This is a genomic window from Streptomyces sp. Mut1, from assembly GCF_030719295.1.
GTDB lineage: Bacteria > Actinomycetota > Actinomycetes > Streptomycetales > Streptomycetaceae > Streptomyces > Streptomyces castrisilvae.
In genome coordinates this window covers 3,637,175-3,694,845 of record NZ_CP120997.1, presented here as the reverse complement: position 1 = coordinate 3,694,845, position 57,671 = coordinate 3,637,175, and the positions used below count along the sequence as shown (strand labels likewise).

Genomic DNA, 57,671 nt, shown 5'->3' with positions numbered 1-57,671 from the left:
CCCGCAGCACCTCCGTGGTCGAGCCCGCCTCGGCCAGCGCCCGGCCGGCGTCCAGCAGGAACGCCTCGCGGGAGCGCCGCCAGTCACCGGTGATCGCGGCCTGCGCCCCGGCGGTGCCCGGTGGGGGCTCGACGGTCTCCTGGAGGGTGCCGATGAGCGCGTAGTCCCTGCCGTCGTCGCCGCCGGGGACCGGCTTGGACCGGCTGCGTACGGTGCGCAGGACCCGGCCGTCCCCGTCCACGATCCGCAGCCGGGCCTCGGCGAGGGTGCCCTCGGCGACGGCGAGGGAGATCACGCCCATGATCTCGTTCCAGTCGACGGGGTGGAAGCGGGCGCGAACCTCGGACTCGCGGAAGACACCGGGCTCGGCGGGCAGCTCCAGCAGGCGGGCGGCCTCCGCGTCCAGCGTGACCGTCCCGGCTTCGTTGTCCCAGCGCCACAGCCCGGTCGCGGTCGCGGCCAGCACATCCTCGGTGCGCATTGCCCCACTTTAAACCTGCATGTACGCGGAGGGCAGCGGTGCGGGAGTGCGGACGATCTTGGTACGGGCAAAGGCAATGAAACGCCCCGGTCGCGGGCGGTAGCCTGGGGAGGCTGATTCCTCCCCCAACCGCGAAGACTGGATGAACGACGATGCATCGGTACAGGTCCCACACCTGCGGCGAGCTCCGCGCCTCTGACGTCGGCACCGACGTCCGGCTGAGCGGCTGGCTGCACAATCGCCGAGACCTGGGCGGCATCCTCTTCATCGATCTGCGCGACCACTACGGTCTGGTGCAGCTCGTCGCCCGCCCCGGCACCCCCGGCAACGACGCCCTGGCGAAGCTCACCAAGGAGACCGTCGTACGGATCGACGGCAAGGTCTCCGCACGCGGCGCCGACAACGTGAACCCGGACCTGCCGACCGGTGAGATCGAGATCGAGGTCTCCGAGGTCGAGGTGCTGGGCGAGGCCGGCCCGCTGCCCTTCACGATCAACGCCGAGGACGGGGTCAACGAGGAGCGGCGCCTGGAGTACCGCTTCCTGGACCTGCGCCGCGAGCGCATGCACCGCAACATCATGCTGCGCTCCGCCGTGATCGCCGCGATCCGGTCCAAGATGGTGGCCCTCGGCTTCAACGAGATGGCGACGCCGATCCTCACCGCGACCTCCCCCGAGGGCGCCCGTGACTTCGTCGTCCCGTCCCGGCTGAACCCCGGCAAGTTCTACGCGCTGCCGCAGGCCCCGCAGCAGTTCAAGCAGCTGCTGATGATCTCCGGCTTCGACCGCTACTTCCAGATCGCGCCGTGCTTCCGCGACGAGGACGCCCGCGCCGACCGCTCGCCGGGCGAGTTCTACCAGCTCGACGTCGAGATGTCCTTCGTGGAGCAGGAAGACGTCTTCCAGCCGATCGAGAAGCTGATGACCGAGCTCTTCGAGGAGTTCGGCAACGGCCGCCACGTCACCTCGCCGTTCCCGCGCATCCCGTTCCGCGAGTCGATGCTGAAGTACGGCAACGACAAGCCGGACCTGCGCGCCAAGCTGGAGCTGGTCGACATCACCGACGTCTTCGCGGACTCGGGGTTCAAGGCCTTCGCCGGCAAGCACGTCCGCGCCCTTCCGGTGCCGGACACCGCGGGCCAGTCCCGCAAGTTCTTCGACGGCCTCGGCGAGTACGCCGTGGAGCACGGCGCCAAGGGCCTGGCCTGGGTCCGCGTCGGCGAGGACGGCACACTGGCCGGCCCGATCGCCAAATTCCTCACCGAGACCGACGTCAAGACGCTCACCGAGCGGCTCTCCCTCGTCCCGGGCCACGCCGTCTTCTTCGGCGCCGGCGAGTTCGACGAGGTCTCCAAGATCATGTCCGCCGTCCGCGTCGAGGCCGCCAAGCGGGCCGGTCACTTCGAGGAGGGCGTCTTCCGGTTCTGCTGGGTCGTCGACTTCCCGATGTACGAGAAGGACGAGGAGACCGGCAAGATCGACTTCTCGCACAACCCCTTCTCGATGCCCCAGGGCGGCCTGAAGGACCTGGAGGAGAAGGACCCGCTGGACATCCTCGCCTGGCAGTACGACATCGTCTGCAACGGCATCGAGCTGTCCTCCGGAGCCATCCGGAACCACGAGCCCGAGCTGATGATCAAGGCCTTCGAGATCGCCGGCTACGACCGCGAGACCGTGGAGCACGAGTTCGCGGGCATGCTCAAGGCATTCCGCCTCGGCGCCCCGCCGCACGGCGGCATCGCCCCGGGCGTCGACCGCATCGTGATGCTGCTGGCCGACGAGCCGAACATCCGCGAGACGATCGCCTTCCCGCTCAACGGCAACGCCCAGGACCTGATGATGGGCGCGCCGACCGTGCTGGACGAGACCCGGCTGCGCGAGCTGAACATCCAGCTCCGCAAGCCGGCCGCGCCGGCGAAGGACGCGCAGAAGTAGCCGTCCCACCCGCGCGCCCCGCACCGGGGTTTCACGTGAAACAGCCCTCGGCCCTCACCGGCCGGGGGCTGTTTCACGGTTGGGGCCTGTCCGGCGGATCCTCGTGGGCCCGCGAAGATCCGCCGGACAGGCCCCCGGGGCGCGTCCGGTTCCATACAAGTACACGAATCACCTGAACGGCTACGGCCGGATGGGCTCCGCGGCGGATTGGGCGGCTGCGCGGGCGGCAATGACTGGCTGGGCCGACACCGGCGTGCCGACCGCTGAGGAGCCCTCCGTGCCCGCGTCCCCTTCGCACGCACCCCTGCGCCTGCCCCACGTCGCCTGCGCCCTCGTCCTTCTCGTGCTGCTCGCCGGATGCGGGGCGGGTGGCATCGCCGGTACGGACCTGGGCGGTGCCACGGAGCGCGCGCACGTCGACGGCGTACCGGGGCCGCCCGGGGCGGCGGCGTCCCCGTCTCCGTCCGCGCCGGAGCCGTCGCCGGTGCCGGCGGAGATCCCGGGGCTCGGTCCGCAGACCCGGGCGGCGATCCCGGCCGGGGCGCGGCAGGCATTCGTCGTCACCGGGGAGTCACCCGACTCCCACACATCGACCGCCGTCCTCTACACCCGGGACGGCCCCACCGGCCCCGGCTGGCGGGCCGCGCTGCCGCCCTGGCCCGCGCACAACGCGCTCAACGGCTGGACCGACGAGCACCAGGAGGGCGATCTGCGCTCACCCGTCGGCGTCTTCACCCTGACCGCGGCCGGCGGCCGTCTCGCGCCCCCGGACACCGCCTTCCCGTACGACCTGAGCCCCGACTTCGCCGTGACCGGCGAAGGGTTCCAGGGGGAGCCGCTGGAGGGCTCCTTCGACTACGTCGTCGCCATCGACTACAACCGGGTCCCCGGCACCTCCCCGCTCGATCACACCCGCCCCCTCGGCGAGGAACGCGGCGGCGGCATCTGGATCCACGTCGACCACGGCGGGCCCACGCAGGGCTGCGTCTCGGTCACCGAGGACCGGATGAAGCAGCTCCTCGGCGTCCTCGACCCGGCCCTCCAACCCGTCATCGTGATGGGGGACGCCCGGTCGCTGCGCCGCTGAGCCGCCCGCGGCGCGGTCCCCGTCGCGGGACGGAGAGCTTTGCGAAACGTGTCCTGCCGTATCGGAGAGCTTTGCGAAACCTCCCTTCCCGTATTAAGGACGCATCCTGGGAGGGAGTGGACACGCATGCACGAGGCGAGGGACATCACGATGCGGGTACTGGTCGCCGAGGACGAGGAAATCCTTGCGGAACTGGTCGCCACCGGGCTGCGGCGGGCCGGATTCGCCGTCGACACGGTGTACAGCGGTGATGCCGCCCAGGCCTACCTTGGGCTGCACGACTACGACGTGGTCGTGCTGGACCGCGACCTGCCCCGGGTGCACGGCGACGACGTGGCGCGCGGACTCGTCGCCTCGGGCTCCCGCACCAGGATCCTGATGCTGACGGCCGCCGGGACCATGGAGGACCGGGTCGCCGGGCTCGACCTGGGCGCCGACGATTACCTCGGCAAGCCCTTCGAGTTCCCGGAGCTCGTTTCGCGGGTGCGTGCCCTGCGGCGGCGCAGCGCCCGCCCCGTACCGCCGCAGCTGGAGCGGTACGGCATCCGGCTCGACTCCGTACGCCGGTCCGCGACCCGGGACGGGCGGGACCTGGACCTGTCGCCGAAGGAGTTCACCGTGCTCCAGCTGCTGCTGGAGGCGGACGGCGGCACGGTCAGCGCCGAGGAACTGCTGGAGCGGGCCTGGGACGCCAACGCCGACCCCTTCACGGGCGCCGTCCGCGTCTGCATGAGCAAGCTGCGCGGCAAGCTCGGTGAGCCGGCCCTGATCCGCACCGTGCAGGGCGTGGGGTACGCCCTGTGAAGCGTCCGGCGCTGCTGCCGCACTCCACGATCAGAACCCGCATCGCCCTCGTCTACGGCGGGGTCTTCCTCGTCCTCGGCACGGCCCTGCTCGCCACGGTCAACCTGGCCTCCCGCGCCGGTACGGACTCGCAGGCCCGCGCCATCGCCGAGACGGCCGCCGTGGTCCAGCCCGGCTACGCGGTCAACGGGCCGCTCGTCAGCCGCCACCGTCTCGGCCCGCCGACCGTCTACGACCTCACCGACCACGTCAGCGACGCGGCCGGCCATCAGCTGCTCATCTGGTCGACGGCCGCGCTGCTCGTGATGACCGCGTGCGCGGTGGGCGTCGGCTGGTGGACCGCGGGGCGGGTCCTGCGGCCCGTCCACGCCATGACGGCCAAGGCGCGCCGGCTCTCCGCGCACACGCTCCACGAGCGGATCGCCTCCAGCGGTCCCGATGACGAGCTCAAGGAGCTGGGCGACACGCTCGACGCGCTGCTCGCCCGGCTGGAGAAGGCCTTCGACAGCCAGCGGCGGTTCATCGCCAACGCCTCGCACGAGCTGCGGACCCCGCTGGCCACCCAGCGTGCCGCGATCCAGGTCGGTCTCGACGACCCGACCCCCGACGACCTCGTACGGACCCGGCAGACGCTGCTGGACAACAACCGCCGCAGCGAACGGCTCATCGAGGGACTGCTCGTGCTGGCGCGCAGCGAGCGCGGTCTCGGGGTGAGCGAGCGGGAGCCGGTGGACCTGGCCCGGGTGGTCACCGAGGAGGCTTCCCGGCATCCGGGCGTACGGCTCGACGCACGGCCCTGTCCGGTGCGCGGCAACCGGCTGCTGCTGGCTCAGCTGGTGGCGAACCTGCTGGCCAACGCGGTGACGTACAACGTCCCCGACGGAAGCGTGGAGGTGGCGGTGCTGCCGGCCGGGTCCGGGGTGCTGCTGGAGGTCCGCAACACCGGCCCGGTGGTGGAAGCGGCGGACATCCCCGGCCTGTTCGAGCCGTTCCGCCGGGGCGAGGGCAGGGACCGGATGGGGCCGGGCTCGGGGCTCGGCCTGTCGATCGTGCGGTCCATCGCGATGGCCCACGACGGTACGGTCACGGCGGTGCCGGGCCCGGAGGGCGGGCTCGCCGTGACCGTACGTCTGCCGGCGGCTCAGGAGCCGGCGGCCGTCTCGCGCCCGGCGACCCACGCGGGGAGCGCGGCGAGCAGCTCGCGGTAGAACGTGGTGTCCGCGACCTCGCGGGGGGCGGGGCCCGCGTGGAAGAAGCCGGCGTTCGGGGCGTCCAGCTTCCGCAGGAAGTCGAAGCCCTTCGCGTCCTTCTCGCCGAACGCGACGAACTGGAAGAACAGCGGCAGCCGGGCCGCCGCGTCCAGCGCCTGACGGGCGGCCTGGCGGACGTCAGGCGGCCCGTCCGTCTGGAAGACCACCAGCGCCGGTCCGCTCGCCCCGGACTCCTCGTAGTGCGCGACGACCTCCTCGACCGCGCGGTGGTAGTTCGTCCGGCCGAGCCGGCCGAGGCCCGCGTTCAGCTCGTCGATGCGGCCCTCGTGGCCGTCCAGCTCCACCGTGCCGGTGCCGTCGATCTCGGTCGAGAAGAACACGACGCGCACGGTGGCGCTCTCGTCCAGGTGCGCGGCGAGAGCGAGCGTGCGGTCGCCCAGGTGCTGGGCGCTGCCGTCCTTGTAGAACGGCCGCATCGAGCCGGAGCGGTCCAGGACCAGGTAGACGGTGGCGCGCAGCCCGGTCAGCCCGTGCGCCTTCAGTCCGGCCTGCGCCGCCTTGTACGCCCCGACAAGCTCGGGCGCCCGCGCCTTGACCTTGGCGAGCGGGAGGGCGGGCTTGCCGGCGGGGGCCGCGGGGGCGGCCTTGAGGGGCTCCGGTTCCGGCTCCGGGTCCATGTCGATGGTGATCGGTGCGGGGCCGGCCTCGGCGACGGGCTCGGTCTCCGGGGCCGGGGCCTCAGCCGCGGCGGCCGGCTCGGGCTCGGCGACGGGCTGCAGGGCCACGACGGGCTCGGGCTCGGCGACCGGCTCGGGCTCGGGCGTCGCGGTGGCCGCGACCGGCTCGGGCTCCGGGGTCTCGGTCGCGGTGACGGGCGCCGGCTCGGCGACCGGCTCGGGTGCGGCGACGGGTGCGGCCGGCTCAGGGGCCTGGACCTCGGCCTCCGGCTCGGCGACGGGGGCGGCCGGCTCAGGGGCCTCGGCCTCGGCCTCCGGCTTGGCTTCTGCCTCGGCCTCCGGCTCCGGCTTGGCTTCTGCCTCGGCCTCCGGCTTGGTCTCGGTCTCCGCCGGCTCGGTGCGGGGGCCGGTGTTCTGGGACGGGACCGTGGGCGTCGCCGGCTTGTCGAAGGCCGCCGCCACCAGGTCGGCCGCCGCCCGGTCGCCGTCGTCCGCCGTGGACGAGGACGTGGACCGGGGCGTGTCCGAGGACGTGGGGGCCGGCACCGAGATCTTGACGGGCGGGGCGGGTTCGGACGCCGACTCGTCCTCCGCGACCGGCCCGTCCACCGCCACCGACTCCGACTCCGCGGCCCGCGAGCGGTCGCCCTGGGGCGGGACCGTGGCCGTCGTCGGCTCGTCCTGTTCCGTGCGGTCACGGCCGAACACCTTGCGCAGCAAGCTCCGAATGCCCATGGGCGAGGCCTTTCGCGTGAGTTGGGTGCGATGAATGTCCGTACTGCGGGAATTGATCCCTGGCCAGGGCGGATACGTAAGGTTAGCGGCCGGATCAGGCCCTTCGGCGGCACGGCCCGCCTGTGGGACAACTGAGCCGCAACCGAGCCCGGACCGAGTCCTGGGCAGCCGCGCCGCCGACCCCGCGCCCGCCGTTCACCTGCGCGGCAGAGGCGACGAGTTGACGTCAGGGCGTACCGCCCGGTCCTACGCTCTACAGTCGGACCCATGGTTTCCGGTGAGGCTCCGCAGGCGACGGGCAGCGTTCGGGTCGATGTCTGGATCTGGTCGGTCCGGCTGACGAAGACCCGTGCGCAGGCCGCTGCCGCCTGCCGTGCGGGTCATGTGAAGGTCGCCGGCGAACGCGCCAAGCCCGCCCAGGCGGTGCGTGTCGGTGACGAGGTGCGGCTGAGGCACGCGGGCCGGGACCGGGTCGTCGTCGTGTCGAAGATCGTGAAGAAGCGGGTCGGGGCGCCCGTCGCCGCCGACTGCTTCATCGACAACAGCCCGCCCCCGCCGCCGCGTGAGGCCGCGATCCAGGTTCCGGTACGGGACAGGGGCGCGGGCCGGCCGACGAAGCGGGACCGGCGCGAGATGGACCGCCTGCGCGGAATGGGACCCGGCCCCACCGAGTGAACACGCCTCAGGGCCCGTCCGGCGATCGTCCGGGTACGGCCTAGCAGTGCCCGGGGTGGTGCAGGACGATGACCGTCTTGCCGCGCGCCCCGCCCTCCCGGTTGCGTTCCAGGGCCTCGGGGGCCTTCTCCAGGGGGAGTTCGATGTCGATGGGCACGCGCAGGACGCCGTCCGCCGCGCCCGCCGCCAGCACGTCCAGCAGGACTGGGCTCGGGGCGAGACGGAAGTCGACGCCCCGCACGCCCCCGGGGAGTTGGGCACCGGCCGCCGCACCGCGCGTCGAGAGCGCGATGCCGCCCGGACGTACCGCGGAGGCGTGCGCGGCGAACGCCTCCGGCGCCGCCGATGCCAGGTCGGCCAGCGCGTCGATGCCGTCCGGGCAGGCCCCGCGCAGCGCGTCGGCCGGCACACCCCGAGTCAGGTCGATCGTGGCGGCGGCGCCCAACGACCCCATTCCGGCCCGCTCGTCACCGCGCACCGCCGCGATCACGCGGACGTCCCGGGCGCGGGCGAGCTGGGTCAGGCAGCAGCCGACGCCGCCCGCCGCGCCGACGACGAGCAGCGTCTCGTGGCCGCGCAGCGCCACCGCCTCCAGGATCTGCGCGGCGGCCATCCCGGCGGACGGCAGGGCCGCGGCGGTCCGGGAGTCGAGGCCGGGCGGGACGAGCGCGATGGCGGAGTCCTGCGGCACGCACACGTACTCGCCGTACGTCCCGCACCCGCCCGGCGTGCCGTCGGTGCCGCCCGCGCGGCCGAACACCGGGTCGCCGACGCGGAAGCGGTTGTCCCCCGCGCCGATCATGTCGACCCGCCCCGCGTAGTCCACGCCCACGACGAACGGGAAGGAGCCGGGGGCCGGGGCCGGACCGTCCACGGCCTGCCAGTCCTGAGGGTTCAGCGAGGCGTACTCGACCCGTACCCGGACCTCGCCCGGCCGGGGTTCCGGCTTGGGCAGCTCGGCCAGGACCGGCTCGGCCCCCGACGCGCTGACAGCGATGGCTCGCATGCGCAGACCTCCCAGTCGCCCCGGCAGTCACGTCACGCCCCACTCTTCCCCGGCCCGCGCGCCCCCGCACGCCGGCGGCCCTCACTCCCCGGCCGGCACCGGCAGCACCCGCTGCGCCCAGATCCGGGCCGCCGCGGCGCACACCGCGACGGCCAGGCCCAGACCGAAGACGATCCACACCGTGGTGTGCAACGAGTGCGTCAGCGCGTCGTAGACCGCCGCCGCCGCGCCCGTGTCGCTGGACGGCACCTCGGCCAGCACCCGGTCGCGGGCCAGGGCGATCACCCCGCGCAGCGCCAGCGCCCCCAGCGCGAACCCGGTGCCGGTCACCGCCGTGGCCGCCAGCGCGGCCAGGGCCTGGCTCCGGCGGCCGGGACCGCCGCGCACCCAGGCCAGGGCGATGGCGAGCAGGGCGAAAGCGAGCGTGCCGACGGCGGGCCACACGCTGGCGGCTCGCAGCCACCGGAAGCTCTGCCGCAGCTGGTCCGCGCGGTCGGCGGAGACCAGCTGGATGTCGGTGTGCTGGACGGGGACCTGATCGGCGAACGGCACCCCGTTCTCCACCAGGTTCCGCTTCACCTTCTCCGTGACGGGCGCCAGATCGATGGTGACGCTCTCGCCGCTCTTCCCGTCCAGCGCGTCGGTGACCGTCTCGTGCGCCGTGCGGTTGGCGGCGGTCCAGGCGTCGCGGAAGGTCCCGGTCGTGGTGAACGACTGAACGGCCTGGTGCAGGAAGTCGCGGACGGTGCTCTGGAGCGGGCCGACGTCGATCTGCTTCATCGCGCTGTCGGTGATCAGATCGGCGACGGTGTTCTGCACGTCGGAGTCGTCGGCGAGCGGCGCGACGGCCGCCACGTAACGGTCCGTGTCGTCGATCTCCAGGTCGACCCAGGCGGACAGCGCGCTCAGCGGCACCAGGACGGCCAGCAGCACCAGCAGTACCGCCGAGAGAGCCACCGAGATGTACGTCCGCACTCCTCAAGGGAATCCCGGATGGCGGCGGCGCGCCCCGGGCCGTAGCCCATCCGAGTTGCCGGACGGCATGACCAGGTGTGCCCTTGGAGGAGGAGCGGGGGCGACGAGAGGAGCTTGCTGCCATGGCCGCACACGCTTCGGTGCAGGCGCGCGGGAGGCGGCGCGCGCCCTCCCGGCACCACCCCGTCCGCAGCTGGGCCGTTCCCGTCACGCTCGGCGTGATCCTCGGCTGCTACGCGACGGCCATCGTCCGCGGCGGCGGGGTCCTCACCGGCACCCGGCTGGCCCTCGGCCTGGTCTCCGGCGCCGTGCTCGCGGTGCTCTGCTTCGGCCTGGGCCGGATACAGAACCGGCTGCCGCGCGAGCTGAGGGCCGCCGCGTACGGGGTACTGGCCGGCGGTTCGGTCGGCTTCCTCTACAGCCTGTCCGGCGCGAGCATCCTGGCGGCGTCCATAATCGGTCTGATCATCGGCCTCAGTGGGCTGCTTGCCGCGTTCTACTACTTCTACACCCGGGAGTGACTCCCGCTCCGCGCGTCGCGGCGCCCGTCATCGGTCCTTGACCTTTCCCACGGGGGAAGGCCAAGGATCGAGTGTGCCGGGGCGGGAGAGCCCGCCCGGTATGAGGAGGCGCGCGGTGACGACGGACGACGGGCAGGGGCGGGGTCCCGGCGCGGCACTGGTGACGATCGGGGCGTTCGCCCGGCTGTCCCGGCTGTCCGCCAAGGCGCTGCGCCGCTACGACGAGCTCGGTCTGCTCCCGCCGGCCCTGGTCGACCCGGTGAACGGCTACCGGTACTACGACCCGGCGCAGGTGCGGGCGGCCCGGCTGGTGGCCTGGCTCCGCCGGATCGGGATGCCGCTCGCCCGGATCAGGGAGGTGATCGCGCTGGACCCCGGCGCGGCCGCCGCCGCGATCCGGGTGTACTGGGCGCAGATCGAGGCGGAGACGGCGGCCCGCCGTGACCTCGCGGCCTTCCTCATCGACCAGCTGTCGACGGAGGACGTCATGACATCGGTAGGCACGCTCGGAATCCGCTACGCGGCCCGCACCGACACGGGTGCGGTACGGGAGACCAACCAGGACGCGGCGTACGCCGGTGCCCGGCTGCTCGCGGTCGCCGACGGGTTCGGCGAGGGCGGGGCGGGGGCCAGCACGGCGGCGATCGACGCGCTGAAACCGCTCGCACCGGGCGCGGTGCCGGCGGCGGAGCTGCTGAACATCCTGCACGACGCGGCGGAGCGGGTGGTGCACGCGGTGCGGGACGCGGTCGCGGGGAGCGGTGGGGGCGGGGCGCCGGAGGAGTCCGGGACGACGCTGACCGCGATGGTGTGGACGGGCTCGCAGCTGGGCCTCGTGCACATCGGGGACTCGCGGGCGTATCTGCTGCGCGGGGGCGAGCTGTTCCGGATCACGCACGACCACAGCCTCGTCCAGTCGATGATCGACGACGGTTCGCTGACCGAGGAGGAGGCGTTCTCGCACCCGCAGCGGGCGATGCTGCTCAAGGTGCTCTCCGGCGACGGGTCGTACGGCTTCGGGCCCGATGTGGACGTCCGGGACGCCCGGCCCGGCGACCGCTATCTGCTCTGCTCGGACGGGCTCTCGGCCGTCGTCGACGGCGGGGAGCTGGCGCGGGTGCTGGCCGAGGCGGACGGGCCCGGCACGGCCGTGCGCGGCTTGATGGAGCTGGCGGGGGCGGCCGGCGCGCCCGACAACGTGGCCTGCGCGGTGGCGGACGTCGTGGAGCTGTGACGTACGGGAGGGGGCCCGCACCACGCGTGGTGCGGGCCCCCTCCCCGCTCTCAGTTGCGGACGACCGTCACCGGGCACGACGCGTGCTGGGTGACGTGCAGGCTGACCGAGCCGAGCAGGGTCGCCTTGAAGCCGCTGTAGCCGCGTGCGCCCACGACCAGCAGGTTCGCGCCCTCCGCGCGGTCGAGCAGCGCCTGCGCCGGATTGCCGATCACCACGACCTTGCTGACGGCGGCGGCGCCCTCGGCGCCCAGCGCCTCCTCCAGCGTCTCCGTGAGCGACACGGTGGCCAGCGCCTGCGGGTCGAAGTCCTCCGGCAGGCCCGGCATCATCGATGCCCAGCTGGTCGCGGGGTACTCCCAGCTGTTGACCGCCTCCACCGTGTCGCCGGTCAGCTGCGCCTGGCGTACGGCCCAGTGCAGTGCCTTGACCGACGACTCGGAGCCGTCGACGCCCACCACGATCCTGCCCATCTCTGCCTCCAGCTGGGTTCTGCTGTTGTGCTTGGCCTTCGGGATACGCCTTCCCGTACGACTCTAGTCAAAACGGGCGAAAGAGCGATCCCCGGGGTCGGTCAGGCCGGGCGCAGCGCGGCGAGCTGCTGCGCGAACGGGACCACCTCGTCGTCCGGGCCCGGCGCCCTGGAGGCGCCCGAGACCGTGCCGCCGCCCGTGACCGCGTGGGCCAGCTCGCCGCCCGCGCGCCGGATGCGGACCGGCAGGCCGTCCGCGTACGCGTCGCCCGCCGCGCCCCAGTCCTCCGATGCCGCGTACACCGACGTCGGCAGCGTGACCGCCCGCAGGTAGGCGAAGAGCGGGCGCATCGCGTGCTCCAGCACCAGCGAGTGCCGGGCGGTGCCGCCGGTCGCCGCGATGAGCACGGGCTTGCCGGTCAGGGCGGTGTTCTCGACCAGGTCGAAGAACGACTTGAACAGCCCGCTGTACGAGGCGGTGAAGACCGGTGTGACGGCGATCAGGCCGTCCGCCCCGGTCACCGCGGCGAGCGCGTCCTCCAGGGCGGCCGGCGGGAAGCCGGACACCAGGTGGCCCGCGATGTCCACGGCCAGGTCCCGCAGCTCGATCACCCGGACCTCGACCGGGCGGTCCTGCCCGGTCTCCAGCTGCTCCCGCGTCGCGGCGGCCAGCCGGTCGGCCAGCAGCCGGGTGGACGAGGGGTTGCTGAGCCCGGCCGATACGGCGACGATCCTCAGCGGTTCGGTGGCGAACACGGTCAGTTCTCCTTCGTGATCGTGGCGGCGACGGCCGGGTGCAGCGGCGCGGTCTCGGGGACTCCGGCCGGCCGCAGCGCGGCGAACTCCTTGCGCAGTACGGGGACGACCTCCTCGCCGAGGATGTCCAGCTGCTCCAGCACCGTCTTCAGCGGCAGCCCCGCGTGGTCCATCAGGAACAGCTGGCGCTGGTAGTCACCGACCGCGTCCCGGAAGGTCAGCGTCCGCTCGATGACCTCCTGCGGGGAGCCCACGGTCAGCGGCGTCTGCTGCGTGAAGTCCTCCATCGACGGCCCGTGCCCGTAGACCGGGGCGTTGTCGAAGTACGGGCGGAACTCGCGTACCGCGTCCTGCGAGTTCTTCCGCATGAACACCTGGCCGCCGAGGCCGACGATCGCCTGCTCGGCGGTGCCGTGGCCGTAGTGCGCGTACCGCTGCCGGTACAGGTTCACCATCTTCCTCGTGTGCTCGATGGGCCAGAAGATGTTGTTGTGGAAGAAGCCGTCGCCGTAGTACGCGGCCTGCTCGGCGATCTCCGGGGACCGGATCGAGCCGTGCCAGACGAACGGCGGTACGCCGTCCAGCGGGCGCGGTGTCGCCGTGAACGACTGGAGCGGCGTCCGGAACTTGCCCTCCCAGTCCACGACGTCCTCCCGCCACAGCTTGTGCAGCAGGGCGTAGTTCTCCACCGCGAGCGGGATGCCCTGGCGGATGTCCTTGCCGAACCACGGGTACACCGGGCCGGTGTTCCCGCGCCCCATCATCAGGTCCACGCGGCCGTCGGCCAGGTGCTGGAGCGTCGCGTAGTCCTCGGCGATCTTCACCGGGTCGTTGGTCGTGATCAGCGTGGTCGAGGTCGACAGGATGATGCGGTTCGTCTGCGCCGCGATGAAGCCCAGCGTGGTGGTCGGTGAGGAGGGGACGAACGGCGGGTTGTGGTGCTCGCCCGTCGCGAACACGTCGAGCCCGACCTCCTCGGCCTTCCGTGCGATGGCGACGGTCGCCTTGATCCGCGCGTGCTCGCTCGGTGTCGTGCCGGTGGTGGGGTCGGTGGTGACGTCCCCGACGGTGAAGATCCCGAACTGCATGGCGTCCGCCTCCTGGCCGAGTGGCTTGTTTGGTTGAACGTTGAACTATTCTTGCACACGGTACAACGGGGGGCTGGGGGGTTGTATTCCTCGGACATGAGCGCGGGGTCCGGTCCCTGAGGACCAGGACCGTTGGCCGATGTGCCTGGCCCGTGCCGGTGCGTACGCTGCGGGCTCCGGTGCGTGGCCGTGCGTGCCGCTCGATGAAGGAGGGCCGTCTGTGTCATTCACCGGAGAGACCCACGTCCGGCTGGCCCGACCGTCCCTGGATCTCGCCGCCGCCGAGCGCTTCTGGGTTGCCGGGCTCGGGCTGACGGTCCTCTTCCGCGCGGATGCGGGGCGGGCGCCTGGTGCGCATGACCTTCTCATGGTGGGGCATCCGGACGCGTCCTGGCATCTGGAGCTGACGTCCGGCGGCGACCACCCTGTGCGGCCTCGCCCCACCGACGACGACCTGCTCGTGCTGTACCTGGACGGGGCCGTGCCGGATGAGCTGGTGGCACGGCTGCTGGCGTCCGGCGGTACGCGGGTCACCTCGCCGAACCCGTACTGGAACGAGTGGGGCGTCACGGTGGAGGACCCGGACGGGTACCGGGTTGTGCTGTGCCGGCGGGGGTGGGGGTGAGGGGGCGGGGGTGAGGGGTGCGGGGGTGCGGGGTTCCGTCCTCAATCGCCGGACGGGCTGGGGGTGGCCCTCCTCCGTGGGGTGCGGGTCGCCCACCGTCCGGTGGGTGGGGGCGGGGTCCCTCCGGGCAGACTCCTCAAAAATGGCGTGTTCACCCAACGACGCGGAGGACCCGGGTCGTACGCCATTTTCTGCGGGGACTCCCCTGCACGCCCCCACCCACGTCCACCTGCGTCTGCACGCCAGTGGTACGTCTACCGCAGACGCACGACGGCCGGTCCGGGGGCGTGCAGGGGAGTCCCCGCAGGACGACGAACGGATACCCGGGTACGGCTGCGTACCGGCGGAACGTTCGTCGTCTGAGGAGACGCCCCGGAGGGACCCCGGACCCCACCCAGGGCGCGCAGGCGTGCTCTTCAGCCCGTCCGGCGATTGAGGACGGAACCGGTCGGCCCGGACCGGGGCAAAGCCCGCGGGGGCCGGCGCCGCATTCAAGCCGGTCCGGCGATTGAGGACAAAGACTCGCGCCCCGGACCGGGGCAACCGAACCTCAGCGCCGCGTCAGCGCCCGCCGCCCCAAAAGCTCCGCCAAACCGCGGCGGGTCGCGGCGACCACCACGCGGTCCGTGGGGCGCAGGACGTAGCCGGGGTGGAGGTTCCAGACCAGGCCGCTCTGCTCCGCCGGGGCGCCCGGCGCGCCCGGCGGTGCGGGCGGGGCCACGTCCAGGGCCAGGACACGCCACGCGCCCGCGCGAAACGCCTGCTCCACCGTGCGCCCCTCCAGCTGCGGATGGCCCGCCACCTCGATCGCGGCGAAGAGCATCACCTTGCGCTCGACCGGGATCGCGCCCAGGATCTGCCGGCCCATCATGGCGACCGCGAAGGAGGGTCCGGCCAGGTGGGAGACGGAGCGGGAACGGGTCAGGGCCTGCGGGTGGGCCGTGCGCAGGGTGCGGTAGACCGCGGTGGCGAACTCGTCGTCGAACAGGCGCACCGTCACCCGCAGGTTCGGCTTGAGCGAGCGGGCGTAGAGCGCGGCCTCCAGGTTCGTCGTGTCGACGCTGGTCAGGGCGAGGAGGCCGCGGGAGCGGGTGATCTTCGCGGCCTCCAGCACCCCTTCGTGGGTGACGTCACCGAGGACGACCGGCACGTGCAGGCGGCGGGCCACCGCGATGCCGCGCGCGTCGGGGTCGTCCTCCACGCAGACGACCGGGATGCCCAGCTCCCGCAGGTGGACCAGGACGCGGGTGCCGATCTTGCCGAGGCCCAGCAGCACCACATGGCCGGACAGGCCGCGCGGCGGGCGGCGCAGGGAGGAGGCCGTCCGCAGGGAGCCGAAGGCCTCCAGGACGCCGGCCACCAGGAGGGGGAGCAGCATCAGGCCGGCGATGCCGGAGAGGATCTGGATGATCTGGCGGGGCGTGGGGTCGCCGATCGCCGGGTCGCCCATCGCGAACAGGTCGAGGAGGGTGAGGTAGACGGCGTGCAGGGGGTGGTCGCCCGTGGTGACCGAGGAGGCCACCGCGAGGCCGAGGACGGCCAGCCCGACGCCCAGTGCCGACCACCGCAGCCGGCGCGAGAAGAACTGGCTCAGCGGGGCGCTCCGGCCGCTCATCCGGGGCTTGGGCGCGGCCGGGCCCGACTGGGTGACGGCCTCCAGGACCACCGTGCCGCGTCCGGCGGCGGCCGCCACCTGGTTCTGGTCGGGGAGGAGCTGGGGGCCCTCCGCGCCGCTGCTGTCGGAGCCCTCCGCGCCGGCCGGGTCGTGGGTGGTGGAGGAGAGCAGGGCCAGTGTGCACAGGGCGGGCTCGGCGACCTGGCCCGGCCGGGGCGGGGTGCGTTCGGCCGCGCGAAGGAACAGGCCCTCCGCCCGGATCACCCGGGTCGAACCGGCGAGCGCGGTGGCCGCGAGGGCGGGGGCGGCGGTGTCGGCGTCGGACAGGACCGTGGTGGAGGCGTCCAGCGCGGCCTGGTCGATGCCGGGGGACGCGAGGGCGGCCGCCTGGTCGAGCAGGGTCTCCAGATGCAGGCCGAGCTTGCGGTTGTAGAGCCGGATCACCAGCCGGACACGGGGGTTGAGCCGGCGGGCGGTCAGCGCGGCCCGGATGTTGCGCTCGTCGTCGTCGTAGACGAGCGCCACCGCCGACGCCGTGTCGATGCCCGCCTCCTCCAGCGACTCGTCGGAGGGTTCCGCCGCCTGGAGGATGCGCACCGCCTCGACCCCGGCGTTGGTGTCCCCGTCCGAGCCGTGGGGCAGCCCGCCCCCGTTGCGGTTCATCGCGGACGCCATCCGGCCGAACAGCGCGGCCGCCCGGCCGCGCCCGCTCAGCGGCGACTCCGGTCTGGCCGCGCCCGGCTCCGGGGGCACGACGAGGGTGACCCGTTCCCCGTAGACGTAACGCAGCTCCACGGCGAGCCGCTGGGCGAGCGCGTCGTCGCCGCAGACCACCATGTGGCCGGAGAACGGGGAGGGTTGGGGTTGCTGGGGGAATGAGGACACGGAACCCAGCATGCCTTGCTCCCTTCCGCGGATCAGTAGGGTCAGCCGTTCTCCTGGCTTCCGGCCGGCGGCCTGGACAGCAGGTGGCGCGGGTCCGCCGCGCGGCCGATCGCCGTCTCGACCGCCGCGATCCGGTCCGCGAGCAGGCCGAGCGCGGCCACCGCGCGGGTCATCGGGTCGCCCTCGGGCCCGCCGAGCGCCTGGGTGCGGACGTACGAGGAGCAGAGCGCGGCCCAGCGTTCGGCCTGCCGGCCGGTGAGCGTGCCGCGCAGCGCGGCCAGCTTCAGCAGGGCCGCCTCGGCGCCGTTGGTCAGGGTCTGCGCCTCGCCCGCGTAGTGGTCGTCCACCACGGCGGACAGCTCGGCGTCGTTCATCACGGGCGAGATCCGCTCCGCGATCCGGTTCATGTTGCGGTACGAGCCCTGGAGCCGGAACGGCGGTTCGGTGCGCGTGGCGTCCGTCTGCGCGGCCGACGCGATGTACGCGGCGTTGACCGCGAGCACCGTGTCGCGGGCCCGCAGCAGATGGCGCAGCACGGCGGTGATCCGGTCCACCTCGGCCGGGGCATAGGGGTGTTCGAGCTGTTCGGGGCGGGCCGTGGGGTCGGCGGCGGCCAGCCGCAGCAGCAGCGTCAGGTCGTCGCGGGAACGGCCGGCGAGCGGGGCGAGGACCGGGTTGGCGGTGAGCGCGTTCTCGACGAAGCTCAGCGCGAAGACGTCCTCGCGGCCGCTCAGCACCTCGCCCAGGTTCCACACGTCGGCCCGGTTGGCGAGCATGTCGGGGACCTGGAAGCGCTCGCCGGACTCGGTGTACGGGTTGCCCGCCATGCACACCGCGAACCGCTTGCCCCGCAGGTCGTAGCTGCGCGGCTCGCCGTCCCGTACGCCCTCGACGCGGCGGGTGGCGTCGCACAGCGGGATGAACTTCTGGAGGAGTTCCGGCGAGGTGTGCTGGATGTCGTCCAGGTAGAGCAGCGTGTTGTTGCCCGCCTCCAGTGCGAAGTTGATCTTCTCGATCTCCTGGCGCGCGGTGGCGCTGCCCCCCTGCGCCGGGTCGAGCGAGGTCACGTCGTGGCCGAGATTGGGGCCGCTGATCTTGACGAGGACCAGGCCGAGCCGGTCGGCGACGTACTCCATGAGCGTCGTCTTGCCGTAGCCGGGCGGGGAGACGAGCAGCAGCAGGCCCTGCGAGTCGGTACGGCGGTCGGCGTCGGCGGTGCCGAGCTGCTTGGCCAGGCTGTCGCCGATCAGCGGCAGGTACACCTCGTCCAGCAGCCGGTTGCGCACGAACGCGGACATGACGCGCGGGCGGTGGTCGTCCAGCCGCAGCCGGGTCCGCTCGGCCGAGACCAGGGTGGTGCGCCTGCGCTGGTACGCGCGGAAGCCGGGGACCGTTTCGATGCGGAACCGCTCGGTACGGGCGAGGAGTTCGTCGATACGTACGGTGAGCCGGCCGCGGTCGACGCGGGGGTGGACGCCCAGGAGGCCGTCCACGGTCTCGGTGAGCGGCGCGTCCGCCTCGTAGCGGGCGAGCAGCGGCTCGGGGCACAGCTCCACGGCGACGGCCTCCGCGAGGTCGCCCGGGTCGATGTCCGTGCCGCTCGCCCCGGCGTACGAGGTGAGCCAGCCCTCCACGAGCTGGCGGCGGGCCGGCAGGTCGTCCGCGAGGGCGGCGAGGTCCTCGTCGTACGCCGAAGTGCCGGTGGCGTGGCGGAACTTGTCCAGGAAGGCGCGGACGGCGGCGCCCGTCACGAAGCCCTCGGGGCCGCCGGTCAGCTCCTCGAAGAGGTACGCGGCGACGCCCCCGGAGCCCTCGCCCGGGATCACCGACGCCCACTCCTCCTGGAGCGCGGCGATGGCCGGGGCGAGCCCGAAGGTCTCCCGGGCGCGGGCCAGCGAGCGGGCGCGGCGGGTCCAGGAGGTGCGGCGGGCGTCGTCCGCCTCATGGGTCCAGAACAGCTGGGCGGCGGCCCGGACGGCGGGCGTGAAGCGCAGCAGGCCGGCGTCCGCGTGCAGCCGCAGCAGCGCGCCCAGGATCGCGGTCGCGTCCTCGTCGTGGACGCCGCGCTGGTACCCCTCGTCGTACGCGGCCTGCGCCGACTCCCGGACCCGGGTCGCGAGTTCGGTCTCCCCCAGGGCGGCGAGCCGGTCCGCGCCCTGCTCGGCGAGGAGCCGGGCCGCCAGGTGCTCGCCCCGGTAGACGGACGGCGACTCGGAGGGCAGCGACTGCTCCCAGTACGGACGGGTCGCGGCGAACTCCGGGTCGGTGACCGGCATCCGGTAGTCGGTCCCGGTGACCGCGAACGCGAGGCGGTCGTCCTGGGGCACCAGCGTCAGCTCGAACGGCTGGGTGTTCACCGCGAACCGGTGCCGGCCCAGCCGGATCACCGCCCCGCCGTCCGCGTACAGCTCACTGCGGTCGCGCAGCGCCCGGCCCGCCTCCTGGCGGGCGGCGAGCAGCCGGCCGTCCAGCTCCTCGGCGCGCACGGTGTCGCCCAGGCCGCGCAGCTCCTCGGCGGTGCGGCGGATCTTGGCGACCATCGGGTCGGAGGCGAAGTACGTGTGGACGGCGTCCGGGTCCGGCAGCGCGGCGCTGCGGCGGGCGACCGTCTCCAAGACGCGGGCGGCGGAGTCCGCGAGGCGTTCGGTGCGGCGGGCGAGGGCGTCCTGAAGGCTCTGCCTGCGCGCCGAGAACGCCTCGTACACCTCCGTCCGGCGCTCGCCGAGCTCCGCCAGGAAGTCGTCGAACTCCGCGAACCGCGCCTCCAGGTTCTCCAGCTGGAGCAGCAGCCTCGCCAGCTGCTCGTCGCAGGAGTCCGGCGTGTCGGCGGCGGCCAGCGCGGCCGTGACGGCCTGCCCGAGCAGCGCGGCCTCGGCGGCGAACTCGGCCCGGCCCTCGTGGTCCAGCAGCGTGCGGCGGCGGGCGTCGAGCGTGGCGCGGGCCCGGTTGACGGCGCCGAGGACCTCCGCGATCCGCTCCAGGATCGACGTACGGACCACCCCGTCGCCGATGTCGAGCCCGGCGACGACGTCCGTGACCGTGCTCAGGCCGTCGGTCATGCCGGCCAGCCGGTCCCCGAGCGCGGAGGCGTCGGAGACCGAGGCGATCTCGCCCGCCTCCTCGGTGAGGCGGGCGATGTCCTCGTGGTAGCCGGCGAACGCGTCGTCCCTGGCCAGGAACGCCACCGCGCGCCGGCCCGCCGCTTCGATGTCGTCGTTCGTGGTGGCGGTGAGTTGCGCGATGCGCTCGGTGTCCGCGTACCGCATCTCGGCGAGCGTCGCCAAGTGGCCGTGTGCGCCGCGTAGTTCGGTCAGCCTCTCGACCCACTCGGCGGCCGTGCGCGGGGCCTCGCCGCGGACCCGGCGGACCATGGTGGTGATGCGGTCGGCCGTCTCGGTGAGCGCGTCCGCGGCCTGCCGGGTCAGCTCCTGGACGGCCTCGAACTCCGCCACGACCTGGCGGGCGGTCTCCCGCAGCTCCCCCAACGGGTCGGCGAGGTCGCCGAGTTCGGTGTCGCCCAGCCAGTGGTAGCGGTCGCCCGCGCGGACGCAGTCGGTGACCAGCCGGTCGTACACGGCGGCCGTCGGCGTCGTCTCGGACGCGGCGTGCGCGAGTGCCAGGCAGTCGGAGATCCCGCGCACGAGGTCGGCGTTGCCGACCCGGGCCAGCGGACCGTCCCCGACGGGGCGGGAGGCGGCATAGGTGTCGGAGACGTACGGGGTCTGCCAGCGCTGCAACGGGTGGACGCGGGCCGCGCCGCCGTCGCCGCCCTCCACCGGGTCGCGCAGGACGACGAGCGTGCCGTCGTCCAGCAGCGCGTGGCCCCGGCCCTGGAGCGGGGTGGCCACCTCCTGGCGGATCACGTTGTACGGCAGCAGCAGGCTCCGCCCGTCCCGGCGGGAGCGGAAGACGTAGAGCACGTCCTCGCCGTTGGGGGAGCGGACGGCGTCCTCGAAGACGGGGTCGGTGAGCGGCTGCGCGATGTCGAAGGTCCTGGCCTCGCCCGTGGTCAGGTAGAAGCCGCCGGGGAAGATGATCCCCTGGTCCTCGGGGAGCCGTTGGCAGGCCGGTCCGATGCCGTCCAGCCGGGTGACGGTGGAGAGCAGCGCGTTGAAGACGAGGTAGCGCCTCGCCTCCTCCTTGTACGGGCGGACCCGCAGCAGGACCAGCGGGCCGAGCTCCGCGTACTCGACCTCGGCGTCGGCGAGCGACTGGAGCGGTTCGGTGACCGGCTCCTCGTAGATGCCGTCCGGGGTGTCCGTGTCGTTGACCGTCTTGACGGTGAGGCTGCCGCCGAGCGTGTCGACGTACAGCTCCGCCTCGCAGCCGATGGCGATGTGCGGGTGGCGGCCCGCGATGTGGGACTCGCGGCCGGCGGTGGTCCAGGTGAAGTCGTGCGACGGCGGGAACACGTGGTCGCGCTCGCCGCGCGCGTCGAGGAACGCGCCGGCGGAGCCGTCTGCGTTCAGCGCCCAGCGCAGGACCCTGATGTCCTCGGCGGTCTCGCCGGTACGGAACACCGCGAGCAGCCGGCCCTCCGTCCGGCGCAGCCGCAGCAGGCGGGCGTCGCGGAAGTAGCGGTGCAGCCCGTCGAATTCGCGGACGAAGGACGTGTCGGCCAGAAGGCCGTCGGTGCCGGGCGTGAGGTCGGCGTCGTGCAGCGCGAGTACGTCGTCCACGGCCGGCTCCCCGCGGTGGCCCGCGCCCCGCTCGAAGCCGAAGAGGAGGCGGCCGCCGACCGCGACGAGGTCGCGGGGGACGGAGGGGCGCTGGGTGTGGATCTGCTCGCTGCCCAGCAGCCGCAGGCCGGTGGAGCCGAACTCCTCGGTGCGGCGGGTGTTGAGCGATTCCGCCCGGCGGGCGAGTTCGGTGGCGTGGGTGCTCAGGCGGCGGCGCAGGACGTCGTAGTCCCCGGCGGTCGGTGGGGTCACGGTGTCCATGGGGTGCGCTCCTTTGGGCGGGGTGCGGGTGCGGGTGTCGGTGGGGCGGTGCGGGTGGTGGTCCGCCGGGCTTGTTGTCCTCAATCGCCGGACGGGCTTGAACTTGCCGTTCGGGCGTCCTCAATCGCCGGACGGGCTTGGTTTTGATCTGCGGGTTGGCTTGAACGTGCGGTTCAGGCGTCCTCAATCGCCGGACGGGCTTGGTTTTGATCTGCGGGTTGGCTTGAACGTGCCGTTCAGACGTCCTCAATCGCCGGACGGGCTTGGTTTTGATCTGCGGGTTGGCTTGAACGTGCCGTTCAGACGTCCTCAATCGCCGGACGGGCTTGAGATGCCCGCCAGGCGGGCCCGGAAGGAGCCGGGTGGGCCTGGGAGAGGCCGGCGGGGCTCGACGGGGCCCTGGCGGGTTTCGACGGGGCCGGTTCGGCTTGGGAGGGGCGGGCCCACCCAGCCCGTCCGGCGATCGATGACGGACGGGCTGGGGTCGGGCGTTCGGGCGACGGACTCCGGTCAGCCGACCGGCTTGCCGTTCAGGCCCGCGGCCGTCACGGTGGACACCGGGACGTCCGCCAGACCCAGCGACTTCGCGTGGTCGAGCAGCGCGCGGACCTGGTCCGTACCGACCCCCGACGACGGCGCGGCCATCATCCGCATCAGCAGCGCCGACACCGTCATGTTCTGCACATCACCCGTGGACACCGACGACAGCACCCGCGTCAGGTCGTCCGTGAACGAGGACTCGCCGTTCAGCCACGGACCGGCCAGCGCCTTCGCCGTGTCGGAGTTGCCGACGAAACCGTCCAGGCTCTTGCCCATCGAGATGGACGAGACCAGCCGGTCGAAGAAGACCGAATCGCCGCCGACGATGTCGATGTCGGCGTTCTCCAGGCCGGTGGCCAGCACCGTCGCCTGCGCCTCGGCGACCTGCCGCTGCACATCGAGTCCGGCGAGCCGGATCTCCTTCTCGGCGGCCAGCCGCAGCCGGTACTCCTCGTGGCCGCGCGAGGCGTCGTCCAGCGCCGCCATCGCGGCCGCCTTCTCGGTGAGGCCCGCGGCCTCCGCCTTCAGCTTCTCGCCGATCATCGCCGCGTCGGCCACGGCCTGGGCCTGCGTGCCCTCCGCGTCCGCGAGGGCCTTGAGACGGGCGCCCTCCGCCTCGGCCCTGAGCCGCGCGGACGTCGCCTCGGCCTCGGCGAGGCCCGTCTTCTCGATCACCTCGGCCGCCGCGTCCCGTACCTGCACGTCCGCCAGGCCGGGCGCGGCCGACTCCGCCTGCACACCCTCGGCGAGCCGCAGCTTCGCCTGGGCGTCCAGGTCCGCGGTCCTGAGCCGGGCCTCGGCGAGCGTGAGCTGCTCGGCGGCGCGGTGGGTGGCGGCGGCCTCCGCCGCCTCCGCGGCCTTGATGTCCTTGACCAGCCGCTCCTGCGCCTCCGCCTCGGCGGCGATGATGACCGACTTGCGGGTGCGCTCGGACTCCTCGACCGATCGCAGCGTCTTGATGGACTCCTCCTGCTCGGCGACCGTACGGTCCACCGCGATGCGCTCGCGGATCACGTCGGCGACCTCGCGGCGCTCCGCCTCGACCTCCTTCGTCGCGGCGATCCGGTTCAGCTCGGTCTCGCGCTCGCGCCCGATGACCTCCAGCATCCGGTCCTTCTCGATGCGCTCGTTCTCCACGGCGATGACCCGCTCGCGGTTCTTCTGCGCGACGGCGATCTCGCGGGCCTGGTTCTCCCGCTGGATGCCGAGCTGCTCCTCGGTCCTGATGAACGCGGCCTGCGCGCCCAGGCGCTCCTCCTCCTGGACCCGGGAGGTCACGGACTCCTCGCGGGCCCGCAGGGTCTCGACCTCGCGGCGCTGCTTGATCTCGGCCTCGGCCTGCCGGCGCTCCAGCTCCAGGATGGTCTCCCGGGCGTCGACGTCCTGCCGGGTGATCTCCTTCTGCTCGGTGCGCTGGAACTCGTTGGTCCGCACGTGCTCGATCGCCGTCAACTCGGTGATCTTGCGGATGCCCTGCGCGTCGAGGATGTTGGCGCCGTCGAGCTGCGCCATCGGCGTCTGCTCGAGGAAGTCGATCGCCGCGTCGTCCAGGTGGTAGCCGTTGAGGTCGGTGCCGATGACCCGGATGATCCGGTCCCGGAACTCCTCGCGCTTGGTGTAGAGGTCGACGAAGTCCAGCTGCTTGCCGACGGTCTTGAGCGCCTCGGAGAACTTGGCCGCGAAGAACTCCTGGATGGCGACCTTGTCGCTGGCCCGCTCGGTGCCGATCGCCTGGGCGACCTTGATGACGTCCTCGACGGTCTTGTTGACCCGGACGAAGAACGTGATGTGGATGTCGGCGCGGATGTTGTCCTGGCAGATCAGGCCCTCGCGCCCGGTGCGGCGGATCTCGATGGTCTTCACCGAGATGTCCATGGACTCGGCCTTGTGCAGCACCGGCAGGACGACGGCACCGGTGAAGGTCACGTCGACCTTCTTGGTCTTGGAGATGATCAGGGCCTTGCCCTGCTCCACCTTGCGGAAGAGGCGGGTGATGATCAGAAGGAGGGCTACGGCGATGAGCAGGACCACGGCGATGAGCAGGCCGAGGCCCAAGGAGATGGCTTCCATGACAGTCCTTGGCGGCTGGTGTTACGGAATTGAGCGGTTCTGGGGGTGTGGTGGCGCGGCGGCGCACAGCCCGGCGGGCCGGGCGGGCACATCGCGCCGGTGAGGAGGACGGCTCAGGCGGTGGAGCCGGGAGCCGTACGGCCCTTGCGGGGCAGCTCGGCGGGCGGTGGGCCCGGGTCGAGCGCCTTGTCGTAGGACGAGACCCAGAAGAACTCCCCGGCCTCGTCGTACGCGTACAGCAGGCCCGTGTCGCCCGAGGCGAGCTCCGCGTCGGCGGACGGCAGCCGGCGCACCTGGACGATGGCGGTCGACCCGTCGGCCGCGGCGACCTCGGCCTGGCCGAAGTCGGCGCCGACCGAGCCGGTGCGGATCGTGCAGACCCGGCCCAGGAAGTCCTGGCGCGATGGCGGGGGCTGGTCGGGGAAGAAGCGGCGGAAGTGGTGGACGAGCAGCCGCACCGCGCCCCAGGCGAGCAGCAGCGCCCCGGCGAGCACCCCGGAGGCGAGCACGGCGCGCACGGCTCCGGTGGTTCCCGAGCGGTGCACCAGGACGGTGCCGGTCAGGGCGGTGAACCAGCCGACGGCGACCATCAGGGACACCGAGACGGTGACCGGTACGCCGCCGACGCCCGCGAGATCGGTGTCGACGTCCGTGTCGAAGGAGTGGTGGTCGGCCGCGCCGGCCAGGACGAGCAGCCAGAAGGCGATGACGACGACCAGCGCCGCGGCGAAGAGTACGGCCGGGAAGGACAGTGCCGCGTCCAGGAATTCCCGCATCGTTTTCCACCCCCTGCCGTCCCGCCGGCAGCACTGCCGGCGCTTGCGCGGGCCGGGCGGTGACCTCGGCGCCGCCGCGGCGCCTGTCGACGCCGCCGCGGCGGCCGGGCCTTCCCCCGATCCCCCGTGCACCTCCGTGATCCCCCGTGATTCCCCCGTGGTCCCCCCGGTTGGTGCTGACAGGATCGTGTCATCCGGGGGTCTCCGGTCGCATTGCCGGATCACGGCAATGTTTTTCGTTCCCCGGTGCCGGGCACCGGCACCGGCCTTCGTACGTTGGGCAATTGTCGATGCTGTAGCGGAACGGAGACGAACGCGTGGCGGAACCGGAGATTCCCGAGAGTTTTCTGGAGGGTTACGCCCAGATGCTGGGCGAGACGGCCGTCTCGGGGCGGCGGCCCACCCGCGAGGAGCTGGACATCCGCCGGGATCTCGGCCGGCAGGCCGCCGAGGCCGGGCACCAGCTCCGCGCCCTGGTCCGCATGCACCTCTCCGAGACCCGAACGGCCTGGCCCGCCGCCGCCCCCGGCGCCTCCCCGGCCTCCATAGCCGCGTCCACCGACAGTGTGCTGGCCGCGGTCGAGCAGGCGGTCGATGCCTTCGCGGACGGCTTCGAGCGGGCCCAGCGCCTGACCGTGCGCCGGGAGGAGGCCGCCCGGCGGGAGTTCATCGACGACCTCCTGTACGGACGCAGCAATCTGGGCCGGCTGGCCGAGCGGGCCACCCGGTTCGGGCTGCGGCTCTCGCGCGCCCACGCCGTCGCGGTGGCGACGGGCGCCGAGGCGTACACCGAGACCGACGCCGTGCCGCGGCAGGTGGAGTCGGCGCTGCTGGCCCGGTTCAGCGGGCGCAAGATCCTGCTCACGACGAAGGACGGGCGGATGGTCTGCATCGCGCCCGGCAGCCAGCCCGACGTCCTGCGGTACTTCGCGAAGCAGGCGCACGCCGCGACGGACGGCGGCCGGGTCGCGGTCGGCCGCGCCCACCGGGGCCCCGGCGGGGTGGTCCAGTCGTACGACGAGGCGCTCGACGCGCTGGACCTGGCGGACCGGATGGACCTGGACGACCCCGTGCTGTACGCCGCCGATCTGCTGGTTTACCCGGTGCTGACCCGGGACCGGCAGGCGATGGCCGATCTCGTGCGCAGCGAGCTGGGCCCGCTCCAGAAGGCCAGGGGAGGGGCCGAGCCGCTGCTCAGGACGCTCTCGGTGTACTTCGACGCGGGCTGTGTCGCCGCCGAGACGGCCCGCCGGCTGTCGCTGAGCGTGCGCGCCCTCACCTACCGGCTCGAACGCATCCACCAGCTGACCGGCTCCGACCCGACCGACCCCACGCACCGCTACACGCTCCAGACCGCGGTGATCGGGGCCCGGCTGCTTGACTGGCCGGCCAAGGAGCTCTGAGCCGCTGAGCCGCCCCTCGCTGCCGGGTCCCGGCAGGGCGGGCGGGCCCCCGTTTCTCCACATGCGGGGACGGCGGCGTCCGCCTAGCGTGATCAGCCGGGGGGTTTCCGGTGACGCGCGCAGCGAGGAGACCGCCCCATGGTCCGTGAACCAGGTCCGTCCCACCGCTGGTGGGTGCTCGGGGTGATCGGTCTGGCCCAGCTGATGGTGGTGCTCGACGCGACGATCGTGAACATCGCCCTGCCCTCCGCCCAGCAGGACCTCGGTTTCAGTGACGGAAACCGGCAGTGGATCGTGACGGCGTACGCCCTCGCCTTCGGCTCGCTGCTGCTGCTCGGCGGCCGTATCGCGGACCTGGTGGGCCGGCGGGTGGTCTTCCTGACCGGTCTCGTCGGCTTCGCGGTCGCCTCCGCGATCGGCGGCGCGGCCCCCAGCTTCGAGATCCTGGTGCTGGCACGGGCGTTGCAGGGGGTGTTCGGCGCGCTGCTGGCCCCGGCGGCGCTCTCCCTGCTGACCACGACGTTCACCGTGCCGAAGGAACGGGCCAAGGCCTTCGGGATCTACGGTGCCATCGCGGGGGCGGGCGGCGCGGTCGGGCTGCTGCTCGGCGGGGTGCTCACCGAGTACCTGGACTGGCGCTGGTGCCTCTACGTCAACCTGATCTTCGCGTTCGTGGCGTTCACCGGGGGCTGGCGGCTGCTGACGGCCGGTGCGCCGACCGACCGGCCGAGGCTGGACATCCCGGGGACGGTGCTCGTGTCGGCCGGCCTCTTCTGCATCGTGTACGGCTTCTCCAACGCCGAGTCGCACGCCTGGGGTTCGCCGCTGACCTGGGGGTTCCTGGCGGCGGGCGGGCTGCTCCTGATGGCGTTCGCGTGGTGGCAGACCAGGGCGCCGCACCCGCTGCTGCCGATGCGGGTGGTGCTGCACCGGGACCGGGCGGCGTCGTACCTCGCGATGTTCATCTCCGGCGGCGGCATGTTCGGCGTCTTCCTGTTCCTCACGTACTACTTGCAGAAGAGCCTGTTCTACTCGCCGGTCTCCACGGGTCTGGCCTTCCTGCCGATGGTCGCCGTCATGATCGTGTCGTCCGTGACGACGACGAACGTGCTGGTGCCGCGGTTCGGCGCGAAACCGGTGGTGCCGCTCGGCATGGGCATCGCGGCGGCGTCGATGGTGTGGCTGACCGGCCTCGACCTGACCAGCAGTTACGCCGCCCATGTGCTGCCGCCGACGCTCTGCCTGGGGCTCGGCCTCGGCATGGTCTTCGCCACCGCGATGAACCTGGCCACGGCGGGGGTGGGGGCGCGGGACGCCGGGGTGGCCTCGGCCATGGTCAACACCAGTCAGCAGGTCGGGGGTTCCATCGGTACGGCGCTGCTGAACACCCTGGCCACCAGCGCGGCCACCAACTACCTGGTGGGCCGCAGGCCGACCCCGGCCGTCGTCGCCCAGGCGCAGCTGGAGAGCTACGACACCGCGTACTGGTGGTCGGCGGGCTTCTTCGCCCTCGGCCTGCTGGTCACGCTGATCCTCTACCGGCGTGGCGCGCCCCGCCCCCATCTCGCGGAGGAGCCCGAGCCGGCGCGGGTGTGAGCGGCCGTCAGCGCTCCGGCCGGGCAGGGGGTGCGGCGCCCTCGGTCAGCCGGACGAACGGAATGGACTCGCCGACCCGCCGGTAGTCCTCCGCGCTGCCGTCCACCGTGAACCCCATGTAGGCGCAGAGCCTGCGGGCGACCCTGGGGTGGCGGGGCGCGTACCGCGCCATCAGCTCGCCGCCCTCCTCGGCGGTCAGGACCTGCGCGGTCACCGCGTGGAACCTGCGGCCGACCTGCACGGTGGCCTGCGGGGTGTGTTCCAGATTGCGGTACCAGTCGGCGCCGGGGCCGAAGCCGGACGCCACGGTCCAGCTCGGCCGGTCCGCGTGCGGGGCGGCCTCGACGACCTCGATGGCGGTCCGGCGGGAGAGGCCCGAGACACGGCCGGTGTGGACGAGCAGCAGCAGCCGGCCCCCGAAGAGCGGCCCGAGCCCCATGCGGAACATGTGGACGGGCAGCCGGAAGGCGGTGCGCCGCCAGCCGGTCGGCGGGGCCGGGCGCCGGGGAGCGGGCGAAGCCGCGGGTTCGTGCGTCACTGTGCAAACGTTGCACGATCCAATGGTCGGTGCCACCGTCGCACGCGGACGGTCCGATACCGGTTGGGCACCATTTCGGCATCGGACCACCGCGGGTTCGAGTAAGAAGCCCGCGCGCGGTAAAAAGGGGCATGGCCGCGCACGGACAGGCACCCGATGACCCCCCGAACGCTCCCGACCGGGATGACGTCGACGCGGTGACGCGCGCGGTGCTGACCGCGTCGCGGCTGTTGGTGGCCGTATCGGCCCGGTCGCTCGCGGCGGTCGAGGACCGGGTGACGCTGCCCCAGTTCCGGCTGCTCGTGGTGCTCGCCACGCACGGGGACGCCAAGCTCGTCTCGCTCGCCGAGCGGCTCGGCGTCAACCCGTCGACCGCGATGCGCATGGTGGACCGGCTGATCGCGGCGGGCCTGGCGGAGCGTCAGGTCAACCCGGGCAACCGCCGTGAGACGGTGCTGCGGGTGACCCCCGAGGGGCTCAGGCTCGTCGAGGAGGTGACGGCCGGCCGCCGCCGGGAGGTCGCTTCGATCGTCCAGCGCCTCGCCCCCGGGCAGCGCGCCGCGCTGATCGACGCGCTGCGGGCGTTCACGGACGCGGGCGGCGAGGCGGCCGCCCCCGCCGAGGGCACCGACGCCTACCCGCTGGGCTGGCCCCCCGACCTCCCGGCCCCGCAGGGCACCTGAGCCGGAGCGCGGCGGCCAACTCCTCCGAAGAAACGATTGCTCAGAGGTGGTCGTCCCGCGAAGGCAGTCGTCACCCCGGGGCGGAAGGCGCTGAGCGGCCCCGCCATCGCTCCGGCGGGCCCGTCACTCCGAGGAGGCCGAGACTTCCTCCTGCGCGGGCGTACGCGCCGCGGGGATCGAGGCGCCGCTCGCGGTGGCCGGAGTCTCGCCCTTGCCGCGCCGCTTCTGGATGAGCGCGACGACCGGCTGCGTCCAGCGGGCGGTGAGCGGGCCGATGATGACCAGGATCATGACGTACGCGGTGGCGAGGGGCCCGATCCGGGGCTCCGTCGCCACGGCGAGACCGGCGATGACGATGGAGAACTCGCCGCGCGCCACGAGCGTGCCGCCCGCCCGCCAGCGGCCGGGCGCACCCACGCCGGCGCGCCGGGCCGCGTACCAGCCGGTGCCGATCTTGGTGAAGACGGTGATGACGGCCAGCAGCGCGGCCGGCAGCAGGACCGGCGGGATGTCGGAGGGAATGGTGGAGAGCCCGAAGAACACGAAGAAGACGGCGGCGAACAGGTCCCGCAGCGGGGACAGCAGCTTGCGCGCGCCCTCCGCGACCTCGCCCGAGAGCGCGATGCCGACGAGGAAGGCGCCGACGGCGGCGGACACCTGGAGCTGCTGGGCCACCCCGGCGACCAAAACGGTCAGCCCGAGCACCACGAGCAGCAGCATCTCCGGATTGTCGGAGGAGACCGCGCGGCTGATCAGCCGGCCGTGCCGCAGCGCGAGGTAGAGCACCAGACCGACCGTGCCGAGCGCGATCAGCAGTGCGATGCTGCCGCCGGCGAGGCCGACGCCCGCGAGCATCGCGGTGAGCAGCGGCAGGTAGACGGCCATCGACAGGTCCTCGATGACCAGCACCCCGAGGATGACGGGGGTTTCGCGGTTGCCGAGGCGTCCGAGGTCCGCGAGGACTTTGGCGATCACACCGGACGACGAGATCCAGGTGACACCGGCCAGGGCGACGGCTCCGACCGGGCCCCAGCCGAGCAGCAGCGCCGCGACGGCGCCGGGGGTCGCGTTGAGCACGAAGTCCACGGCGCCGGACGGGTACTGCGTCTTGAGGCTGGTGACGAGTTCGGACGCGCTGTATTCGAGTCCGAGCAGGAGCAGGAGCAGGATGACGCCGATCTCGGCGCCGACGGCGGTGAACTCCTCACTGGCCTGGAGCGGCAGCAGACCGCCTTTGCCGAAGGCCAGCCCGGCCAGCAGATAGAGGGGGATCGGCGAGAGTCCTATCCGCCCGGCGAACCGTCCGATGATGCCGAGCCCCAGGATGACGGAGCCCAGCTCCACCAGTAGTGCGGTCGTGTCGTGCACTGTCAGCCCTCCGCAATGATCTCGGAGAGCGTGTCGACGCCCTCGCGTGTTCCGACGGCGACGAGCGTGTCGCCGATGGCCAGCCGGAAGTCCGGCCCGGGTGACGGATGCGCGCTGTGGGTGCGCAGCACCGCCACGATCGAGGCGCCGGTCCGGGTCCGCGCCTTGGTGTCGCCGAGCAGCCGGCCGCCGTAGGGCGAGCGGCTGCCGAGCGGGATGTGCTCGGTGACCAGATCGATGCCATCGGTCCGTACGGCGTCGATCGGGGCGGAGTCGATGAGGTGGGCCAGCCCGGTGGCCTCCTGTGGTGTCAGGGGTACGGAGAGCCGGCACGAATCAGGGTCGTCCTGGTCGTAGAAGCCGATGAACCGGCGCCCGTCGTGGTGGACCACGACGGAGATGTGCTGACCCGACTCGGTCGTGTAGTCGTACTGGACGCCGACTCCGGGCAGCGTGGTGCGGTGGGTTCCCATGGCTTCCTCCCGAGGGGCGCGCGGCACGCGCGGAACACTTGGCGATGTCTTTAGACCCGCATTACCTTATCCGGAGCCATCGGCCGTCCGGGAGCGACGATTTTCGGCCACCCCGTTCCGGGGTTTCCGGGCCCGCACATGCGGGTGCCCGGCCGGTCGCACGACCAGCCGGGCACCTGGGGCACCGCGTGGGGATCAGTCGCTGATCTCGATCTTTCCGTCCGCCGCCCCGGCGGTCCCGGCGGCGGCCTCGGCCGCCACCGGCTTCGGGCCCGCGCCCTTGAGGTTCTTCAGCAGGGCGGCGAGGTCGACCCCGGTGGTGGAGCTGAGCAGCTCCATGCCCTGGGCGACGTTGTCCGTGACCGTACGGGAGAGCTGGCTCGCCCCGTCCGTCGAGATGACGGTCATCTTGTCGATCGCGCTCATCGGCTCGGCCGCCTTGGCGACGACCTGCGGCAGCACCTCGACGAGCATCTGGAGGACGGCCGCGTCACCGTACTGCGCGAAGGCGTCGGCCTTCTTCTGCATGGCCTCGGCCTCGGCCGAACCGCGGGCGGCGATGGCGGCGGCCTCCGACTCACCCTCGATGCGTACGGCCTCGGCGAGCGCGGAACGGTGCAGCTTCTCACCCTCACCGGTCAGCCGGGAGCGCTCGGCCTCCGCCTCGGCCTCCTTGACCTGGGCGATACGACGCGCCTCGGCCTCCTGCTCGGCCTGGTAGCGGGCTGCGTCGGCGGGCTTGCGGACCTTGGTGTCCAGCTCGCGGTCGGTCAGCGCGGCCTGGCGCTCGGCGACCTTCTCCTGCTCGCTCAGGACCTCCTGCCGGCGCGCGGCCTCGGCGAGCGGACCGGCGGCGTCGGCCTGGGCGGCGGCCGCCTCGGTCTCCGCCTTGATCTCGGCCTGCTTGAGGTAGAAGGTCCGCTCGGCGATGGCGATCTCCTCGGCGGCCTTCAGCCGGGCCTGCTCCGAGGCGCGGCGGGCGTTCGCCTCGGCGATGTCCGCCTCCTGCTTGGCGCGCGCCGCCTCCGGGCGTCCGAGGTCCTCCAGGTAGGAGCCCTCGGTGGTGATGTCCTGGATCTGGAAGGCGTCCAGAATCAGGCCCTGGCCGGACAGGCTCGCCTCGGCCTCCTCCGCCACCTGGCCGGCGAACGCGGCACGGTCGCGGATGATGTCCTCGACCGACATCCGGCCGACGATGGCGCGCAGCGCGCCGGAGAGCACTTCCTGGGTGAAGCCGACGATGCCGTCCTGCTGGCGCAGGAAGCGCTGGGCGGCGGCCCGGATGGCGTCCTCGCTGCCGCCGACCTTGACGATCGCGACGCCTTCGAGGTTGGACTTGACGCCGCGCAGGGTGACGGCGCCGCGCACCGCGACCGGGATGTGCCGGCTGGACAGGTCCAGGGTGAACTTCTGCTGGACGAACGGGACGACGAAGACGCCGCCGCCGACGACGACCTTCTGGCCGCTGTTGTCGATGCTGGCCCGGCCCGTCACCGGGTCGACCGACTTCTTGCCGCGGCGGCCGGTGATGATGAACGCCTGGCTGGGGCCGGCCACCTTGTAACGGGTGATGACGGCGAGGGCGAGCAGGAACAGGAGTACGACGACTCCGACGACGGCGATCATTACTGGACTCATCAGGGTGTCCCCCTCTGCCTCCTGGTGGGGGCAGTTGTATGGCGTGCGGTGATGGAACGGCGGGCGTACCGGGTCAGCGTTCGACCGGACGGACCGAGACGGCGGTGCTGGAGAGGGCCGCCTCGACCCAGACCTCGGCGCCGCGTGCGACCGGCACCGGGCTCTTCGCGGACAGCTTGACCAGCTGTCCGCCGAGCCGCAGCAGAACCTCGCCGTACCCGTCGGCCGGGATGGCCGTGACCACCGAGCCGGACGTGCCGACGAGATCCTGGTTGCGCGGGGTCGCGTCGGTCTGGTCCCGCATCAGGGCGCGGCTGAACTTCCAGGTCAGCACTGCGGCGACCAGCCCGGCCAGGACGCCCGCCACGGTGGCGGCGAGCGTGCCGGCGCCGGTCGTGCCGAGCACGATGGCGCCGCCGAAGCCGAGCATCGAGAGGAATCCGGCGATCACCGGAAGGGAGACCAGCCCGCCGAACAGACCCTCCAGCAGGCCTCCGAAGAGCCCTTCGAGAATCCCGTCGAAGACCAGGGACAGCGCGAGCAGCACGACCCCCGCGATGCCGAGACCGAGAAACAAGGTCACGTGATCACCCCTCCCGGTTCCGGCATCCCCCGAACATTTCCGTCGAACTGGCTGGATGATCCCATACGCGCCCCCATGAAGACACTGCCGGAACCCGGCAATCTTTTACTTGGTCTTGATGCCGGACAATTGGTCGGCCAGGGTGTCCGCCGACTGGAACGTGGCCCCCAGAAGGGCCACATGCTTCCACCGCAGCACCCCGTCCGCGTCGATCAGGAAGACGGCACGCCGTACGCCGATCCCGGGCGCGGCGACCCCGAACAGCCGGGCGGTCTCCCGGCCCGGGTCCGCCAGCAGCGGCATGCGCAGCCCATGGGCGCGGGCGAAGGACTCGTGGCTGTCCACACCCTGTGGACTGATCCCCCAGACCTCGGCGTCCAGCGCCTCGAAGGTCTCCAGGCCCGAGGAGTACGAGCACAGCTGCTTGGTGCACACGGCCGTGTTGTCGCCCGGGTAGAAGGCGAGCACCAGGGACCGCCCGCGCGCCTCGGCGAGCGCGTAGTCGCGCCGCTCGAAGGCGTCCCCGTCGAGGACGCCCCCGGCGAGGGTGAACTCCGGTACGCGTGAGCCGATGTGCGGTGACGATCCCATGGCGTGGCCCTTCGGTACTGGGCGCTGCGGCGGTTACCGGCGCCCGTGTCCGTACAGCATGCCTTCGCCAGGGGGGACGGTCAGTCGCCCGGCAGCGGTTCCGGTTCCGTGAGGAAGAGTCCGAGCACCAGGGCGAGCACGGGGATCGCGCACAGGATGGTGAACACGCCCTGCGGTCCGTACGTCTGGGCGGCCGCGCCGAGCGCCGGGGCGATCAGGCCGCCGACGCTGACGGCCAGGCCGAGCGTGACACCGGCCGCCGTGCCGGGGCGCCCCGGCAGGTAGTCCTGGCCGAGCTTGACCAGGACGGCGAACGGGACGTTCAGCGCGAGGCCCGCCAGGACCGCGAACAGCAGCGGCAACAGTGTTCCGGGGGTCACCCGCAGCGCGATCAGGGCCGGTACGGCGGCGACGCCGCCCAGCTGGACCGTACGGACCATGCCGACGCGGTCCGCGATCCGGCCGCCGAGCAGCGTGCCGGCCACTCCGCCGACGAGGAAGCAGGCGAGCGCCACGCCCGCGATGCCCCGGCCGGAGTGCAGATGGCGGATCCAGAACAGCTCGATGAAGGTGATGGCCCCGAAGAACGCCACGGAGCGCACCACTTCGATGCCGGTGAGGAAGAGGAACGGCCGCCACCGGTCCTGTCCCGCCCGCGCGCCCTTGCGCGTGGGGGCCGCCGCCGGGCGGTGCCTGAGCAGCACGAACGCCATGAGGACGGCCGGCGGGATGAAGAGGGCCGTCGCGCCCACCCCCATCGCGACCAGCGCCGGGGTCGCGAGCACCGGGGCCAGGAAGAAGCCGACGCTGCCGCCCGCCGCGAAGACGCTCATCGCGGACGCGCTGTCCCCGGCGGCCTCCCGGGCCGCCTTGCCCGCCGCCGGGTGGAACATCGCGACGCCGAGCCCGGACAGCAGGATCAGCAGCCAGACGGCCGCGTACGGCTGGACGAGCCCGGACAGGCCGAGTCCGATGCCCGCGACGGCGAGTCCGGCGGGGGCCAGCCGGGGCAGCCGGTAACGGTCCACCGCGAGGCCGATGAAGGGCTGCGGCACCGAACTGCCGAGGGCGGCGGCGAGGGTGAGCCCGGACGCGGCGACATAGCTGTAGCCCCGGTCCAGCACGAAGTACGGGACACAGGCGGGCACCAGGCCCTGGTAGAGGTCGTCCACGGCGTGCGCGGCGCCCCACATCCGCATCCGGCGCCAGGCCGAGGGGCCCTGGGCGGACGGGGAGCCGGAAGCGGAAGCGGAAGCGGGCGGGGAGTCGGAAGCGGGCGGGGAGGCGGACGCGGTTTCGGATGCGGACGCGGCCGGCGGGTTGTCGGCGGGCGGGGTCTGCCGGGCGGCTGGACCGGTCATGAGGGCGGCTCCTTGCTGAGATCCCTTCGAGGATTCCGGCCGGGCTCATCGGCGGGCTAGCGATAACCTGCCTACTTATGTCGCCAACCTGCCGCACCCTGCACGGTCCGGCCCGGGTGCCGCTCGCCCACCAGGAGCGCATCGAGAGCCACCACCATCTGGAGCACCAGCTCGTCTGCCCCTCGCGCGGGGTCCTGGAGGTGGCCACCCCGCTCGGGGTGTGGGCCGTGCCGCCGCACCGGGCGGTGTGGATTCCGGCCGGTGTGGTCCACGCCCACCTGGCGTACGGGCCGACCGAGCTGCGGGCGCTCAGCTTCGCCCCGCAGGACAATCCGCTGCGGCTCGACCGGCCGACCGTGCTGGCCGTCACCCCGCTGCTCAGGGAGGTCGTGGCCTGCCTGACCGACGACACGGAGCTGATCGGCGACCGGCGCAGGCGGCGGAATCTGGAGCGGGTCGCGCTCGATCAGCTGCGCCGGGTCGAGCCGCTCGGGGTCTGCCTGCCGTCACCGGCCGACGCCCGGCTGCGGGACATCGCCCGCATCCTCCAGGAGGACCCGGCGGACGGGCGGACCCTCACCGAGCTGGGGGCGGCCGTCGGCGCCTCGGCGCGCACCCTGAGCCGGCTGTTCCGCGGGGAGACCGGGATGTCGTTCCCGCAGTGGCGCACCCAGCTCCGGCTGCACCACGCGCTGACCCTGCTGGCGTCCGGCGGCTCGGTCACCGCGGTGGCCGCCGCCTGCGGCTACAGCGGGCCGAGCGCGTTCATCCAGTCGTTCCGGCACGCCTTCGGCACCACCCCGGGGTCCTACGCGGCGGGCGGTGCGGGCGGGGCGTAGTAGCCCAGGAACATGTCGACGCCGTGGGTGACCAGCCGGTCCGTGGCGTCGTCGTCCAGAGTCGTGCCGTACGAGCCGAAGACCAGGTGCGGGAAGACCAGCAGCGCGTAGAGCTGGACGATCGCGGTCTCCAGGTCGGGGATCACCAGCCGCCCCCGCCCGGCCAGCTCCCGCAGCGCGTCGGCGACCGCCGGGTGGTGGCCCTCGGGCCCATGTCCCCGCCAGGCGTCCGCGAGCCCCGGGAAGCGGTGCATCTCGGCGGCCACGAGATTGCGCAGGGCGATCACATCGGCGTTGCCCCGGACGGCGGCCACCCAGGCGCGAGCCGCCTCGGTGAGGGCGGCGCGCAGGTCGGGGGCGTCGGCGAGGCCGGCCAGCGCGGTGGTGGAGGCGCCGCCGAGCGGTTCGTCCAGCGCGCCCGCGATGACCGCGGTGAACAGCGCTTCCTTGCTGCCGAAGTGGTTGTAGACGGTCACCTTCGAGACGCCCGCGTCGGCGGCGATCACGTCCATGCCGACGCCGAACCCGTCCCGGAGGAACGCGGCGCGGGCCGCCCGCACGATGGCCCGGCGCTTGGCCTCGGCGCGGGGTCCGCTGGGGCGTGGCCTTTCGTCCATGGGCCGATGCTAGCAGCGACCTGAACTGAACTGTTGAGTTCAACTGAACTGAGCCGTACAGTTCAGTTCATGACCCATGACATCTCATCGTCCCCGCACGCGGCCCACCCGCACGCGGCCACCCGGAACGGCTCGGGGCTGATGCTCGCGCTGCTGTGCGCGGCCCAGTTCATGCTGGTCCTCGACGTCACCGTGGTGAATGTCGCGCTGCCCGACATGGCCGCCGATCTGCACCTGGACCGCACCGCGCTGACCTGGGTGGTCACCGCGTACACCCTCTGCTTCGGCGGTCTGATGCTGCTCGGCGGGCGCCTCGCCGACGCACTGGGCGCCCGGCGCACCCTGCTCGCCGGACTGGCCCTCTTCACCGCCGCCTCGCTGGCCTGCGGCCTGGCCGGCAGCGCCCCGGTCCTGATCGCCGGCCGTATCGCGCAGGGCGTGGGCGCGGCCCTGCTGTCCCCGGCCGCGCTGGCTCTGCTCACCACGTCGTTCCACGGCCCCGCGCGCGCCAGAGCGCTCGGGGTGTGGGCCGCGATCGGCGGCACCGGATCGGCGGTCGGCGTCCTCGCGGGCGGCGCGCTGACCGGGGGACCCGGCTGGGCCTGGATCTTCTACGTCAACGTGCCCGTCGGCCTCGCCCTGCTGGCCGCGCTCCCCGCCGTCGTGCCCCCGCGCGCCCCGCGGCGCTCGGGCGGGCTCGACCTGCCGGGCGCCGTGCTCGTGACCGCCGGCACCGGGGCGCTGATCTACGGGCTGGTCGAGGCCGGGGACGGCGGCTGGGCCGGGACCGGCACCCTGCTGCCCCTCGCCGCCGCCGCGGTCCTGTACGCGGTGTTCGCGGGCGTCGAGCGGGCGGCCCGAAAACCGCTGATGGACCTGCGGATGTTCACCCGGCGGCCGGTGCTCGCCGGGGCGTTCCTGATGCTCGTCGCCACCGGGCTGCTGATCGCGTTCTTCTTCCTCGGCTCGGTCTACCTCCAGCACGCGCGCGGTCTCGGGGCGATGCGGACCGGCCTGGTCTTCCTGCCGGTCGCGGTGGCCGTCGGGGCCGGCGCGCACCTCGGCTCGCGGCTCGTCACCACGGCCGGCAGCCGGGCCACCGCCGTCGGCGGCATGGTGATCGCCACCGCCGCCTGCGCCCCACTGGCCGGCCTCGGCGCGCACAGCAGCGTGTACGGGGTGCTGATGCCGGGTCTCGCGGTGGCCGCCTTCGGGCTGGGCGCGGTGTTCGTCACCGCGACCACCACCGCGCTCGGCATGGTCGCCCACGAGGAGGCGGGACTCGCGTCGGGCGTGGTCAACACCTTCCACGAGGTGGGCGGCTCGGTCGGCGTCGCGGTCGTCTCCACGGTGGCCGCGGCCGGTATCGAGGGCGCCCCGGGCACCTCCGCCGGATTCGGGGACGCCTTCCTGGTGTGCGCGGTGGCGGCGGCCGGGTGCGCGGCCCTCTCCGCGGTGCTCGTACCCCGGGGGAAGCCGGAGACCGGGGGAACGATGCCGCTGCACTGAGGGGGTCCGGAAGGCCCCGGTGTACGCCCGCGGACCGGGCGGGACTTTCCGGGCACGGTCCGGGTGACACCGGTCGGCGGTGCTGCGGATGCGGGAGCGGGCCGGGCGTTCGAGTATGAAGGGCCGGGCAGTGTGGCGGCCCGCGCCCTGCCCCAGGAGGTACGCCTTGCCGGTCCACGCCGACCATCCGCCGTCGATCGATGTCACGGCGCTCGCCGCCGTGCTCGACGGCACGACGGCGGGCGTGGCCGTGTTCGACACCGAGCTGCGCTACATGTACGTCAACCCGGCGCTCGTCCGCCACAACGGCCTCCCGCCCGCCGCCCACCTGGGCCGCCGCCCCAGCGAGGTCATGCCGGACATCGACGCCCGCGAGGACCTGATGCACGCCGTGCTCGCCGACGGGCGGGCCCGCGAGATCACCTCCAGCGGCCGACTCCCCGCCGCGTCCGGCACCGCCCGCTGCTACTGGCACGGGGCCTACCACCGGCTGGAGATCAGCGAGCGGGTCGTCGGCGTGGTCGGGATCGTGCTGGAGGTCGTGGCCTCCGACGACGAACAGCGCCGGCTCGCCCAGGCCCAGCGCCACCTGAGCCTCCTGGACAGCGCCAACACCCGCATCGGCACCACGCTCGACATGGACACCACCTGCGCCGAGCTGGCCGACCTCGTCGTCCCCGGGATCGCCGACGTCGCCATCGTGGAGGTCTTCCCCAGGGACGTCGCCCCGCCGGTGCGCCCGGCACCGCCCGGCGTGGTCCGGCTGCGGCGCGCGGCGATGTCGGCCGTGCGGGGGCTGAGCCCGGGTGCCGAGCGGTTCGGGGTGGCCGGTGACTACATCGACCACCAGGAGGACGCCGCCGTACCGCGCTGTCTGGCCACCGACCTGCCGATCGTCGAGAACCTCACCGACGAAGAGCAGCTGAACCGCTCCGCCCCCAGCCCCGAGTGGGCCGATGCCTACCGGGACCTCGGGCTGCACTCGGCCGTCGTGGTGCCCGTCTCCGTACGCGGCGCCCCGATCGGGATCCTCGGCCTGATGAGGGGCGGCGGCTCGCCCGTCTTCTCGGACGACGACGTGGTGGTGGCCCGGGAACTCGCCGGGCGGGCCGCCGTCCACCTCGACCACGCGCGCCGCTTCACCCACGAGCACACCATCGCCCTGGAGCTCCAGCGCTCCCTGCTCTCCGAGCCCCGGCCGCCCCACCCGCACATCGAGGTCGCCACCCGCTATCTGCCGGCCGACCGCAGCGTCCTGGTGGGCGGCGACTGGTTCGATGTCATCCCGCTGCCGGACGGGCGGCACCTCAAGGCCATGGGCGACGTCATGGGCCACGGCGTCGAGGCGGCCGTCGCGATGAGCCACTACCGCTCGCTGCTGCGGCTCCTGGCCGACGAGGAGCTGCCCCCGCACCGCATCCTCCAGCAGCTGGACCGGATGGTGGAGCGGTCCGGGATCGACCGGGCGGCGACCTGCCTGCTCGCCGTGGTGGACCGGGACGGCGAGATGTGCGAGGTGGCCAGCGCGGGCCACCTGCCGCCGGTCTTCATCGACCCGGGCGCGGCCGGCACCCGGATCTGCGACGTACCGGCGGGCCCGCCGCTCGGCACCGGGTTCGGCGGCTACCGGTCGGCCAAGATGGAGTGCGGGCCCGGGACGGTGCTGTTCATGTACACCGACGGGCTGGTGGAGCGGCGCGACGAGGACATCGACGCGTGCGTCGCCCGGCTCAGGGAGCTGACCCTGCCGGAGGACGGCGATCTGGAGACGCTGCTGGACCGGGTGCTCGAACGCTTCGGCCCGGGCGCCGAGGACGACATCGCGGTGATGGCCTCGCGGACCCGGGTCGAGCCGGTCTGAGGCCTCACCCCAGTTCGAGGCTGGTGATGCCGTAGAGGCCGGGGAGGTCGATGTCCGGGACCGGGCCCGTGTACATGCGGGCCGTCTCGAACGTCGGGGTGAGTCCGAGGCGTTCGGCCAGCCGCAGCGCCGCCGGGTTGGCGTCGGGCACGTCCACCGCGACCGGGGTGGCCGGGTCGGTGGCCGCGAGCGCGCTCACCAGGGCCTCGGCGATGCCCGGCGTGGCCGCGTACAGCGGTCCCACACGCGAGGACGTACGGCCGGCGCGCAGCACCCCGAGCCCCCGCACCTCGCCCTCGTACAGTGCGGCGTACGCGGTGCGTCCCGGGGTGGTGGTCCAGGCGGCCAGGAAGCCGTCGCGCCCGGCCGGGAAGAAGCGGCGGTCGTACGCGGACACCTGGCCGAACGGCAGCGTCCGCACGTCCACGAGGGTGACGCCCGGCGGCGGTACCACGTCCAGCGGGGCCAGGCCCTCGTGGCGCAGGTTCGTCCAGGCCGGACGGAAGCCGGACTTCCGGTAGTTCGGCTGCTGCTTCACCACCCCGTCGAGCCCGGTGTTGCGCCCCGCGAGCCGTGCCGTACCGGCGGCCCACAGCCGGCTCCCGTAGCCCTGGCCGCGCAGCTGAGGGCGGGTCAGGTAGAAGCCGAGGAAGCCGAAGCCGGGGTCGTAGCGGACCACCGAGACGCAGGAGACGGGCGTGCCGTCGAGCCTGCCGATCAGGAAGCCGCACGGGTCGGCGGCGAAGAACGCCGGAGCGTCGGTCAGGCCCGGGTTCCAGTTCTCGGCGTGGGCCCAGTCCGCCATCATCCGGAGGTCGTCCGCGCTCGCTGTGGTGATCTCGAAGTTCGGCACGCCCCCACCTTGGACTGCCCGCCGGGTCCGTTCAACGACGCGCGGCCCCGCTCATACGAACAGGAACGCGCACGCCGTCGTCGCCCCGAGCGCCGTCCCGGCCGTCACCTGGCCGACCGTGTGGTAGCCGAGCGCCACCCGCGACCAGGCCACGGCGGCCGTCATCACATAACCGAACAGCCACCACGGTGAGTGGACGGCGGCGAGCAGGGCGACGACGGCCGAGGCCACGGAGGCGTCCACGGAGATCTTCCACACCGTGTTGACCGTCAGCAGCACGACCGTCATCGCCCACAGCGCGAGCATCGCGGCCAGGATGCCGGCGGGCGCCCCGCCCAGCACCATGACCGCCGAACCGGCGCCGATGGAACCGAGGATGACGAAGAAGATCGGCGCCCGCTTGGTGCGGTCGACCACATGGCGGTCGCCCCAGGTGCCGCGCCCGCGCTCCCACTCGATGTACCCGGCGGGCACGATCCCGGCGCAGAGGGCGCCAAGGAGACCCCAGAGCAGCCCGGTCCAGTGCCCGGCCGCCGCGTAGCCGAGGGAGAGCATGCCGACGAGCAGCAGGTTGCGCGGCTGGAGGATGTCGGTCACCGTGCGCGCGACGCGGTGGTCGGGCACGGCGTCCGGTGCGGTGCCCGTGGTGTCGGTGGTGCTCATGCCGGCTGCTCCTTGCTCGCCGCGGAAGCGGATTCCAGGATTTGACGGGCCCGTTCCGGGGTCACCGTGCGGTACGCCGCCGCGACCCGGACCAGCCAGGCGACCTCGCCGTCCTGGTCGGTGGCGTGCTGGGTGCCGACGGCCGCCGCCTCGCCCGCCGGTGCCCCGGCGTCGCGGGCGATGAGGGCCGCCTTGATCCAGTACGCGTCGGCGAGCGGTCCGGCCTGCTCCCGGCCGCCGGTCCCGGCGGCGGCCTCCGCGGCGGGGAACAGCGCGTCGGGCACGTAGTGGCGCAGTTTCTCCACCGCGTCCGCGATGTCCGCGGCCCAGCGGTCGACGCGCAGGTCGGCCGGGGTGTCGAAGCGGGTCAGCTCGCGCGCCAGCGGGGCCGGGGGCTCGAAGGGCTGGTCGGGGAAGGCCGCCATCAGCTCGAACCAGAGGCCGTGCAGCCGCACCTGAGACCGCCAGAGCTTGGCGCGGCGGCGGACGTTGCTCAGGGCGGGGACGGAGGCGCCGACCGCGAAGAAGGCGAACAGGACGACCTGGGCGGCCTCGGTGACCTCGTCGAAGCGCAGCGCGAAGGTCTCGCTCGGGTGGTCGACGACGCTGACCCAGAGGAACAGCGTCCGGCTGACGGTGTAGCCGACGCCGATGAACATCGCGAACGTCATCATCCCGAGCCCCACCCGCAGATGGCGCGCCCGCGCGCTCGCGGTGGCCAGAGCCCACTGGTAGGCGCAGACGGCGGACGCCGCGCCGAGGTAGAGGTAGAACACGCTCATGTACAGCGTCGCGCCCCACTGCCCGGCGTGGTCGGCGACGAAGCGGTCCGAGGGGACGGAGCGGTCGACCACGGTGAAGAACAGCACGGTCAGCAGGACGAGGGTGGCGGCGGACGCCTTGGCCGCCACCTGCTGGATGAGCCGCGCGAACCGTACGTGCCGGGGGACGGCCCCCTCGTCCGCGTACTGGCCGTAGATGGCCACGATGTAGCTGAGAATGGCCAGAATCGCGATGGTCGCCGTGTAGTGCTTGATGAGGACGGCGAGATCGGTGACCGGGCTGTCGTTGAGCCCGACGCGCACGACCCGCGTCTTGGTCCACAGCGCGACGGCGAATCCCGCGTAACAGCCCCACAGGGCCCGGCGTCTGCGGTCCTCCTCGTCGCCCCACAGGGCGGCCGGCATGCGCCACAGGGCGACGGCTGTCATCAGGCCGGCTACCAGATAGCCGGCGAGGTCGAGCGGGGTCACGGCGGAAGTCCTCGTGGGTGGGGGGCAACAGGGGCGGGCGTTACGGGCGTTACGGGCGGCGGAACAGGCCCCCGCGGCGGTGCGCGACCGGGCGCGAGAGCGAGTTGGCGAGCCGCCCCACCATGTCATCGCTCGTCACGTCGCGGGCCATCCGGGGGATGAGTGAGGCGCCGAATTCGGCCATGCGTTCGTCGTGGGTGTCGTACTGCGCGCGTGCCTGTACGACGTCCGGGGTCAGCGTTCCGCCGGGACCGACGACCCGGGAGATCAGGGAGGCGTCGAAGACGGGCAGCAGCCGCTGGAGCTGTTCCGCGTCGAGCGAGGTGCCGTGGTCGAACCACTCGTGGCACAGCTCGTGCAGGATGACGTGCTGGGTCTGGTACTCGGTGGGGCGTCTGCGGTAGAGCACGAAGCTGGTCCCGCCGGTCTTCAGCCGCAGCCCGCAGGCGGCGTTGACACGCGCCAGCCGGTCGGGCATCTCGTGCAGCACGATGGTGCGGCCGCGGGCCGCCTCCATGTTGGCGACCAGGCCGGGTATGGAGAACGGGGAGGGCAGCGGCAGCTCCGCGAGGCCCTCCTCGCACTCCCTGCGCAGCTTCCGCATGGACACGGGTCAGCCCCGCTGTCCGCCGCCGGCGGCGGACCCGCGGTCCTCGGCGTCCCGGAGCAGGGCCAGGGCGAACTGGAGCAGCTCCGGCGGGAGTCCGTCCTCGTCGAGCCCGCGCCCGGCCAGTCCGCTGATCTCGCCGGTCCGCCGCTTGGCCAGGAACTGGAGCCCGGCGACGACGTCGTCGACGACCTCGGACTCCTCCTTGAAGAAGCGCCAGTCCACGCCGAAGCCGAGACCGAGCGCCTTGAGGATCTCCTCGGACGGCTGGGTGACCTTGCCGGCCAGGATGTTGGAGAAGTAGCTGTGGGAGAGGGAGCCGCCCCGCTCCTTGACCAGGTCGGCGAAGACCCGGCCCGAGATCTTGCGGCCGGGGAAGGTCTTCTCGACCATGTACTCGACCTTCTGGCGCAGCGTCCGCAGCTCCGGCGCGCGCTCTTCGCCGTTGTCCATCCGGCCCCCACGTTCACGTCCGCCGCAGGCCCCTGTCCGGTCCCGGGCGGCGCTCGATTCGGTCAACGGGCTCGTACTGTAACCAACCCCCGGGCCCCGGCCCGGGGGCGGGACACCCGGGGTTGCGCGAGGGGGAGCTTTCCGATCCAGTGCCCGGAGCGGGCTTGCGCAAACACTCTAAGTCACTGTTAACTCAAAAAAACACGGGCAGGGGGCCACGAGGGGAGTCCCTTGCCCGTGAAGACCCCGGCGGGTCGCGGGCGGGGCGGCCCGCGCGCCGCCGGGGGAGCGCACAGGGGTGTAGCCCTTCACGACGGGGGATGCGTGAAGGGCTACCCGTGCATTATGGACCCTGCCAACGGAAGTCATCAACTGACCGGCCGGTCAGTGTCCTTGTGTCCTCGGTGCCGGTGCGCCGCCCGTTGCCGGTTTCCGGCAGCCGCCCGCCCCGACCGTGGGGCGCTCCGGTCAGCGGGTGTCCGAGCCCAGGGCCCTGTCTTCAAACTGCCGTCTGCCGGGCGACGACGGCAGTTTGAAGACAGGGGCCTAGCGCGGCGCCGCCGTGCTGCCCCGTTCGATGAGCCGGGGCAGCGGCACCCGTACGGTGCGGGCCGGGCCGCCGTCGAGCAGTGCCGTCAGCTCCCGCGCCGCGAGCCGGCCGAACGCCACCGTGTCCCGGGAGAGCGCGGTCAGCCACGGGGCGGTCAGCCGGCACAGCGCGGAGTCCTCCCACGAGACCACCGACAGATCGCCGGGCACCTGGACGTCCAGGCCCGCCGCCACGGCCACCCCGGCCGCCGCCATCACGTCGTTGTCGTAGATCAGCGCGGTCGGCGGGTCGTCCCGCTCCAGGACCCGGCGGGTCACCGCGGCGCCCTCGGTGTCCGAGTAGTCCGTGGTCACCGAGTGCGCCCCGGTCAGGCCGCGCCGGTCGGCCTCCACGCGCAGGGAGCGGATGCGGCGGTCGGTGTGCGCGAGTGAGGGCAGTCCGGCGATGTGGACGATGCGGCGGTGTCCCAGCTCGTGCAGCCGGCCCACGACGGCGGCCATCGCGCCCGCGTCGTCGGCGCGGACCTGCGAGAGGCCCGGGTGGGGTCCGGTGTCGGTACCGGGCAGGGCGCCGATGACGACGCCGGGCAGGCTCAGTTCGTCCAGGAGGGCGACGCGGGGGTCGTCGGTGCGCGGGTCGACGACGAGCACGCCGTCGACCCGGTGCTCGGCCCACCAGCGGCGGTAGACCCCGCACTCGGCGGCCACGTCGTCCACCACCTGGAAGAGCAGCCCGAGCCGGCGCTCCGCCAGGACCTCCTGGATGCCGGAGATCAGCTGGAGGAAGAAGGAGTCCACGCCCAGATTCGCGGCCGGCCGGGCCACGACGAGGCCGACGGTGGCCGAGCCCTCGCCGGACAGGGCGCGGGCGGCGGTGCTCGGGTGCCAGCCCAGCTGTTCGGCGACGCGCCGCACCCGGGCGCGGGTGACCTCCGAGACGCCCGGCCGGTCGTTGAGCGCGAAGGAGACCGCGCTCTCGGAGACCCCGGCGCGCTGCGCTATGTCCTTCATGGTCGGCCGCTTCGGTGCCACCGGTGCCTCATTTCCTGCGTTCCCCGTGGTGCTGACTGATCGTCGGGTCCGCTCGCCCCCGGGGCATCGTAAGGCGTCCCCGGCTCTTTGGTCGAGTGAAGAGGCCCGGACAACTAAAGCGCTTGAGCAATCTCCATCTAAAGCGCATTAGTAAGCAGCCGTCAATAGCCTACTGCGCGGCCCTGACCTGTATGTATGCCATAACTAAAGATTACGTTCCGGTGAATGTATTGACTTTGGGTCCACGTGCATTGCAGGGTCTGTCGGGCGAACGCGGCCCGCCGGGCCGGGGGCCCCGGGCAGCGTCCGCACGCCTGGTCCGAGCAAAGGAGCCGTTCACCGTGCGCATCTCCCGCAGGGCAGTCGCCACTGCCGCCGTCCTCGCCACCGTCCTGCCGTTGAGCGCGTGCGGCGGTGGGTCCGGCTCGGACTCGTCCGACGCCTCCGGCAAGGTCGAAGGGAAGATCACCTTCCAGACCTGGAACCTCCAGGCGAACTTCAAGGACTACTTCAACGGGGTGATCGCGGACTTCGAGAAGAAGTACCCGGACACCGAGGTCAAGTGGGTCGACCGCCCCGGTGAGGGCTACGCGGACAAGATCAGCGCGGACGCGGCCGGCGGCACCCTGCCCGACGTCGTCAACGTCTCGCCCGACCTGGTGGCCCCGCTGGCCAAGGCGGGCATCGCGCTCGACCTGGACAAGGCGGCGCCGCAGTATCGCAAGGAGTACCTGGACGGCGCCTGGAAGAGCCATCAGATACCCGGCACGGACGGCACGTTCGCCTTCCCCTGGTATCTCAACACCGGCCCGATGTTCTACAACAAGCGCCTCTTCAAGGACGCCGGGCTCGACCCGCAGCAGCCGCCGGCCACGTACGACGAGGTCTTCGCCGCCGGGCTGAAGCTCGCCGGGAAGAGCCACGGCAAGGTCGCCACCCTCGCCAACGTCCCCACCATCGAGGACTTCGGCCGTTACGGCGGACAGCTGATGAACAAGGAGGGCACCGGCTTCGCCTTCAACGACGCCAAGGGCATCGAACTCCTCACGCACTACAAGGAGCTGTACGACGCCAAGGCGCTCGACCCGCAGGCGCTGACCGCGACCCCCGAGTCCTCGGGCCACAAGTTCCTCACCGAGTCGGTGGCGATGAACCCGGGCAGCGCGCTGGACCTCGCCAACTTCAAGAAGCAGGCCCCGAGCCTCTACAAGAACATCGGCATCACCGACCAGGTCAGCAGCACCGGCAAGGCCAACATGTACGTCATGGGCGTCATGGTGAACGCGCAGACCAAGCGCAAGCCCGCCGCCGTGGCCTTCGCCCACTACGTGACCGACGCGACCCGGCAGATGGAGTTCGCCAAGCAGGTCGCCATCTTCCCGAGCACCGAGGGCTCGCTCGACGACCCGTACTTCACGAAGGAGGACGGCACGGACGAGACCCGCGTCCGGGTCGCCGCCGCCAAGTCCCTGAAGACGGCCGTCAACTACACACCGGTGCTGTTCAGCGAGCAGATGAAGACCGAGCTGCGCAACCAGATCGCCAAGGCCCTGCAAGGAAAGCAGAGTCCCAAGGAAGCTCTTGACAACGCTGTCAAGGCCTGTGACCGGCTGTTGCAGCAGAGCTGAGCCCCCTCGTGAACTCCCCCGCCCCCACCGGCACGGCCTCCCGGAGCACCCGCTCCGGGAGCCGGCCCGGCGCCCGGATCAGGCGCCATCTGCCCCTCAGCCCCTGGCTGTTCGCCGCCCCCGGCCTGATCGTGGTCGGCGCCTTCAGCCTCTTCCCGTTCTTCAGCACGCTGGTCAACTCCTTCACCGACCGGCGCACCCTGGTCCCGGGCTCGTACGTCGGCCTGGCGAACTTCCGTGAGCTGCTGCACGACGAGATGTTCTGGACCGGCCTGCGCAACAGCGTCCTGTACGTGCTCGGCGTCGTCCCCGCGCTCGTCATCCTGCCGCTGCTGCTGGCGATGCTCGTCCAGCGGCACATCCCCGGCATCACGTTCTTCCGCTCGGCCTTCTACACCCCGGTCGTCGCCTCCATCGTGGTCGTCGGCCTGATCTGGGTCTGGATGCTGGACGACCGGGGACTGATCAACGCGGTCCTGGAGGCCGTCGGCATCGGCAAGGTCGGCTTCCTGAGCGACCAGTGGCTGCTGCTGGGCAGCGCGATGACGGTCACGGTCTGGAAGGGCCTCGGCTACTACATGATCATCTACCTGGCCGCCCTCGCGAACGTGCCCAAGGAGCTGCACGAGGCCGCGTCCGTGGACGGCGCCGGAGCCGTACGCCGCTTCTTCACGGTCACCGTGCCCGCCATCCGCTCCACGATGGTGCTGGTCGCGGCCCTCTCCTCGGTCTCCGCCTTCAAGGTGTTCTCCGAGGTCTACCTGATGGCCGGACCCTCCGGCGGACCGGCGGGCGAGGACACCACCCTGGTGATGCTCGTCCAGCGGGTCGGCACCGGACTGAGCGGGCGGGTCGGTTACGCCTCCGCCATCTCGGTCGTCATCTTCGTCGTCACCGTCGGCCTGATGCTCCTGGTGCTGCGCGCCGACCGCAAGGAGGACGCGTGAGCTTCCTGAAGACCACCGACGCCGACGGCCGGCGCGTCCCGCCCTGGCAGCTCGTCCTGCGCTACGTACTGCTGCTCGCCGTCCTGGCGCTGACCGTCGGGCCGTTCCTGTGGCAGCTGTCGACCTCGCTGAAGGGCCCGAACGAGGACATCTTCAGCTCGCCGCCGAAGTTCTTCCCCAGCGACCCGACCCTGGACAACTACAGCCGGGTCGCCGACACGATTCCCGTCTGGGACTACGCGCTGAACTCCCTCAAGGTCGCCTCCGCCAACGTGGTGACCAACTGCGTCGGCTCGGCGCTCGCCGGGTACGCCCTGGCGAGGCTCCGCTACCGGGGGCGCAGGGCCGCCACGCTGGCGTTCATCCTCGCCATGCTGGTGCCCGTGGAGGGCATCATCATCGCCCAGTTCACCACCATGCGGGACCTCGGGCTGAACAACACCCTGCTCGGTGTGCTGCTGCCGGGCTCGGTCGGCGCGATGAACGTCCTGCTGATGCGCAACGCGTTCCTCAACCTCCCCGTGGAGATCGAGGAGGCGGCCTTCGTGGACGGCGCCAACGTCTGGCAGCGCTTCCTGCGGATCGCGCTGCCCTCGGTCAAGGGCACCCTCGCCGTCGTCGCGATCTTCGCGTTCATGGGCTCCTGGGACGACTTCCTGTGGCCGCTGATCGTCCTCAGCGACCCGGACAACTTCACACTGACCATCGGCCTGAACTACCTGCACGGAACCTTCGCCAACGACGAACGGCTCGTCGCGGCGGGCACGATCATCGCCGTGCTCCCGCTCATCGTCCTCTTCGCCGGGCTCCAGCGCTTCTTCTTCCGGGGCGTCGGCGAAGGCGCCGTCAAGGGCTGACCCCCACCGCCCCACCCCCGCACCACAGAACCAGGACCCCTGTTCCGTATGAGCACCTCCCCCTTGCGTTTCGGCGCCAACTACACGCCCAGCCAGGGCTGGTTCCACCACTGGCTGGACTTCGACCTCGACGCCGTACGCGCCGACCTGGACTCGATCGCCGGGCTCGGCCTCGACCACATCCGGGTCTTCCCGCTCTGGCCGCTCTTCCAGCCCAACCGCACCCTGATCCGCCCGCGCGCCGTCGAACAGCTCGTCCAGCTCGCCGACGCCGCCGCCGAACGCGGCCTGGACACCTCCGTGGACGGGCTCCAGGGCCACCTGTCGAGCTTCGACTTCCTGCCCGCCTGGACCGGCACCTGGCACCGGCGCAACCTCTTCACCGACCCGGACGTGCTCTCCGGACAGGCCGCGTACCTGCGCACCCTGGCCGCCGCCCTCGCCGACCGGCCGCACTTCATCGGGATGACCCTCGGCAACGAGATCAACCAGTTCTCGGGCGACCCGCACCCCGACCCGGACCGCGTCACGCCCGAGCAGGCAGGGGCCTGGCTGACCCGGATGCTCGACGCCTGCGAGGAGGGGGCGCCCGGCAAGCTCCACCTGCACGCCGAGTACGACGCCGCCTGGTACCAGGACGACCACGCCTTCACCCCGGCGCACGCGGCGCGCGAGGGCGCCGTCACCGCCGTGCACTCCTGGGTCTTCAACGGCACCGCCCAGCGCCACGGCCGCACCGGCACCGCCACCGAGCACCACGCCGCCTACCTGATCGAACTCTCCAAGGCCTGGGCGCTCGACCCGCACCGGCCGGTGTGGCTCCAGGAGGTCGGCGCGCCCGCCCCGCTCATCCCCGCCGAGCACGCCGCCGCCTTCACCGAGGCGACCGTGGCCAACGCCCTGGACTGCGAGGACGTGTGGGGCGTTACCTGGTGGTGCTCCCACGACGTGTCCCGCTCGCTGGCCGACTTCCCGGAGCTGGAGTACAGCCTCGGGCTGCTCACCAACGACCGCCGGGTCAAGCCGGCCGGCCGGGCCATCGCCGAGCTCGTGCGGGAGCAGCGCGGCAGGACCCGGAAGCCCGCGCCCCGGACCACGGCCCTCGTGGTCGACACCGGGGACGAGGTGACCGCGCCCCGCCGCTCCGTCTGCGCCCCCGGCGGCGCGGTCTTCGAGGCGTTCGCCCGGCTCACCGCGGACGGCGTACGCCCCACCACCGTCCTCGCGAGCAAGGCACTCGACCCGGGCCACCTCGCCGCCCGGGGCATCACCGAGGTCGTCACGCCCGACGAGGTCCGCTGACCCCCACGCACGAACCACCCCGCACCGCACCGGAATCACATCCCGCCTGATACGGAGCACCCCATGTCCCAGTCCCAGCCCGCGTCCGGGCCGCGCCCGGCCGCCCCCAGCCGCCGCACCGTGGTCCTCGCCGGAGCCGGAACGGCCGCCGCCCTCCTGACGCCCGGCCTCGCCGCGCCCGCCGGGGCCGCCACCCGCACCGCCCCCTCGGCCCGGGACGCGCGGCAGCCGTACGCCTCGTACTGGTTCCCCGACTCGCTGCCCGACGGCACCCCCGGCGACGGCATCACCTGGCGCAGCCTGAAGGCATGGCACCCCGGCAGCGACCCCGACCTGCCGTTCAACACCGCGTCCGTGCCGCTCGCCGACCGCTTCACCCCGGTCCCGGCGAACACCACGGCCCGGACCGACCAGGCGCGGATCACCTCCCTGGTGGCCTTCGGGAACACCGCGGGCAACCCCTCCCAGGGCTCCGCCACCGCCGACTACTACGCCCTGAACCACTGGGCGTACATCGACGAGCTGGTCTTCTGGGGCGGCTCGGCGGGCGAGGGCCTGATCCTGGCGCCGAACGCCCCCGTCGTGGACGCGGCGCACCGCAACGGTGTCCCCGTCCTCGGCACGGTGTTCCTGCCGCCCGTGCACCACGGCGGCGACCTGCGGTGGACCCGCGACCTCGTGCAGCGGGACGCGGCCGGGCGCTTCCCGCTGGCCGCGAAGCTGGTGGAGGCGGCCGTCGCGCACGGCTTCGACGGCTGGTTCATCAACGCGGAGACCGAGGGCGGGGACGCCGCGCTCGGCGCCGAGATGCTCGCCTTCGTCACCGACCTGCGGGCCCGCAGCGACCGGGCGGGGCTGCGCATCACCTGGTACGACGCGATGACCGTGCGCGGCGAGGTCGGCTGGCAGGGCGCGCTGAACGACGAGAACACGGCCCTGTTCCGGGAAGCGGACTCGATGTTCGTGGACTTCCGCTGGACGCCGGAGACGCTCGCCGCCTCCGCGAGGACCGCCGAGGCCGCCGGCCGCAGCCGCTACGACCTGTGGGCCGGCGTCGACGTCGAGTCCAACGGCTGGAACGCGCCCGTCGACTGGGACGCGATCATCCCGGCCGACCGCCCGCACACCGTCGGCTACGGCTTCTACCGGCCGGAGTGGACCCGCAGTCAGCTGGCCGACGACGCCCGCACCCCGGACCGGTTCCACGCCGCCGACCAGCGGTTCTGGACCGGACAGTCGCTGGACCCGGCCCGGCCGGACCGTACGGACAGCTGGCGCGCCCCCGCCACGGCGGTGGCCGACCGCTCGACCGTGGCCGGGCTGCCGTTCGCCACCGCCTTCAACACCGGCCACGGGCTGCGCTGGTACGAGAACGGCAGGGTGACCTCCGACGCGGAGTGGAACCACCTCGGGGTCCAGGACCGGCTGCCGGGCCGCCGCTGGGTCGTGCGCACCGAGGGCCGCCGCCCGTCCGTCGGCTTCGACTTCGACGACGCCTGGCACGGGGGCAGCAGCCTCCTGGTGGACGGGGAGCCGGGCGCCCCGGTGACCGTCGAGCTGTACGCCACGCGGCTGCCGCTGACCCGGCGCACCGTGGTCGAGCTGACCCACCGCACCGACCCGGGCTCGGGACCGGTCACCGTCGAGCTGGCCGTGGCCCTGCGCGAGCCGGAACGGCCGGGCGACCCCGTCCCGTACACCTTCGTCCCGGCGGGGGAGCTTCGGGCGGGCGGCACGGGCTGGAGCACCGCCACCCTCCGGCTGAACCCGCTCTCCGGGACCGTCCACGCGCTCGGGGTGCGGCTCACGGCGTCCGGCCCGGTGCGCTGGCGTCTCGGCGCCCTGGCCGTACGGGACCGGGCCGAGACCCCCGCCGCGCCGGCCGGGCTGCGGATCACCGCGGCCTCCGCCGGTCCCGACGGCACCGACCTGCGCCTGAACTGGCACCGGGCACCCGGCGCCCCGCGCCACTACGAGCTGCACCGCGTCCTGCCCGACGGCACCCGGCGCTTCCTCGGTGCCACCGCGGGCACCGCGTTCTTCGTCCCGGGACTGCGCCGGGAACCGGGCGAGAAGACCGCCCGTTTCCAGGTCAGGGCCGTCGGCGAGCTGTACACGACCTCCGGCGCCGCCAACGCCGCGCACCGCTGGTAACCACCCCCCACCCGACCCACTCACAACGGAGCCACCCTCATGCACGACGACCGCAGCCTGGTCGAGGCCCGACTCAAGCGCGTCCTGGACGAGCGCATCCGGCCGGCCGTATACCCGCAGTCCGTCCCGCTGGACGTCGCCGTCTGGAACGCGCCGGGTGAGCCCGTCCCGGTCGCCGAGGGCCTGGCCGGGCCCACCGAGAAGATCGCGGTCGGCGACCGGTGGGGCGCTCCGTGGGGCACCTCCTGGTTCAAGGTCTCCGGCACGGTGCCGGAGGAATGGGCGGGCCGGACGGTGGAGGCGCTGCTCGACCTCGGCTTCGACGAGAACATGCCGGGCTTCCAGTGCGAGGGCCTCGTCTACCGCCCCGACGGCACCCCGGTGAAGGGCCTCAACCCGCGCAACCAGTGGGTGCGGGTGGGCGCCCCGGTCGCGGGCGGCGAGGAGGTGCTGCTGCACATCGAGGCCGCCTCCAACCCGGTGATCCTCGACTACCACCCCTTCCTGCCGACCCGGCTGGGCGACAAGGAGACGGCCGGCAGCGAGCCGCAGTACACCCTGGCCCGGATGGACCTCGCCGTCTTCGACGAGGACGTGTGGAACCTGGTGCAGGACCTGGAGGTGCTGGGCGAGCTGATGGGGGAGCTGCCCGTGGAGGGCGCCCGCCGCTGGGACATCCTGCGCGCGGTCGGCCGGGCGCTGGACGCGGTCGACCTCCAGGACGTGGGCGGGACGGCCGCCGCCGCGCGCGAGGAGCTGGCCGGGGTCCTTGTGACGCCCGCCGCGCCCTCCGCGCACCGCATCAGCGCCGTCGGCCACGCGCACATCGACTCCGCCTGGCTGTGGCCGCTGCGCGAGACGGTCCGCAAGGTCGCCCGTACGACGTCCAACATGACCGCGCTCCTGGAGGACGAGCCGGACTTCGTCTTCGCGATGTCGCAGGCGCAGCAGTTCGCCTGGATCAAGGAGCACCGCCCCGAGGTCTACGCCAAGGTCAAGGCGGCCGTCGCGGACGGCCGGTTCGTCCCGTCCGGCGGCATGTGGGTCGAGTCCGACACCAACATGCCGGGCTCCGAGGCGATGGCCCGCCAGTTCGTGCACGGCAAGCGGTTCTTCCTGGACGAGTTCGGCATCGAGAACGACGAGGCGTGGCTGCCCGACACCTTCGGGTTCGCGGCCGGGCTGCCGCAGATCATCAAGGCGGCCGGCTCCAAGTGGCTGCTCACGCAGAAGATCTCCTGGAGCCAGACCAACAAGTTCCCGCACCACACCTTCCAGTGGGAGGGCATCGACGGCACCCGGATCTTCACGCACTTCCCGCCCGTCGACACGTACAACTGCTCGATGAAGGGCAGCGAGATCGCCCACGCGGCGACGAACTTCAAGGACAAGGGCGTCGCCCGGCACTCGCTGGCCCCGACCGGCTGGGGCGACGGGGGCGGCGGCACCACCCGCGAGATGATCGCCAAGGCGGCCCGGATGCGGAGCCTGGAGGGCTCGGCGACGGTGACGTGGGAGACCCCCACCGACTTCTTCACCAAGGCCGAGGCGGAGTACCCCAACGCCCCGGTCTGGGTCGGCGAGCTCTACCTGGAGCTGCACCGCGCGACCCTGACCAGCCAGGCCAAGACCAAGCAGGGCAACCGCCGCAGCGAGCACCTGCTCCGCGAGGCCGAGCTGTGGGCCGCCACCGCCGCTGTACGCACCGGCTTCTCCTACCCGTACGAGCAGCTCGACCGGATCTGGAAGACGGTGCTGCTGCACCAGTTCCACGACATCCTGCCCGGCTCCTCGATCGCCTGGGTGCACCGCGAGGCGGAGAAGACGTACGCGGCCGTCGCCGCCGAGCTGACCGGCGTCATCGACGCCGCGCAGCGCGCCCTGGCCGGTGACCCCGAGGGGGACAGGGCCCTCGTCTTCAACGCCGCCCCGCACACCCGCGGCGGTGTCCCCGCCGGAGCGGCGGCCGCCGTCGCGACGGCCGACGCCACCCCGCCCGCCCCGCGCGAGGGCGGCGGCTACGTGCTGGACAACGGCCTGCTCCGGGTGGAGATCGACGGCCGGGGCCTGGTCGTCTCCGCGTACGACATCGCCGCCGGCCGCGAGACCGTGGCGCCGGGCGCCGCCGCGAACCTGCTCCAGATCCACCCCGACTTCCCGAACATGTGGGACGCCTGGGACGTCGACGCGTTCTACCGCAACACCGTCACCGACCTGACCGCCCTGGACGAACTGACCCCGGTGACGGGCGGGGTGCGGGTCGTCCGCAGCTTCGGCGACTCGAAGGTGACCCAGCTGCTCACCCTGGAACCGGGCGCCAAGCGGCTCGACATCGACACCGAGGTCGACTGGCACGAGACGGAGAAGTTCCTCAAGGCCGCGTTCCCGCTGGACGTGCACGCCGAGCGGTACGCCTCCGAGACGCAGTTCGGCCACTTCTACCGGGCCACCCACACCAACACCAGCTGGGAGGCCGCCAAGTTCGAGGCGTGCAACCACCGCTTCGTCCACCTGGAGGAGCCGGGCTGGGGCGTCGCGCTCGTCAACGACTCGACGTACGGGCACGACGTGACGCGCACCGTGCGGGACGCGGACGCGGGGACGACCACCACCGTCCGGGTCTCGCTGCTGCGCGCCCCGCGCTTCCCCGACCCGGAGACCGACCAGGGCGTGCACCGCTTCCGGCACGCGCTCGTCCCCGGCGCCGCGATCGGCGACGCGGTCCGCGAGGGCTTCGGCGTCAACCTGCCGGAGCGCCGGGTGACGGGTGACCGGGAGGTGGCCCCGCTGGTGGCCGTCGACAACGACGCGGTCGTGGTGAGCGCCGTCAAGCTGGCGGACGACGGGAGCGGCGACCTCGTCGTACGGCTCTACGAGTCCACGGGCGGCCGGGCGAAGGTCCGCCTGGCCACCGGCTTCCCGGCCACGTCCGTCGTGGCGACGGACCTGCTGGAGCGGCCGCTGGCCGGTGTGCCGGTGCCCGAGAGCGACGAGGCGGGCGTGCGGCTGTCGCTGCGCCCCTTCGAGCTGATGACGCTGCGGCTGACGCGCGGCTGATCCGCCGGAGGGCGGGCGAAGGGAGCGCCGCCGGCCGGCGCGGGCGGCAAATATTCCCGGACACGGCCCTCCGGCACAGAATTTTACGCAATGCACACCGAGTGTTTGTGTGAGGGTTTGCGTGAGTTTTATGGCGCGCCGGGCGCGGGGAAATTACTTCCCGCGCCCGGCCGTTTTCATTGTGCTACGGTAGATACCAGTTGCAGTTGTGGTTCCCGAAGACTCCAAGTGCTCTCCTCGGCTAAGTGGCCGATGAGTGCGCTGACGTATTTTCCGGCTTGCATATCCGGATGGGGTAATCATCACGGCGACGTGGGACTGGCACAGTGCGAGTCCCCGGGCTCATCCCCAGAAGGAGAAAAAATGGCTACCGGCACCGTGAAGTGGTTCAACTCGGAAAAGGGTTTCGGCTTCATTGAGCAGGACGGCGGCGGCGCCGACGTCTTCGCCCACTACTCGAACATCGCCTCCAGCGGCTTCCGTGAGCTGCAGGAGGGCCAGAAGGTGAACTTCGACGTCACGCAGGGCCAGAAGGGCCCGCAGGCGGAGAACATCACCCCCGCGTGAATCCGATCACGTCGGCGCCTACGCGCTGACGGTGCATCCGCAGCTGGGGCCCGCACTTTGGGTGCGGGCCCCAGCTCGCTGCTTTTCCGGTCCCGCCCCGTGCCCGCCGTGCCGTACCATCGCCACGAGCCGCCGGGGGAGCGCAGACCCACCGTCTTCACCATGCGGCGGACGATCCGCCATGGCCCCCGGACCGACCAGGTCCGACGGAGCCCCTTGACGTGACCCCCACTCCATGGAGCGGCCGGGCTCGTCATCGCGAAGCACCGGACCCGGCTCAGGCCGGGCCCGTATCGGCTCAAGACCGGCCGCCGGGCTTCGTTCACGTATGCCAACGGCCCGTTCTTGCGATTCTTGTGCCGCTCGTCGACGCAATGAATTCCTCGATACGCGCCATTTTCGAGGAAAGGTTCCGCATGAACCGCGATCGCACCCCCCGTTCCAACGACCGATATTCCCGTACCCGTGGCAGTGCCCCCGCGGGCTCCGGCTCCCGTTCGGGCGGCGGGTTCCGTTCCCAGGGCTCGGGCCGCCCCGGCGGACCGGGACGTTTCGGCTCGTCCGAGCGGCGCTCCGGCGGATACGGGCGCAGGCCCGCCGCCCGGCAGGGTGAATTCGCCCTGCCGACCACCATCACCCCCGCGCTGCCGCCCGTTGAGGCCTTCGCCGACCTGGACATGCCCGCGCCCCTGCTGGCCGCGCTCGCCGCCCAGGGCGTCACGGTGCCGTTCCCGATCCAGGCCGCCACGCTGCCGAACTCGCTGGCCGGCCGTGACGTGCTGGGCCGCGGCCGCACCGGCTCGGGCAAGACGCTCGCCTTCGGCCTGGCGCTGCTGGCCCGTACGGAGGGCCGCCGTGCCGAGGCCCGGCACCCGCTCGCGCTGGTCCTGGTGCCCACCCGTGAGCTGGCCCAGCAGGTCACCGACGCGCTGACCCCGTACGCCCGTTCGCTCAGGCTGCGGCTGGCCACCGTCGTCGGCGGCATGTCGATCGGCCGCCAGGCGGCCGCGCTGCGCGGCGGCTCCGAGATCGTCGTGGCGACCCCGGGCCGGCTCAAGGACCTCATCGAGCGCGGCGACTGCAACCTCGACCGGGTGGCGATCACGGTCCTGGACGAGGCGGACCAGATGGCCGACATGGGCTTCATGCCGCAGGTCACCGAACTGCTGAACCAGGTCCAGCCGGAGGGCCAGCGCATGCTGTTCTCTGCGACCCTGGACCGCAACGTCGACCTCCTCGTCCGCCGCTACCTGCACGACCCGGTCGTCCACTCGGTGGACCCGGCCGCGGGCGCGGTGACGACGATGGAGCACCACGTCCTCTATGTGCGCGGCGCCGACAAGTACGCCACCACGACGGAGATCGCGGCCCGCGACGGCCGGGTGATCATGTTCCTCGACACCAAGCACGCCGTGGACAAGCTCACCGACCACCTGCTCAGCAGCGGGGTCCGCGCGGCGGCGCTGCACGGCGGGAAGTCCCAGCCGCAGCGCACCCGCACCCTGACCCGCTTCAAGACCGGACACGTCACGGTCCTGGTCGCGACGAATGTCGCGGCGCGCGGCATCCACGTCGACAACCT

47 protein-coding genes (2 of these 47 running past the window's edge) are annotated in these 57,671 nt (G+C 72.7%); 22 read left to right on the top strand and 25 right to left on the bottom strand.

The features are described from left to right. Positions 1 to 481 carry the 5' portion of an ATP-binding SpoIIE family protein phosphatase gene (locus tag P8A18_RS15905; RefSeq protein WP_306055305.1) on the bottom strand. Its footprint begins 1,637 nt before the window's first position, so 481 of the gene's 2,118 nt are visible here — the first part of the coding sequence; its start codon is at positions 479 to 481; its stop codon lies beyond the left edge, outside the window. A gap of 152 nt (positions 482 to 633) precedes the next feature. On the opposite strand from P8A18_RS15905, the gene aspS reads away from it, so the two are divergent. From aspS to P8A18_RS15885, 4 genes are all read left to right on the top strand, one after another. Continuing rightward, positions 634 to 2,415, top strand: a complete 1,782-nt coding sequence (gene aspS / locus P8A18_RS15900) for an aspartate--tRNA ligase (protein ID WP_306055304.1) — start codon at positions 634 to 636, stop codon at positions 2,413 to 2,415. A gap of 277 nt (positions 2,416 to 2,692) precedes the next feature. Then, the gene (locus P8A18_RS15895) at positions 2,693 to 3,502 is read left to right on the top strand and encodes a L,D-transpeptidase family protein (RefSeq protein WP_306055303.1); all 810 of its coding nucleotides are present in this window, start codon (positions 2,693 to 2,695) and stop codon (positions 3,500 to 3,502) included. 150 nt (positions 3,503 to 3,652) lie between these two features. Continuing rightward, on the top strand, positions 3,653 to 4,306 hold the full coding sequence (locus P8A18_RS15890; RefSeq protein ID WP_306060936.1) for a response regulator transcription factor: 654 nt from the start codon (positions 3,653 to 3,655) through the stop codon (positions 4,304 to 4,306). After that, positions 4,303 to 5,514, top strand: coding sequence for a sensor histidine kinase (locus P8A18_RS15885; RefSeq protein WP_306055301.1), 1,212 nt, complete (start codon positions 4,303 to 4,305; stop codon positions 5,512 to 5,514). The genes P8A18_RS15890 and P8A18_RS15885 overlap by 4 nt, the downstream gene beginning before the upstream one ends. Here P8A18_RS15885 and P8A18_RS15880 read toward each other — a convergent pair. Next, on the bottom strand, positions 5,448 to 6,929 hold the full coding sequence (locus P8A18_RS15880) for a VWA domain-containing protein (protein WP_306055299.1): 1,482 nt from the start codon (positions 6,927 to 6,929) through the stop codon (positions 5,448 to 5,450). The two genes, P8A18_RS15885 and P8A18_RS15880, sit on opposite strands and share 67 nt — an antisense overlap. Positions 6,930 to 7,196: 267 nt before the next feature. Here P8A18_RS15880 and P8A18_RS15875 point away from each other — a divergent pair, with 267 nt between their 5' ends. Continuing rightward, complete coding sequence (locus P8A18_RS15875) at positions 7,197 to 7,604, top strand: Hsp15 family ribosome-associated heat shock protein (RefSeq protein WP_306055297.1); 408 nt, start codon at positions 7,197 to 7,199, stop codon at positions 7,602 to 7,604. A gap of 40 nt (positions 7,605 to 7,644) precedes the next feature. Here the strand turns inward: P8A18_RS15875 and P8A18_RS15870 are convergent, their stop codons facing one another. Both P8A18_RS15870 and P8A18_RS15865 read right to left on the bottom strand, forming a co-directional pair. Beyond that, on the bottom strand, positions 7,645 to 8,610 hold the full coding sequence (locus P8A18_RS15870; protein WP_306055295.1) for an NADP-dependent oxidoreductase: 966 nt from the start codon (positions 8,608 to 8,610) through the stop codon (positions 7,645 to 7,647). A gap of 81 nt (positions 8,611 to 8,691) precedes the next feature. Continuing rightward, complete coding sequence (locus tag P8A18_RS15865; protein WP_306055293.1) at positions 8,692 to 9,585, bottom strand: hypothetical protein; 894 nt, start codon at positions 9,583 to 9,585, stop codon at positions 8,692 to 8,694. Between the two features lie 122 nt (positions 9,586 to 9,707). Here P8A18_RS15865 and P8A18_RS15860 point away from each other — a divergent pair, with 122 nt between their 5' ends. Both P8A18_RS15860 and P8A18_RS15855 read left to right on the top strand, forming a co-directional pair. Beyond that, complete coding sequence (locus P8A18_RS15860) at positions 9,708 to 10,106, top strand: hypothetical protein (RefSeq protein WP_306055291.1); 399 nt, start codon at positions 9,708 to 9,710, stop codon at positions 10,104 to 10,106. A 100-nt stretch (positions 10,107 to 10,206) separates the two neighbouring features. After that, a complete protein-coding gene (locus tag P8A18_RS15855) occupies positions 10,207 to 11,340 on the top strand; it encodes a MerR family transcriptional regulator (protein ID WP_306055288.1) in 1,134 nt (377 codons plus the stop codon). A gap of 50 nt (positions 11,341 to 11,390) precedes the next feature. On the opposite strand, the gene P8A18_RS15850 is transcribed toward P8A18_RS15855, so the two are convergent. The 3 genes from P8A18_RS15850 to P8A18_RS15840 form a co-directional block, all read right to left on the bottom strand. Then, on the bottom strand, positions 11,391 to 11,813 hold the full coding sequence (locus tag P8A18_RS15850; protein ID WP_018553778.1) for a universal stress protein: 423 nt from the start codon (positions 11,811 to 11,813) through the stop codon (positions 11,391 to 11,393). 101 nt (positions 11,814 to 11,914) lie between these two features. Next, on the bottom strand, positions 11,915 to 12,568 hold the full coding sequence (locus P8A18_RS15845; RefSeq protein ID WP_306055286.1) for an FMN reductase: 654 nt from the start codon (positions 12,566 to 12,568) through the stop codon (positions 11,915 to 11,917). Between the two features lie 2 nt (positions 12,569 to 12,570). Next, entirely contained in the window at positions 12,571 to 13,656 is a 1,086-nt protein-coding gene (locus P8A18_RS15840) for an LLM class flavin-dependent oxidoreductase (protein WP_306055284.1), read from the bottom strand. 220 nt (positions 13,657 to 13,876) lie between these two features. Between P8A18_RS15840 and P8A18_RS15835 the strand changes: the two genes are divergently transcribed. Next, positions 13,877 to 14,281, top strand: coding sequence for a VOC family protein (locus P8A18_RS15835; RefSeq protein WP_306055282.1), 405 nt, complete (start codon positions 13,877 to 13,879; stop codon positions 14,279 to 14,281). A gap of 550 nt (positions 14,282 to 14,831) precedes the next feature. Here the strand turns inward: P8A18_RS15835 and P8A18_RS15830 are convergent. From P8A18_RS15830 to P8A18_RS15815, 4 genes are all read right to left on the bottom strand, one after another. Next, entirely contained in the window at positions 14,832 to 16,793 is a 1,962-nt protein-coding gene (locus P8A18_RS15830; RefSeq protein WP_306055280.1) for an NAD-binding protein, read from the bottom strand. A gap of 29 nt (positions 16,794 to 16,822) precedes the next feature. Continuing rightward, positions 16,823 to 21,721 carry a DNA repair ATPase gene (locus tag P8A18_RS15825; RefSeq protein ID WP_306055278.1) on the bottom strand — a complete coding sequence of 1,633 codons (4,899 nt, stop codon included), beginning with the start codon at positions 21,719 to 21,721 and terminating at the stop codon, positions 16,823 to 16,825. A 510-nt stretch (positions 21,722 to 22,231) separates the two neighbouring features. Further along, positions 22,232 to 24,331, bottom strand: a complete 2,100-nt coding sequence (locus P8A18_RS15820) for a flotillin family protein (RefSeq protein WP_306055276.1) — start codon at positions 24,329 to 24,331, stop codon at positions 22,232 to 22,234. 113 nt (positions 24,332 to 24,444) lie between these two features. Then, positions 24,445 to 25,107 (bottom strand): YbdD/YjiX family protein, encoded by a 663-nt coding sequence (locus P8A18_RS15815; protein ID WP_306055274.1) that lies wholly within the window; start codon positions 25,105 to 25,107, stop codon positions 24,445 to 24,447. Between the two features lie 317 nt (positions 25,108 to 25,424). Between P8A18_RS15815 and P8A18_RS15810 the strand changes: the two genes are divergently transcribed. Together P8A18_RS15810 and P8A18_RS15805 are read left to right on the top strand one after the other, a co-directional pair. Next, positions 25,425 to 26,510 carry a PucR family transcriptional regulator gene (locus P8A18_RS15810; protein ID WP_306055272.1) on the top strand — a complete coding sequence of 362 codons (1,086 nt, stop codon included), beginning with the start codon at positions 25,425 to 25,427 and terminating at the stop codon, positions 26,508 to 26,510. Positions 26,511 to 26,648: 138 nt separating this feature from the next. After that, positions 26,649 to 28,106: an MFS transporter gene (locus P8A18_RS15805; RefSeq protein ID WP_306055270.1), complete on the top strand. Its 1,458-nt coding sequence runs from the start codon at positions 26,649 to 26,651 to the stop codon at positions 28,104 to 28,106. Between the two features lie 7 nt (positions 28,107 to 28,113). Here the strand turns inward: P8A18_RS15805 and P8A18_RS15800 are convergent, their stop codons facing one another. Beyond that, complete coding sequence (locus P8A18_RS15800; RefSeq protein WP_306055268.1) at positions 28,114 to 28,644, bottom strand: nitroreductase family deazaflavin-dependent oxidoreductase; 531 nt, start codon at positions 28,642 to 28,644, stop codon at positions 28,114 to 28,116. 131 nt (positions 28,645 to 28,775) lie between these two features. On the opposite strand from P8A18_RS15800, the gene P8A18_RS15795 reads away from it, so the two are divergent. Beyond that, complete coding sequence (locus P8A18_RS15795; protein WP_306055266.1) at positions 28,776 to 29,327, top strand: MarR family winged helix-turn-helix transcriptional regulator; 552 nt, start codon at positions 28,776 to 28,778, stop codon at positions 29,325 to 29,327. A gap of 123 nt (positions 29,328 to 29,450) precedes the next feature. Here P8A18_RS15795 and P8A18_RS15790 read toward each other — a convergent pair whose 3' ends face one another. The 6 genes from P8A18_RS15790 to P8A18_RS15765 all read right to left on the bottom strand — a co-directional run bounded on the left by P8A18_RS15790 (position 29,451) and on the right by P8A18_RS15765 (position 35,173). Beyond that, positions 29,451 to 30,695 (bottom strand): cation:proton antiporter, encoded by a 1,245-nt coding sequence (locus P8A18_RS15790; protein WP_306055264.1) that lies wholly within the window; start codon positions 30,693 to 30,695, stop codon positions 29,451 to 29,453. Between the two features lie 2 nt (positions 30,696 to 30,697). Continuing rightward, positions 30,698 to 31,168, bottom strand: coding sequence for a cation:proton antiporter regulatory subunit (locus P8A18_RS15785; protein ID WP_018553765.1), 471 nt, complete (start codon positions 31,166 to 31,168; stop codon positions 30,698 to 30,700). Between the two features lie 195 nt (positions 31,169 to 31,363). After that, positions 31,364 to 32,806 carry a flotillin family protein gene (locus tag P8A18_RS15780; RefSeq protein ID WP_306055262.1) on the bottom strand — a complete coding sequence of 481 codons (1,443 nt, stop codon included), beginning with the start codon at positions 32,804 to 32,806 and terminating at the stop codon, positions 31,364 to 31,366. Between the two features lie 73 nt (positions 32,807 to 32,879). Continuing rightward, a complete protein-coding gene (locus tag P8A18_RS15775; protein ID WP_306055260.1) occupies positions 32,880 to 33,389 on the bottom strand; it encodes an NfeD C-terminal domain-containing protein in 510 nt (169 codons plus the stop codon). Between the two features lie 105 nt (positions 33,390 to 33,494). Next, on the bottom strand, positions 33,495 to 33,980 hold the full coding sequence (locus P8A18_RS15770) for a peroxiredoxin family protein (RefSeq protein WP_306055257.1): 486 nt from the start codon (positions 33,978 to 33,980) through the stop codon (positions 33,495 to 33,497). 80 nt (positions 33,981 to 34,060) lie between these two features. Next, positions 34,061 to 35,173, bottom strand: a complete 1,113-nt coding sequence (locus P8A18_RS15765; RefSeq protein WP_306060934.1) for an MFS transporter — start codon at positions 35,171 to 35,173, stop codon at positions 34,061 to 34,063. Between the two features lie 245 nt (positions 35,174 to 35,418). Here P8A18_RS15765 and P8A18_RS15760 point away from each other — a divergent pair, with 245 nt between their 5' ends. Further along, positions 35,419 to 36,180: an AraC family transcriptional regulator gene (locus P8A18_RS15760; RefSeq protein ID WP_306055255.1), complete on the top strand. Its 762-nt coding sequence runs from the start codon at positions 35,419 to 35,421 to the stop codon at positions 36,178 to 36,180. On the opposite strand, the gene P8A18_RS15755 is transcribed toward P8A18_RS15760, so the two are convergent. Beyond that, positions 36,150 to 36,797, bottom strand: a complete 648-nt coding sequence (locus P8A18_RS15755) for a TetR/AcrR family transcriptional regulator (RefSeq protein WP_306055254.1) — start codon at positions 36,795 to 36,797, stop codon at positions 36,150 to 36,152. The two genes, P8A18_RS15760 and P8A18_RS15755, sit on opposite strands and share 31 nt — an antisense overlap. A gap of 69 nt (positions 36,798 to 36,866) precedes the next feature. Here P8A18_RS15755 and P8A18_RS15750 point away from each other — a divergent pair, with 69 nt between their 5' ends. Further along, complete coding sequence (locus tag P8A18_RS15750) at positions 36,867 to 38,306, top strand: MFS transporter (RefSeq protein ID WP_306055252.1); 1,440 nt, start codon at positions 36,867 to 36,869, stop codon at positions 38,304 to 38,306. 166 nt (positions 38,307 to 38,472) lie between these two features. After that, a complete protein-coding gene (locus P8A18_RS15745; RefSeq protein WP_306055250.1) occupies positions 38,473 to 40,167 on the top strand; it encodes a SpoIIE family protein phosphatase in 1,695 nt (564 codons plus the stop codon). Between the two features lie 4 nt (positions 40,168 to 40,171). On the opposite strand, the gene P8A18_RS15740 is transcribed toward P8A18_RS15745, so the two are convergent. The 6 genes from P8A18_RS15740 to P8A18_RS15715 all read right to left on the bottom strand — a co-directional run bounded on the left by P8A18_RS15740 (position 40,172) and on the right by P8A18_RS15715 (position 45,556). Beyond that, complete coding sequence (locus P8A18_RS15740; protein WP_306055248.1) at positions 40,172 to 41,020, bottom strand: GNAT family N-acetyltransferase; 849 nt, start codon at positions 41,018 to 41,020, stop codon at positions 40,172 to 40,174. 51 nt (positions 41,021 to 41,071) lie between these two features. Next, positions 41,072 to 41,683, bottom strand: coding sequence for a phosphatase PAP2 family protein (locus P8A18_RS15735; protein ID WP_306055246.1), 612 nt, complete (start codon positions 41,681 to 41,683; stop codon positions 41,072 to 41,074). Next, positions 41,680 to 42,936 (bottom strand): MAB_1171c family putative transporter, encoded by a 1,257-nt coding sequence (locus tag P8A18_RS15730; RefSeq protein ID WP_306055244.1) that lies wholly within the window; start codon positions 42,934 to 42,936, stop codon positions 41,680 to 41,682. The genes P8A18_RS15735 and P8A18_RS15730 overlap by 4 nt, the downstream gene beginning before the upstream one ends. A gap of 49 nt (positions 42,937 to 42,985) precedes the next feature. Further along, on the bottom strand, positions 42,986 to 43,546 hold the full coding sequence (locus P8A18_RS15725; protein ID WP_018553753.1) for a hypothetical protein: 561 nt from the start codon (positions 43,544 to 43,546) through the stop codon (positions 42,986 to 42,988). 3 nt (positions 43,547 to 43,549) lie between these two features. Then, positions 43,550 to 43,996 carry a hypothetical protein gene (locus P8A18_RS15720; RefSeq protein ID WP_306055242.1) on the bottom strand — a complete coding sequence of 149 codons (447 nt, stop codon included), beginning with the start codon at positions 43,994 to 43,996 and terminating at the stop codon, positions 43,550 to 43,552. Between the two features lie 546 nt (positions 43,997 to 44,542). After that, positions 44,543 to 45,556 (bottom strand): LacI family DNA-binding transcriptional regulator, encoded by a 1,014-nt coding sequence (locus P8A18_RS15715; RefSeq protein WP_306060932.1) that lies wholly within the window; start codon positions 45,554 to 45,556, stop codon positions 44,543 to 44,545. A 362-nt stretch (positions 45,557 to 45,918) separates the two neighbouring features. On the opposite strand from P8A18_RS15715, the gene P8A18_RS15710 reads away from it, so the two are divergent. The 8 genes from P8A18_RS15710 to P8A18_RS15675 form a co-directional block, all read left to right on the top strand. Next, positions 45,919 to 47,205, top strand: a complete 1,287-nt coding sequence (locus tag P8A18_RS15710; protein WP_306055240.1) for an ABC transporter substrate-binding protein — start codon at positions 45,919 to 45,921, stop codon at positions 47,203 to 47,205. Between the two features lie 8 nt (positions 47,206 to 47,213). Next, positions 47,214 to 48,152, top strand: a complete 939-nt coding sequence (locus P8A18_RS15705) for a carbohydrate ABC transporter permease (RefSeq protein ID WP_371933677.1) — start codon at positions 47,214 to 47,216, stop codon at positions 48,150 to 48,152. Beyond that, positions 48,149 to 49,009, top strand: coding sequence for a carbohydrate ABC transporter permease (locus P8A18_RS15700; RefSeq protein WP_306055238.1), 861 nt, complete (start codon positions 48,149 to 48,151; stop codon positions 49,007 to 49,009). Before P8A18_RS15705 ends, P8A18_RS15700 begins: the two co-directional genes overlap by 4 nt. Before the next feature lie 48 nt (positions 49,010 to 49,057). Beyond that, positions 49,058 to 50,311: a glycoside hydrolase 5 family protein gene (locus P8A18_RS15695; protein WP_306055236.1), complete on the top strand. Its 1,254-nt coding sequence runs from the start codon at positions 49,058 to 49,060 to the stop codon at positions 50,309 to 50,311. Positions 50,312 to 50,374: 63 nt separating this feature from the next. Beyond that, positions 50,375 to 52,465, top strand: coding sequence for an endo-beta-N-acetylglucosaminidase (locus P8A18_RS15690; RefSeq protein WP_306055234.1), 2,091 nt, complete (start codon positions 50,375 to 50,377; stop codon positions 52,463 to 52,465). A gap of 39 nt (positions 52,466 to 52,504) precedes the next feature. Further along, positions 52,505 to 55,522, top strand: coding sequence for an alpha-mannosidase (locus tag P8A18_RS15685; protein WP_306055232.1), 3,018 nt, complete (start codon positions 52,505 to 52,507; stop codon positions 55,520 to 55,522). Between the two features lie 363 nt (positions 55,523 to 55,885). Further along, entirely contained in the window at positions 55,886 to 56,089 is a 204-nt protein-coding gene (locus tag P8A18_RS15680; RefSeq protein WP_018522223.1) for a cold-shock protein, read from the top strand. Positions 56,090 to 56,505: 416 nt separating this feature from the next. Next, positions 56,506 to 57,671: the 5' portion of a DEAD/DEAH box helicase gene (locus P8A18_RS15675; RefSeq protein ID WP_306055229.1), read on the top strand. It continues 397 nt past the right edge of the window; the window shows 1,166 of its 1,563 coding nt (coding positions 1-1,166); its start codon is at positions 56,506 to 56,508; its stop codon lies off the right edge, out of view.

What these genes read in the sequence shown, in the direction of transcription:
- P8A18_RS15840 (WP_306055284.1), bottom strand. Translation starts at nt 13,656, where the DNA reads ATGCAGTTCGGGATCTTCACCGTCGGGGACGTCACCACCGACCCCACC.
- P8A18_RS15795 (WP_306055266.1), top strand. Translation starts at nt 28,776, where the DNA reads ATGGCCGCGCACGGACAGGCACCCGATGACCCCCCGAACGCTCCCGAC.
- P8A18_RS15880 (WP_306055299.1), bottom strand. Translation starts at nt 6,929, where the DNA reads ATGGGCATTCGGAGCTTGCTGCGCAAGGTGTTCGGCCGTGACCGCACG.
- P8A18_RS15720 (WP_306055242.1), bottom strand. Translation starts at nt 43,996, where the DNA reads ATGGACAACGGCGAAGAGCGCGCGCCGGAGCTGCGGACGCTGCGCCAG.
- P8A18_RS15690 (WP_306055234.1), top strand. Translation starts at nt 50,375, where the DNA reads ATGTCCCAGTCCCAGCCCGCGTCCGGGCCGCGCCCGGCCGCCCCCAGC.
- P8A18_RS15785 (WP_018553765.1), bottom strand. Translation starts at nt 31,168, where the DNA reads ATGGGAACCCACCGCACCACGCTGCCCGGAGTCGGCGTCCAGTACGAC.
- aspS (WP_306055304.1), top strand. Translation starts at nt 634, where the DNA reads ATGCATCGGTACAGGTCCCACACCTGCGGCGAGCTCCGCGCCTCTGAC.
- P8A18_RS15735 (WP_306055246.1), bottom strand. Translation starts at nt 41,683, where the DNA reads ATGAGCACCACCGACACCACGGGCACCGCACCGGACGCCGTGCCCGAC.
- P8A18_RS15820 (WP_306055276.1), bottom strand. Translation starts at nt 24,331, where the DNA reads ATGGAAGCCATCTCCTTGGGCCTCGGCCTGCTCATCGCCGTGGTCCTG.
- P8A18_RS15815 (WP_306055274.1), bottom strand. Translation starts at nt 25,107, where the DNA reads ATGCGGGAATTCCTGGACGCGGCACTGTCCTTCCCGGCCGTACTCTTC.
- P8A18_RS15680 (WP_018522223.1), top strand. Translation starts at nt 55,886, where the DNA reads ATGGCTACCGGCACCGTGAAGTGGTTCAACTCGGAAAAGGGTTTCGGC.
- P8A18_RS15875 (WP_306055297.1), top strand. Translation starts at nt 7,197, where the DNA reads ATGGTTTCCGGTGAGGCTCCGCAGGCGACGGGCAGCGTTCGGGTCGAT.
- P8A18_RS15850 (WP_018553778.1), bottom strand. Translation starts at nt 11,813, where the DNA reads ATGGGCAGGATCGTGGTGGGCGTCGACGGCTCCGAGTCGTCGGTCAAG.
- P8A18_RS15825 (WP_306055278.1), bottom strand. Translation starts at nt 21,721, where the DNA reads ATGGACACCGTGACCCCACCGACCGCCGGGGACTACGACGTCCTGCGC.
- P8A18_RS15860 (WP_306055291.1), top strand. Translation starts at nt 9,708, where the DNA reads ATGGCCGCACACGCTTCGGTGCAGGCGCGCGGGAGGCGGCGCGCGCCC.
- P8A18_RS15765 (WP_306060934.1), bottom strand. Translation starts at nt 35,173, where the DNA reads ATGTGGGGCGCCGCGCACGCCGTGGACGACCTCTACCAGGGCCTGGTG.
- P8A18_RS15715 (WP_306060932.1), bottom strand. Translation starts at nt 45,556, where the DNA reads ATGAAGGACATAGCGCAGCGCGCCGGGGTCTCCGAGAGCGCGGTCTCC.
- P8A18_RS15780 (WP_306055262.1), bottom strand. Translation starts at nt 32,806, where the DNA reads ATGAGTCCAGTAATGATCGCCGTCGTCGGAGTCGTCGTACTCCTGTTC.
- P8A18_RS15855 (WP_306055288.1), top strand. Translation starts at nt 10,207, where the DNA reads ATGAGGAGGCGCGCGGTGACGACGGACGACGGGCAGGGGCGGGGTCCC.
- P8A18_RS15770 (WP_306055257.1), bottom strand. Translation starts at nt 33,980, where the DNA reads ATGGGATCGTCACCGCACATCGGCTCACGCGTACCGGAGTTCACCCTC.
- P8A18_RS15760 (WP_306055255.1), top strand. Translation starts at nt 35,419, where the DNA reads ATGTCGCCAACCTGCCGCACCCTGCACGGTCCGGCCCGGGTGCCGCTC.
- P8A18_RS15685 (WP_306055232.1), top strand. Translation starts at nt 52,505, where the DNA reads ATGCACGACGACCGCAGCCTGGTCGAGGCCCGACTCAAGCGCGTCCTG.
- P8A18_RS15890 (WP_306060936.1), top strand. Translation starts at nt 3,653, where the DNA reads ATGCGGGTACTGGTCGCCGAGGACGAGGAAATCCTTGCGGAACTGGTC.
- P8A18_RS15750 (WP_306055252.1), top strand. Translation starts at nt 36,867, where the DNA reads ATGACCCATGACATCTCATCGTCCCCGCACGCGGCCCACCCGCACGCG.
- P8A18_RS15870 (WP_306055295.1), bottom strand. Translation starts at nt 8,610, where the DNA reads ATGCGAGCCATCGCTGTCAGCGCGTCGGGGGCCGAGCCGGTCCTGGCC.
- P8A18_RS15755 (WP_306055254.1), bottom strand. Translation starts at nt 36,797, where the DNA reads ATGGACGAAAGGCCACGCCCCAGCGGACCCCGCGCCGAGGCCAAGCGC.
- P8A18_RS15805 (WP_306055270.1), top strand. Translation starts at nt 26,649, where the DNA reads ATGGTCCGTGAACCAGGTCCGTCCCACCGCTGGTGGGTGCTCGGGGTG.
- P8A18_RS15830 (WP_306055280.1), bottom strand. Translation starts at nt 16,793, where the DNA reads ATGCTGGGTTCCGTGTCCTCATTCCCCCAGCAACCCCAACCCTCCCCG.
- P8A18_RS15695 (WP_306055236.1), top strand. Translation starts at nt 49,058, where the DNA reads ATGAGCACCTCCCCCTTGCGTTTCGGCGCCAACTACACGCCCAGCCAG.